Below are 57,027 nucleotides of genomic sequence, written 5' to 3'. Positions count from 1 at the left end.
GGCGACGCCTTCTGGCCAACGGACTGGACCCCCCTCGTCCTGCTGGCCCTTGGCAGCCAGGTCATCGGCCAGGGCCTCGTCGTCTTCGCCATCGGGCATCTCAAGCCCCTCGTCGTCGGCCTCGCCCTGCTGGTGCAACCGGCAGTCGCTGCCACCATCGGCGCATTCCGCTTCAACGAAATCCCCGGCACCGCCGAGATCATCGGCGCCAGCCTCGTAATCGCCGCCCTCATCCTCGTCCGCCTACCCGAACGCAAACCCTGAACTTGTCCTCCCCCTCAAGGGGGAGGCGAGAGACGCGCCTTCGCGGCCAAGGTGGGGGTGTCTCCCTTCGCCGCAAAAGCCCGCCCGCTCCCTAACCCGCAATCGCCTCAGGCCGCCCCAGATGCTGCAGGAAATCCGGCTTCCCCAGATCCACCCCAGCCGCCCGCAAAATCGCATAAGCCGTAACGGCATGAAAAAAGAAGTTCGGCAACGCAAACTCGGTCAGATAAGCCGCGCCATCGAACCGATACCCGGTACCATTGGGAAACTTCAAAACTACCTCACGCTCCGCCGCCCCCGTCAAAGCCGCCGCATCGACACTCCGCACGAACGCAATCGTCCGGTCACACCGGTCACGCAGTTCGGCAAAGCTCGTCTCGGTATCCGGCATCGCCGGCGCTTCGATCCCTGCCAACCGCGCCATCGCATTCTTGGCGCTATCCGAAGCCATCTGGAACTGCGCCGTCAACGGCAGCATGTCCGGCGCCAGCCGCGCCTCGGTCAACACCCCCTCCGGCTTCGCCGCCGCAGCCTTGTCGAGCCAGGCCCGCATGTTGGTCAGCGCATTGATGAACACCGGCGCCGAAGCAGCATGAATCGAAAAAGTCACCGGCAATCTCCCCCAAAAATCGAACCCTGCGCCACCGCGCCCGGCAACACCACCTCTCCCCTTGCGGGAAAGGTCGAGAGCCGCGCCTTCGCGGCCCGGCAGAGGGGGCCGGGGCCAAGGCCCCAGCCGCCGGAGGCTATTCCTTAAGCCGCCGCCAGGATCATCTCCGCCGCCTTTTCGGCGATCATCACCGTCGCCGCATTGGTATTGCCGCTCACCAGCCGCGGCATCACCGACGCATCGACCACCCGCAGCCCGGCAATGCCATGCACCCGCAACTGCGGATCGACGACAGTCATCGGATCATCAGCGCGGCCCATCTGCGCGGTGCCGACGGGATGATACAGCGTCGATCCCGACGTCTGGGCATAGGTCAGCAATTCCTCGTCGCTTTCGCACCCAATCCCTGGCTGGCGCTCCTCCGCCATCCATGGCCGTAACGCCGGCTGCGACGCCAGCAAGCGGGCCCAACGCAGCCCGGCAACGATCGTCGCCTGGTCAACTGGATCAGAAAGATAGTTCGGCCGGATCGACGGCCGGTCGAGCGGCGCCGCGCTGCGAACATGGATCGTGCCGCGGCTTTCGGGGCGCAGCTGGCACGGCGCGATGGTCAACCCCGGCAGTTTCTCGAGCGACATCTCGCCCTTCAGCGTATAGGCGTCGATATCCATAGTGCCCGGCAGGATGTGATATTGCACATCCGGCCCCGACAGTCCCGGCCGTGTCCGCACATAGGCCTGGATATGCGCCGCTGACAGCGTCAGCAGCCCCCGGCGCTGCGTCGCATAACGAAGCACCTCGCGCACCAGCCGCCAGCCGCGGCTCAACTCGTTGACCGAGACGCAGTTCTTCAACCGGAACTGCGTGCTGACCATGTAATGATCCTGCAAATTGGTGCCCACACCCTTCAACGCATGAACGACCGGGATGCCCGCCGCCGCCAGCACGTCCGGATCGCCGATCCCCGAAAGCTCGAGCAGTTGCGGCGAATTGACCGCCCCACCCGACAGGATGACCTCGCGGCGCGCCTTGGCCTCTATGCTCCGGCCGTTCTGGAAATACCGCACGCCCGTCGCGCGCTTACCCTCCATCACCACCGTCTCGGCCTGGGCATTGATCTCCAGCGTCAGGTTGCTGCGCTTCAACGCCGGCCGCAGATACGCCATTGCCAACGACCAGCGCCGGCCGTTTTTGACTGTCATCTGGAAATAGCTTATGCCGTCTTGCGAAGCGCCGTTGACGTCGTTGTTGAACGGCAGCCCAGCCTCCACCCCGGCCTCGATCACCGCGTCGGAAATGATATGCGTATCGCGCGGATCGGAGACGTTCAGCGGCCCATCGCCGCCATGCAGGTCATCGGCGCCCAAACGTTCATTGCCTTCGGCGCGGCGGAAATACGGCAGCACATCGGCATGGCCCCAGCCGGTACACCCCAGCTGCGCCCATTGGTTGAAATCCTCCTGCTGGCCGCGAACATACAACAGGCCATTGATCGACGATGATCCGCCCAGCACTTTGCCGCGCGGCCAGACATGCGCCCGCCCGCCCGAAGTCGGATCGACCTCGGTTTCGTACATCCAGTTGACCTTGGCGTCTTTCAGCGTCGTCGCATAACCGATTGGAATATGGATCATCGGGTTGGTATCCCGCCCCCCCGCCTCCAGCAGCAGCACCGTCGCTTTGCCATCCGCCGTCAACCGGTTGGCAAGCACGCACCCGGCGCTGCCCGCCCCGACGATGATATAATCGAATTCGCGCATGACATCTCCCAGGGCGCCGCCGTTCGCCACGGTCGCCGGACCACCTTAGTCCTCACGGCCAGCCGATACAGCCTGCACAAAGAACAGCCGCGCCACACTTGTCCTCCCCCTCAAGGGGGGAGGCGAGAGACGCGTCTTCGCGGCCCGGGTGGGGGTGTCCCCCCGCCAACACGAACACGGTCTCTCGGAACCATCAACCTGCGCAGGCCTCAGCGCGGACACTCCCGCGCATGACACCGCCGCGTCACTTCGCTCACAGGGCCGATATCCAGAAGCTTTGGCCGCCGCACCGCGCCTTGGCCTCCCACAGCCGTTTCCACACCAGATTGTCGATATCCCCAAGCTGCAACGCTTCGATCCCGGCGGCAAGCCGACGCCAACTTGGCATTGACTCCCGGTCGCAGTCCCAGCACGAATTCTCTCGTCCACCTGGGAATGACGATCGGCACGGCATCATGGCAAACGAGACAATCTACGGCCGCTACGTCATCCGCAGCATGAAGGCTTCCGGCGGATGGAACACGCGCGCCTTCCGAGGCAATATCGCGATGGGCGTCGTCCTCTCCGGCGCGACCGAGGAAACCGCGATTCTCGCGACCAAAGCGGCGCTCGATGCGATCCACACTGAACAGCGCGCAGCCCGCGGCGCCGAAGGCTATCCGACCGCGAGGTTCGAGCAGCGCTGGCGGCAATCAGCATTACGAACAGTCAGGCCGATATGCTCCACGCGCACCTGCTTGCAGTCGACAACATCATGACAGCAACCGAACTTGCGACCGCAGGCGGATACGACAGCTATGTGTCCGCGAACAGCCAGTACGGCGCTCTCGGTCGCAAGCTGGCGGAGGAACTGGAATGGAATCCCCCAAAATCCAGTGGCGTGCCGACATGGACTTTCGCACTCGCAACCGGGGCCGATGGCGACAACCACGTAGACCCGGATACAGTAGAATATGCACAATGGCGCTGGAAGCTGCGCACCGAAGTAGTCGAGGCCTTGCAAGACTAAGCCACTGGGCCAGTACGCTTCTGCTACTCAGTTTGGCCGTCGCAACAACAGGGTGAAGGGGTCGCCGGCCCCTTCACGCCGAAGACCGTTACTCCTTCACCGCAACCTTCTTCACCGCTGCTTTCTTCGCCGGAGCCTTCTTTGCTACCGCCTTCGCCGCCGCCGGTTTCGCCGCCGCAACCTTCTTCGCAGCCGGCGCCTTCTTCACAGCCGCCTTCTTCACCGGCTTCTTGCCCTTCGACGGCATCGCCGCCCGCGCATCGATCAGCGCCCCCGCATCCTCGATGCTGATCGTCATGCCATCCTCGGACTTCGGCACCGTCGCATTGGTCGTGCCATCGGTGATATACTGCCCGAACCGTCCCGCCATCAGCTTCATCACCGCGCCCGAAACCGGATGCGGCCCAAGCTCGCGCAGCGGCGCCATCGTGCCCCGCGCCCGCGGCCCCGCCGCCGCCGCCTCGGCCAGCTTGACCACTGCTGCGTTCATACCCGTCTCGAACACCTCCGCCGTCGACGTCAGCCGCGCATATTTCCCCGAATGCGCCAGGTACGGCCCATAGCGCCCGATGCTCGCGGTGATCGGCTCACCCGTCTCCGGATGCGCCCCCACCGTCCGCGGCAGCGCCAGCAACCGCAGCGCCAGCTCCAGATCGTCAGGCCCCGTCACCGGCGCATCCTTGGGAATCGACGCCCGCGGCGGCTTCTCGCCATCACCGCGCTGGACATACGCCCCGAACCGCCCCGACCGCAGCGAGATCGGCTCGCCGGTCTCCGGATCGTCACCCAGCACGATCGGCCCAGTGCTTTCCTGCCCGCCATTCTCGCCGGCAAACTGCCGCGTATACCGGCACTCGGGATAATTCGAGCACGCCACGAACGCCCCGAACTTGCCGGTTTTCAGCGACAAGCGCCCCGTCCCGCACGTCGGGCACAGCCGCGGATCGCTGCCATCGGCCTTCTCCGGAAACAGCGTCGGCCCGAGAAACTCATCAAGCGCCACCGTCACGTCCGACGGCTTCAGCTCCAGAATCTCCTTGGTCTTGGGCGAAAAATCGTCCCAGAAATCGCGCAGCACCTTCAGATAATCGAGCTCGCCCGCCGAAACATTATCCAGCCGCGTCTCGAGATCCGCCGTAAAATCATATTCGACGTATTTCTCGAAAAACCGCTCGAGGAACGCCGTCACCAGCCGCCCTTTTTCCTCCGCCCAGAACCGGTTCTTCTCGACCCGCACATAAGCCCGGTCGCGCAGCGTCTGCAAAATCGCCGCATAGGTCGACGGCCGGCCGATCCCCAGTTCTTCCAGCCGCTTGACCAGCGACGCTTCCGAAAACCGCGGTGGCGGCTCGGTGAAATGCTGCTTGGCTTCGACACCCTTGACGGCAACGCTGTCGCCGCCCTTCAACCGCGGCAGCCGCCGGCCCTCGTCGTCGTCGCTGTCCGACGCGATATCCTCGCTCGTCTCGGTATAAACCGCCAAAAACCCCGGCGACAGGATCACCTGCCCCGTCGCGCGCAGCCCGGTCTGCATCGTCTTGTCGAGCAGATCGATGCTTGTCCGCTCCATCCGCGCGCTCGCCATCTGGCTGGCGACCGTCCGCTTCCAGACCAGTGCATACAGCCGGTCGGCATCGCCCACAGGCGTCTTCTGCGGCCGCGCCGTCAGTTCGGTCGGCCGGATCGCCTCATGCGCTTCCTGGGCGTTCTTTGCCTTGGTCGCATAGAATCGCGGCTTGTCGGGCAAAACGTCCGGCCCCGACCCATAATCCTTGGCGATCACGTCGCGCACCGCGGCAATGGCTTCGCTGCCGATCTGCACGCCGTCGGTCCGCATGTACGTAATGCGCCCTTCCTCATACAGGCCCTGCGCGACACGCATCGTATGGCTGGCGGTAAAGCCCAGCTTGCGCGCCGCTTCCTGCTGCAACGTCGATGTCGTGAACGGCGGATAAGGGTTGCGCGTTGCCGGCTTGGTCTCGACGGCGTGGACGTTGAACAGCCCCATCTCGACATCGCGCCGCGCCCGCATCGCGTCCTGTTCATTGGCGAGATCGAAGCGATCGATCTTCTTGCCCCGCCAGAAACTCAACCGCGCCGGAAAGCCATGGTCCCCAGCCGCCATCGCCGCTTCGACCGTCCAATACTCCCGCGCATCATGCGCCTCGATATCGCGCTCGCGCTCGACAATCAGCCGCAGCGCCACCGATTGCACCCGGCCGGCGCTCTTGGCTCCCGGCAGTTTCCGCCACAGCACTGGCGAGAGATTGAACCCGACAAGATAATCCAGCGCCCGCCGCGCCCGATACGCATCCACAAGATCGAGATCGATCTCGCGTGGCCGCGCCATCGCCGCCAAAATCGTCGTCTTGGTAATTTCGTTGAACGTCACCCGCTGCGCGCCGCCCTTGGGCACCGCTTTCTTCGCCTTCAGCCACTCGAGCAGATGCCACGAGATCGCCTCGCCCTCACGATCGGGATCGGTCGCCAGAATGACATGGTCGGCGCGCTTGGCGGCGTCGGAGATCGCCTTCAGCTGCTTGGCCCGGTCGCCCGAAACCTCCCACAACATGGCAAAATCATTGTCCGGATCAACCGAGCCATCCTTGGGCGGCAAGTCGCGGATATGCCCGAAACTCGCCAGAACTTCATAGTTCGACCCCAAATATTTGTTGATCGTCTTGGCCTTGGCAGGCGATTCCACGATCACGAGGTCCATGCGGGTCCTGTCTCAAAAGCCGGGGCAGCAGCGGCGCGGCCCCTACGCTCTATATAGGGTGGTGCGCAAGTGCCGAGGATATTTCGCCGTCGCTTTGAGCAGCGCGCAACACTTTAGAACGCCGTCACCAGCCGGTAAATCGAGCCACCGACGTCGACTATCCACACCGAAGTCATGCACGGATTGCGCCCGTCCGGCGACATCAGGTTGCACCGCACCACATATTTGGTTCCGTGTGCCGAGATCGTCTCCGCCACAACTTCATTGTCGATCACGTGCCGGCTCAGCGCCGCCGCCAGCACCGACCACTCCGCCGCAGCAAAACCGAACGAGGCAAACAGGCCAGCCTTGCCGCCATTCTGCAGATTATCGGGATTTAACAAATAGTCGCGGACCTTGGCGTCCGGCACCACAGCCCCTGGCAACAATCTCACGCGCTAAGGTCGGCCACGTCCAGGGTCACGACCGCGTGAAACGGCTTCTGGAACTCGACTTCATAGCCTTTGCCATCTGCATAGATGCCGACGACAACGCCCGACGCACCGACAGGCAACAGCCCTGCTTCAATTTCAACAGCGCGCGTCAGCGCCACGATCGAAAGCTCGGCAAAATGCCGATCCGAGCGGTCCTCGCTTCGAAGAGATAAACTGACCATCTGCACAGCCTAGCACATAGCAGTGGATGTCACCATCAACCCACCGCCACCCGCCCCCCGGCATGCCGCACCAATCCGCCCCCCAGTTCCAGATCCAGCAACACCGTCGCCACCACAGCCGCGGCCAATCCCGAAAGCCGCACCACCTCATCGATCGCCACCGGTGTCGGCGACAGCAGCGCCGCCACCACCGCCCGCTCGGCATCCCCGGCATCGGCCACCGCCGCATCGTACCAGACCGCCGATTCGGCCGCCTTATACCGCAACCCCAATTGCGACCCCCCGCCGATCCCCTGCCCGAACGCCGACAGCGCCTCGACCACATCCGCCGCCGACTGCACCAAAGTCGCCCCCTCGCGAATCAACAAATTGCACCCCTGCGCCCGCGGATCGAGCGGCGACCCCGGCACCGCCATCACCTCGCGCCCGGCCTCCGCCGCCACCCGCGCCGTAATCAGCAACCCCGATTTCGGCGCCCCCTCCACAACAACTGTCCCCGCCGCCAGTCCGGCAATAATCCGGTTCCGCCGCGGGAAATGCCGCGCCTGCGGCTCCGTCCCCGGCATCTGCTCGGCCAGGAGCAAGCCCTTCTCGGCAATCTCCGCCATCAACGCCGCATTTTCCGGCGGATAGACCACGTCCACCCCGCTGGCGACGACCGCAATCGTCCCGCCCGCCATTGCGCCCACATGCGCCGCCGCATCGATGCCGCGCGCCAGCCCGGACACGACAACAAGGTCCTCCGCCGCCAGATCATTCGCCAGCGCCCGCGCAAACCGCACCCCGGCCGCACTGGCGTTCCGCGCCCCGACGATCGCCACGGCAGGCCGCTCCATCAAGCTCACATCCCCCCGCGCCGAAAGCACCGGCGGCGCCGACTCACGCCCAGCCAGCAAAGCCGGATACGCCGGTGTCCCGATAAAGATCATCACCGCCCCGATCGCATCGAGCGCCGCGAGTTCAGCCTCCGCCGCATCGGCGCTTGCCACCACCAGCCCCCGCCCGCCGCGCCGCGCCAGGTCCGGCAGCGCCCGCAGCGCCGTCTCCGCGTCGCCGAACCGCGCCATCAACTGCCGATAGGTAATCGGCCCAATCGAATCCGTCCGTATCAGCCGCAGCCGCGCCACCGCGTCGGTGGGCATGCTCACTTACTGCCGATCCGGCTCTCCGTCCCGCTGCGCAACCGCCCGATATTCTCCCGATGTTTCCACACCAGCACTACCGACATCACCGCCAGCGCAATCGCCGAATGCGGCGCCCCCAACCCCCAGGCCGCCAACGGCGCCGCCACTGCCGCCAAGATCCCGCCAACCGAAGAATAACGCGTCACCAGCGCCCCAACCAACCAGGCCACCAGCGCAATCAAGCCCGCCAAAGGCACCGCAGCCAGCGTCACCCCAAGCAGCGTCGCCACCCCCTTGCCCCCGCGAAATTTCAGCCAGACCGGATAGCAATGCCCCAGGAACGCCGCCACCCCGGCCAGCATACCCGCCTCGAGTCCGCCGAAATACCGCGCCAGCAGCACCGCCGCCGCCCCCTTGCCCGCATCGAGCAGCAGCGTCGCCGCCGCCAGTCCCTTGTTCCCCGTTCGCAGCACATTGGTCGTGCCGATATTGCCCGATCCGACCTGGCGGATGTCGACCCCAACCATTCGCGTCAGCAACAGCCCGAACGGTATGCTGCCGAGCAGATAACCCGCCAGCATCCACAAAATCGAATTTGTCCCCATGCCCGCAACGGTAGCGGCGTTTGAAACCCCCGCACAAGCCCCCTATGCTCGCCGCGAACGACCGGGGGACTATACGCACATGCGATTCCGCAACTTAGCAATCGCAGCCATTCTGGCCGCATCCATGCCCGCAACTGCCGCCATGCTCCCGACCCCGCCCCGCGGCCCCGAAGCCCAAGGGCCCTACGCCACCTTGGTAATCCGCGGCGTCACCATCATCACCGGCAACGGTGGCCCCCCCTACGGCCCCGCCGACATTGTCATCCGCGGCAACCGCATCGCCGAGATTCGCAGCGCAGGCACCCCCGGGCTCCCCATGGCCAAGGACCGCCAACCCACGGGCGCCACTCGCGAAATCGACGCCACCGGCATGTACGTCATGCCCGGCTTCGTCGACATGCACGGCCACAGCGGCGACGACTCCAAGGCGCCCGACCCGAGCTATCCCTACCGCCTCTGGCTCGCCCACGGCGTCACCACCATCCGCGGCGTCCCGCTGTTCGGCAACGACGCCGCCCGCGCCCTCGACGACAAGCGCCGCAGTGCAGCCGGCGAAATCACCGCCCCGCGCATCTACGTCTACCAGACCCTCGGCAGCGGCTGGACCCCAAAAGACGGAAACGCCAAAGTCCAATCCCCCCAGAAAGCCCGCGAATGGGTCCGCTGGGCGGCGAAATCCGGCATCGACGGCATAAAATTCTTCAACCGCGGCGACGAGACCCCCGAGATCGACCGCGCCGCCATCGACGAAGCCAAAAAGCTCGGCCTCGGCACCGTCGCCCACCTCGCCCAGCCCAACATCGCCGAATTCAACGCCCGCGATGCCGCCGCCGCCGGCCTCGGCACCATCACGCACTTTTATGGCCATTTCGAATCGCTGCTCAAGGACCGCCGCACCCAGGACACGCCGCCCGACTACAACTTCAACGACGAGCAAAAACGCTTCGGCGGCATCGCCGAAATCTGGAACCAGATCCACGAACCCGGCGGCCCCGAATGGATCGCCTATCTCGAAGCCCAGAAAGCCACCGGCGTCGTCTTCGACCCGACCTTCAACATCTACAGCGCCAGCCGCGACCTGATGCGCGCCAAAAACGCCGATTGGCACGCCACCTACACGCTGCCGTCGCTGGCGAACTTCTACGAATCGAACCGCGACAACCACGGCAGCTATTTCTACGACTGGACCACCGCGCACGAAGTCACCTGGCGCAATTTCTACGGCCGCTACATGCGGCTGGTGAACGATTACAAGAACATGGGCGGCCGCGTCACCGCCGGTTCCGACCCCGGCTTTATCTATCAAAGCTGGGGCTTCAACTATATCCTAGAACTCGAGCTCCTCCAGGAAGCCGGCTTCTCGCCACTGGAGGTGATCCAGTCCGCCACCATCAACGGCGCCCGCACGCTCAATGACCCGACAGGCAAGGACCCCGAATTCGGCCTGATCCGCGCCGGCATGCTCGCCGACCTCGTCATCGTCCCCGAAAACCCGCTGCAGAATTTGAAAACCCTCTACGGCACCGGCTTCACCCGCCTCAACGAAAAGACCAACCGCAGCGAAAAAGTCGGCGGCGTCCGCTGGACCATAAAAGACGGCATCGTCTTCGACGCCCCCGCCCTCCTCGCCTCGGTCGCCGCCCAAGTCGCCGCCGAAAAAGCCAAACCCTGAAATCACCTCTCTCGTCGCGGGAGAGGTCGAGAGACGCGCCTTCGCGGCCCGGGTGAGGGGCACCATCTCTCCGCAAAAGCACCGTCTTCCCCCTGTCATGCCAGCGGAGGCTGGCATCCAGCCGCGCCGCCACCCCGCGCGACCCGACAAGAGCACCCGCCCCTAGCTGTCATCCCGGGCTTGACCGGGGACCCAGTTGCTTCGCTACGGGGCAGGGCATCACCCCAACCACCCAGATCAACCCCGCGCATTGCCCCGCGCGCCCTCCCCTCCTAAACCCACACAATGTCCACGACGCTCGCCATCGCTCTCGCCCAGCTCAACGCCTCGGTCGGCGACCTCGGCGCCAACGCCGCCGCCATTCTCGCCGCCCGCGCCCAGGCCCCCGCCGCCGACCTCATCGTCACCCCGGAACTCAGCGTCATCGGCTACCCGCCCGAGGATCTCGTCCTTAAACCCGCCCTTGTCGCCGCCGCCGCGCACCACATCGAACAGCTCGCCGCCGCCACTGCCGATGGCGGCCCCGCCCTCCTCGTCGGCGCGCCGCTCGCCGAAAATGGCAAACTCCACAACGCCATGTTCCTCCTCGACGCCGGCAAGATCGCCGGCATCACGCGCAAGCACGACCTGCCCAACTACGGCACTTTCGACGAAAAGCGCGTCTTCTCCGCCGGCCCGCTCCCCGGCCCACTCGCCTTCCGCGGCACCCGCATTGGCGTCCCCGTCTGCGAGGACATGTGGAGCGCCGACGTCACCGAATGCCTAGCCGAAACCGGTGCCGAGCTGCTTATCGTCCCCAACGGCTCGCCCTACGAAGTCGGCAAGGACGACCGCCGCCTCGGCCTCGCCGTCGCCCGCGTCACCGAAACCGGGCTTCCCCTCGTCTATCTCAACCGCGTCGGCGGCCAGGACGAGCTCGTGTTCGACGGCGCCAGTTTCGTCCTCAATGCCGATCGCACCCTCGCCCTGCAGATGCCCGACTGGGACGAGCAGATCGCCATCACCAACTGGACCCGCCACGGCTTCAACCACAACTGGGCCTGCGAACAGGGGTCCCTGGCGGCGCAGGACGAGGACCCCGCCGACATTTACCACGCCATGCTCCTGGGCCTGCGCGACTACGTCAACCGCAACCGCTTTCCCGGCGTCATCCTCGGCCTGTCGGGCGGCATCGATTCCGCCCTCTCCGCTGCCGTCGCCGTCGACGCGCTCGGCGCCGATCGCGTCTGGTGCGTGATGATGCCGTCGCCCTACACCAGCGCCGACAGCCTCGAGGACGCCGCCGAATGCGCCCGGCTATTGGGCGTCCGCCTCGACACCGTCGGCATCCAGCCCGCGATGGCCGCCTTCACCGACATGCTGGCGCCGCTGTTCGCCGGCAAGGCCCCGGACACCACCGAGGAAAACATCCAGTCCCGGATCCGCGGCCTGTCGCTGATGGCGCTCAGCAACAAGTTCGGCCCCATGCTCCTCACCACCGGCAACAAGTCCGAGATGAGCGTCGGCTACGCCACCATCTACGGCGACATGGCCGGCGGCTTCTCGGTCCTCAAGGACGTCTACAAGACCACCGTCTTCAAGCTCTGCGAATGGCGCAACCGCAACCACCCCCGCCTGTCGATCGGTCCCAAAGGCCCGGTCATGCCCCAGCGCGTCATCGACAAACCCCCCACCGCCGAGCTGCGCGACAACCAGAAAGACGCCGACAGCCTGCCGCCCTACGACATCCTCGACCGCATCCTGATGGCCCTCGTCGAAAACGAGCATTCCGCCTCCGACCTGATCGCGCAAGGGCTCGACCCGGCCATGGTAACCCGCATCGAGCGCCTGCTTTACATCGCCGAATACAAGCGCCGCCAGGCCCCTCCCGGCGTCAAGATCGGCAAACGAAACTTCGGCCGCGACCGCCGCTACCCCATCACAAATGCGTTCAGAACAGCATAGCCTTACTTCGCTTCCCCCCTCCCTTCTTCAAGGGAGGGGTCGTGGGTGGGTGCTTACCGCAATCCCTCTCCTCGCCCTGCTAACCGCCGCAAAACCTCCACCCCCACTCCCAGCCCTCCCGCCCCTAACCCTCCCCCTCTCGTCCCCAATAATAACCGCCACCCTCGCCGGCCTTCCCCTCACCCTGCGCATCGACCCCGCCACCACCCAGCAGGTCGCCCTCAACGCCAGCGCCGCCCGCCGCCTCGATCTCGCCAACCCCGCCCGCCTCGTCGCCGGCCGCCCCCCCGAGCGCGGCCGCATGCGCGTCCTCATCGGCAAGATCAGCGTGTCCGAGGACACCACCACCGCCATCCTCGACATCGCCGGCCGCCCCGTCCTCGTCACCCTGGCGTACGGCAACCGCGACTATATCCCCGACGCCGACGGTAGCATCAATCCCATGCTCCTCCCCCATGACGAGGTCCGCCTCACCCGCCGCCCCATTACCGTCACCGACGCCGTCACCATCCTGCCCCTCGATTTCACTCCCGACCGCGGCCTCGTCACCGCCACCCAAATCGGCAAGCGCCAAATCGACGTCATCATCGCCCCCATGGCTGCCGAAACCATCGCCACGGCCGCCGCCGCCGCCTTCCTCGCCGAAACCGGCGGCGGCCACCTCTCCGGCCCCATCCGCCACGCCCCCATTGCGCACGGCGTCTCGCGCCCGGTCCGCAACGTCACCTTCGACACCCCCGTCGACATCGCCGGCTTCCGCCTCAACAGCGTCCCCGCCCGCATCTTCGACTGGAGCGGCCGCACCCGTATCCCCACCGAAACCCTGCCCGACGACGAGCTCGTCGCCACCGCCCGCTTCGACGCCCAGCGCCAATGGGCAAAGCTCGCCATCGGCAACGATCGCCTGTCCACCTGCGCCCAGGTCACCTGGCGCCGCGCCCCCCTCACCCTCGAACTCACCTGCCCCGCCCTCCCCTGATCAGGCCGGCCCCCCTTCTCCCGTCACACTCTCTCTTGCCGTCACCCCCTCTCTCCCGCCACCCCCCCTCTCTTGCCGTCACCCCGGCGAAGGCCGGGGCCCATCTCCCGCCCCACCAGACAAAAGCCCGCCCTTCCCGCCAACCCGATTCACCCCTAGACCAACCCAATGACCACCACCCGTTTCGCCCCCTCCCCCACTGGCACCCTCCATGCCGGCAATATCCGCACCGCGCTGGTCAACTGGCTGCTCGCCCGCAAGGCCGGCGGCCGCTTCATCCTGCGCCTCGACGATACCGATCTCGCCCGCTCCACCGAAGCCTCCGCCGAATCGATCCGCGCCGATCTCGCCTGGCTCGGCCTCGCCCCCGACGCCGAGTTCCGCCAGTCGCACCGCTTCCCGCTCTACCAGGCCGCGCTCGACCATCTGGCAACGACCGGCCGCGTCTACCGCGCCTATGAAACCCCTTCCGAACTCGATCTCAAGCGCAAGGTCCAGCAGCAGCGCGGGCTCCCCCCCGTCTACGACCGCGCCGCGCTGGCGCTGACGGACGCCGACCACGCCGCCCACGCCGGTGCGGGCACCACCCCCCATTGGCGCTTCCGCCTCGACACATCGGCGCCAATCCGCTGGCTCGACGGCGTCCGCGGCGACTGCCATTTCGATCCCGCCGCGCTGTCCGACCCGGTCGTCCGCCGCGCCGACGGCACCTGGCTCTACATGCTGCCGTCGGTCGTCGACGACATCGATCTCGGCATCACCAACATCGTCCGCGGCGAGGACCATGTCACCAATTCCGCCGTCCAGATCCAGATGTTCGAAGCCCTTGGCGCCCGCGTCCCCGCCTTCGCCCATCTCGCCCTGCTCACCGGCGCCGACGCTGCCCTGTCGAAACGCATCGGCTCCGAAGGCGTCGCCCAATGGCGCGAAATGGGCATCGAGCCCCAGGCCATCGCCGCGCTCCTCGCCCGCCTCGGCACCTCGTTGCCGGTCGAACCCGTCGCCGCGCTGCCCGATCTCCTCCCCGGCTTCGACCTGTCGACCTTCGGCCGCGCCCCCGCCCGCTTCGACCCCGAGGACCTCGCCGCCCTCAGCGCCCGCACCCTCCACAATCTCCCCTATGCCGCCGTCGCCGATCGCATCCCCGGCGTCACCGAGCCCGTCTGGCTCGCCATCCGCGCCAACCTCGCCACCGCCGCCGATGCGGCCGACTGGCAGGGCGTCGTCACCGGGCCGATCGTCGCCGAGATCCCGCCCGAGGACCGCGACTTCATCGCCGCCGCCGGCGCGGCGCTCCACGCTCTCGAATGGGGCGACGACATCTGGTCGCGCTGGATCACCGTCCTCAAATCCGACACCGGCCGCAAGGGCCGCGGGCTTTTCCACCCGCTCCGCCACGCCCTCACCGGCCGCGACCAGGGCCCCGAAATGGCAGCCCTCCTCCCCCTGATCGGCCGCACCGCCGCGCTCAAACGCCTGGAAATCTGATCACATCCACGTGTGATTTCCGTCCGAATACCCGCCGACACCAGTCCCGAGGCGCAAACTGCCCCGCAACCGGCCGCGAAAGTACCGCCGAACAGCCGCCAACTCGCCGACGACAGACCCGGAATCACCCGAAATCGCCCGTCTGCCAGCAATGTGACGGCCCCCCCTCAACCTGTCATCCCGGGCTTGACCCGGGACCCAGTTGCTTCTCTGCGGCACCATCCCGGTCCAGACCCTCAGGCGGCCGCCACCTCCGGGCTCAACCGATCCCGCAACTCCCGCTTCAGGAACTTGCCACTCGCATTGCGCGGCAACGCCTCGTCCATGAACCACACATACCGCGGCACCTTGTACTTCGCCATCAACCCCGCACAATGCGCCGTCAGTTCCGCCTCGCTCAGGCTCACGCCCGGCTTGAGCACCACGGCCACGCCGACTTCCTCGCCTAGTCGCTCGTCGGGCACCCCGAACACGCAACATTCGGCAATGCCTTCAAGGCGGTACACCGTCGCCTCGACTTCGGCGCAATAGACATTCTCGCCGCCGCGCAGCACCATGTCCTTCTTGCGATCGACGATATAGATGAAGCCGTCGCCATCCATCCGCGCGATATCGCCGGTGTGCAGCCAGCCGTCGGTGATCGAGGCCGCCGTCGCCTCGGGCCGGTTGATATAGCCCTTGATGACCGCCGAACCCTTGACCCAAAGCTCGCCGACCTGTCCCAGCGGCACGGTATCGCCATCGTCGTCGACACACTTGGCTTCAAGACACGGCATCGCCGGCCCACAGCTGTCGGGCCGATCGACAAAGAAATCCCCGCCGATGGAGGTGATGATCCCGCACGTCTCGGTCATGCCGTAACCCGTGCCCGGCCGCGCCGTTGCCACCTGCCGCTCGATCTTCAGCACGAGGTCGGGCGGCACCTGCGCGCCGCCGCCGCCCAGCGACACCAGGCTCGATGTATCGGTCGTCTCGAATTCAGGATGGCTGATCAGTTCGCGCGCCATCACCGGCACGCCGCTCATAGAAGTCACCTTCTCGCGCGCGATCAATCGCAGCGCTTCGCCGGCGTCCCAGCGATACGTCAGAACCAGCGTGCCGCCGGCCGCGGTGGTGACATACGCGCCGCAGTTGTTGGCGGTGACATGGAACAGCGGGGTGGCGATCAGCGTCACCGGAATCGCCGGTGCGGCGGGCGGCTCGACCCCCGTCGCCCTTTGCGTCGCCAGTGCCGACGAGGCACCGGCATACATCATGCTGAACAAATTCGAGATGCAACCGCGATGCGTCAGTTGCGCGCCCTTGGGATTGCCGGTCGTCCCGGACGTATAGAAAATACACGCATCGGCATCGGGATCGACCATGACATCCGGCATCGAACCACCACGCGCGACAACTTCGGACCATGGCGTGACCTGGGCCGCACCAGCCGGCACCACGGCGCTATCGACGCGCACCGTTACCAGCATTATGCCTTCCGCCATCGCCGGGCGGTCGTTCACCCGGGCCAGGCGCTCGGCATCGAGGAACAGGATCTTCGGCGCCGAGTCCGCCAGCGCATAGGCCATCTCTTCGGTCATCCACCAGGCATTCATGCCGACGACAGCAATACCGGACGAAACACACGCCCAGTAGATCAGCATCCATTCGGGATAGTTGCGCATCGCCACCGCCACCCGGTCGCCCGCGACGACACCCTGCGCCGCCAACCACGCCGCTACCGCGTCCACCGCTTCATGCGCCTGCGCATAGCTGATCCGCTCGTTGCCATACACAAGATAGGGCCGGTCGGCGAATTGCCTCGTCATCAGCCACAGCTCGCGCACGCTTGGCAGCGCGTTCTTGTAAGTGCGGATATGATGTCCCATCACCTCGGCCACTTCGATCTCGAAGGCGCCGCCCGGCCCGGTCAATTCGGCCCGCGCCTTCGCCAGCTCAGCGTAATGCATGTCACTCCCCAACAACTTGCTTCCGCCAACCGATACAGCCCAGCCGGCGACAGGCAAGCTGTCACTCCCATCAGCCGCAAATACGTTGCCCAAAGGATTCGTCATGCCGCTCACCGCGCCTCGACGCTGCCGCCCTCGCCCATGCGCTGCGCAACTGGCGCTTCACCCCGCCCTCGACAACGGCACTGCCATCGAGGCCAACCGCGACATCACCATTAACTTTCGCCTAGCAGACGCCTGAACCTTCCCAACCTGTCATCCCGGGCTTGACCCGGGACCCAGTTGCTTCTGCCGAGCAGCCACCGCTCCCCAACCCGGGATGACAGCACCACGAACCTTCCCCCCACGCGGCGCACGACCGCGCCACTGGCATCCAGCGAGCCCCGCCCTTATGTTGACGCATCCCGCAGGAGTTTCGCAATGTCGTACCTCAACCCGTCCAAGGCCGAAGTCCGCCGTCACCGCCTCCTCGTCGGCGGTGCCTCGCTGCTGCTGACGACGATCGTGATGACCGGCTTCCTGCTCGAATCGCGCTCGGGCTATTCCAAGCCCGATCCCAAGCTGGTCTTCATGCAGAACTGGAGCGGCGACCGCAGCCGCGCCGACACGATCGCCGACACCGCGGCAACCACCGCCGTCCACCAGCAGATGCTCGGCGACGCGCGCAAATACATCGCCACGCTCTCTGGCGAAGCGCGCACCAAGGCCCAGGCGCAGTACGACGCCTATGTCGAACGCGGCGGCGCGCAAAAGGAAGTTCCCTATGTCAGCGCGGCGGCCCGCGCTGCCGCACCGCTGGTGACGATCCCGACCGGCAGGGCGACCGCCGACAGCGTTCCCACCGAACCACCGGTACTTTGACAACGACATGACAACCGCCGCCGACGATGCGCGCTGGATGGGTGCCACGCTGGCCCTGTCGCAGCGCGGTGTCGGCCGCACCGGTCCCAACCCGCCGGTAGGCTGCGTCATCGTCCGCGATGGTCGGGTCATCGGCCGCGGCTGGACCCAGCCCGGCGGCCGGCCCCATGCCGAAGCCATGGCGCTTGCTCAAGCAGACCAGGATGCTCGCGGCGCAACGGCCTATGTGACCCTTGAACCCTGCGCCCATGACAGTTCGCGCGGCCCGGCCTGCGCCGCCAGCCTCATCACCGCCGGTATCGCCCGTGTCGTCGTCGCCGCCGGCGATCCCGATACACGTACCAACGGCAAGGGCCTGGCCAAGCTCGCCGCCGCCGGCATATCGCTCGTCACCGGTGTGCGTTGCCCTGAGGCCGAAGCCATCATGGCCGGCTTCTTCAGCCGCCAGCGCCGCCGGCGACCGCACATAACGCTCAAGCTTGCCGTCTCGCTCGACGGCTCGGTTGCCATGACGTCCGGCGAAAGCAAGTGGATCACCGGCGATCGCGCCCGCGCCCATGCCCATCTCGAACGTGCCCGCGCCGACATGATCCTTGTCGGCCGCGGCACCCTCGACGCCGACAGTCCCAGGCTCGACGTCCGCCTCGAAGGGCTCGAGGACCGCGCGCCCATCATCGCCGTGATGAGCAGCACACCCGCCCCGGACGGCTTGCGGCACCTGCGCGATCTCCAGGCACTCGCCGCCGTCACCGACGCCGACACGGTGCTCGCCGAAGGCGGTGCCGCCTTGGCCTCCAGCCTTGTCGCTGCCGATCTTGTCGACCGGCTCTTGCTTTACCGCGCCCCCATCCTCGTCGGCGGGCGTCCCGCGCTCGCCGCGATCGGCCTTGCCAATCTCGCCGACGCCCACGGCCGCTGGGCCCCTGCCGCCGTCATCGCACTCGGCACCGATCGGCTTGAGACCTACCACCGCATCCGCTAGGGGCAATCCATGTTCACCGGCATCATCACCGACATCGGCCACATCAAGTCCGTGGAGCAGCGCGGCGACCTGCGCATCGTCATCGCCACCGGCTACGACACCACCGACCTCGCCATCGGCGCGTCGGTCTCCTGCTCGGGCGTCTGCCTGACCGCGGTCGCCAAGGCCCCTGGCGAATTCAGCGTCGATGTCAGCGCCGAGACCCAAAGCTGCACGGCTGCCGGTCAATGGACCGCCGGCCGCTGCCTCAACCTCGAACGCGCCCTCAAGGTCGGCGACGAACTCGGCGGCCACATCGTCACCGGCCATGTCGACGCCGTCGGTACTGTCGTCAGCGTCGAACCCGAAGGCGATTCCACCCGCATCGCTATCCAGGTCGCCAATGACATGGCCCCCTATATCGCCGCCAAGGGCAGCATCTGCCTCGACGGCGTTTCATTGACAGTGAACACCGTAACTGATAACCAGATAGGTGCAATCTTTACGATCAACATCATCCCCCACACAGCCATTTCGACGACATTCGACACTCTGAAATCCGGCGATCAGCTCAATATCGAGATCGACGTGCTCGCGCGCTACCTCGCTCGTATGAAACAAGTGATGGCTTGACAGTACAGTGTGATCGTTCCATCTTTTCCTCACACCGCAATGTGAGGCTCCGAACATGAGCACGGCCCTGATCGAACAGATTCGCAACCTCGTCAGCGACGGTCACGAGACCCGATCCGGCCTCGCCCGCGCCGCCGGCCTCCACGCCAATTCGCTGCGCAGCCTCGACGAAAACGACTGGAACCCCACCAGCGATACGTTGAAAAAGCTGGAGAATTATCTCCACGGCCGCAACACCGGCCCCGCCCTCGCCAGCGTCGAGGAAATCATCAACGAAGCCAAGAACGGCCGCATGTTCATCCTCGTCGACGACGAGGACCGCGAGAACGAAGGCGACCTCGTCATCCCCGCCCAGATGGCAACCCCAGACGCGATCAATTTCATGGCCCGCCACGGCCGCGGCCTGATCTGCCTAACCCTCTCGTCGGAAAGGGTAAAGCAGCTCAACCTGCCGTTGATGGCGCAGCATAACGGCACCCGCCATAGCACCGCCTTCACCGTCTCGATCGAAGCCCGCGACGGCGTCACCACCGGAATCTCCGCCGCCGACCGCGCTCGCACCATCGCCGTCGCCGTCGACGCCTCCAAGGGCGCCGAGCATATCGTCTCCCCCGGCCACGTCTTCCCCCTCGTCGCCCGCGACGGCGGCGTGCTCGTTCGCGCCGGACATACCGAAGCCTCGGTCGACGTCTCGCGGCTTGCCGGCCTCAACCCGTCGGGCGTCATCTGCGAAATCATGAACGACGACGGCGAGATGGCCCGCCTGCCAGAACTCATTGTTTTTGCCCGTAAGCACGGACTGAAAATTGGCACCATCCAGGACCTGATCGCTTATCGCCACGCTCATGACCGGCTCGTCAAGCTTATCGCCGAGACCGAAATCGACAGCTGGCACGGCGGCAAATGGATCGCCAAGACCTACGCCAACACGGCGGAATACGGCGAACACATCGTCCTGCAGAAAGGCCGTGTCGACCCCGCCAAGCCGACCCTTGTCCGCGTCCACACCCAGTCGATGTTCGCCGACCTTTTCCAGGAAGCCAACGATCGCGCCGGGCAACTGACCCGCGCCATGGACGCTATAGGCGAGGAGGGCGCCGGCGTCATCGTCATCATCCGCGACAGCTCGCCGACCGCCGTCTCGGTCCAGATGCGGGCCAAGGGCGAAGGCCAGCCATTTCAGCTCCGCGACTATGGCATCGGCGCGCAGATTCTCAGCGACCTCGGCGTTAGCGACATGATATTGCTGACAAATCACCACCGCAACATCGTCGGCATCCAGGGCTATGGCCTTAACGTGGTCGGCGAGCGCGCCATCGCGCCGCATCCTCTCGCCGTTTGAAAGCATCCAGTCACATGACCAATATCCTCATTGTCGAAGCCCGTTTCTATGGCGCGATCGCCGACGCCCAGATCGAAGGTGCCCGCGCCGCGCTCTCTGCGGCCGGCGCCACGCACGACGTGCTGACCGTACCCGGCGCTCTCGAAATCCCCGCCGCGATCGCCTTCGCCGACGCCAGCGGCAACTATGACGGCTATGTCGCGCTCGGCTGCGTCATCCGCGGCGAGACCTATCATTTCGAAGTGGTCGCCGGTGAATCCGCCCGCGCAATCATGGCCTTGACCCTCGACGGCCTCGCCATCGGCAACGGCATCCTGACTGTCGAAAATGAAGCCCAGGCCTGGGCCCGCGCCCGCCAATCCGAAAAGGACAAGGGCGGCGAAGCAGCCAAGGCCGTACTGGCAATGATCGCCATCAAAGCCAAATTCGGCTGATTCGGGTTGCGAGCCCGTCCCGTGGCTCTATTCTGGGCTGATGACACTTGATCCCGTTATCGCCCAGATCCTCGCCATTGGAGGCCCCGACCCCGACTATGACACGCTGACACCCGAGCAGGCGCGCGAGGCGATGAACCTCCGCGTTGCGCCCTTGCTGACCGCCGCACCACCGTTTGCCGACGTCACCGAACTGTCCTGTCCCGGGCTTGGCGGTCCGATCGCATTGCGGCTGCTCCGCCCCGACACTCCCGGCCCGCACCCGGTCGTGCTGTTCCTCCATGGCGGCGGCTGGGTGGTTTGCGATCTCGATACCCACCAACCGCTTGCCGCCGCCCTGGCGCGAGGCAGCGGCGCCGCCGTCCTGATGGTCGACTATCGCCTTGCGCCCGAGCATCCGTTCCCGGCGGCGATCGACGATTGTTCGGCCGCGCTCGACTGGCTGCGGGCCGAGGGCGGCGCGCATGGCCTCGACACCAGTCGCATCGTCGTTGCCGGTGACAGCGCCGGGGGCAATCTTGCTGCCGTCCTGGCACGCCGTGCCCGCGACGGCGGCGACCCGCCATTGGCAGGCCAGTATCTGATCTACCCAGTCATCGACCTGCCGGATCCGCAGCAATATCATAGCTACAGCGACAATGACCGTTACGGGCTGAGCACTGCTGCGATGGCTTGGTACTGGAGCAATTACGCCGGGACCGCGGCGCCCGGCCCCGACGCCATACCGATGCTCGCAACTGACCTGACGGGGCTCGCGCCGGCGCTGGTGCAGACCGCGCAGTACGACGTGCTGCGCGACGAGGGCGAGGCCTATGCCGTCCGCTTGGCCGCGGCGGGTGTGCCGGTGTCCGTGGCGCGGCATCCGGGCATGATCCACGGCTTCCTGTCGCTGGCGGATATGGTTCCCGGCGCAGCGGCTGCCCTAGTACAGGGCTGTACGTGGCTGCGCACGCGGCTTGCATGAGTCGATTTCGGCTTGCCGACTTCCTGCCCTATCAGCTTTCGGTCGCCTCCAACGCCGTGTCGCGGGCGGTGGCAACCGGGACGGGGTATGAAAGCCGGTTCGGACTGACCGCGGCGGAGTGGCGGGTACTTGCCGCCGTCAGCGCCGCCGGATCGCCGACTCAGGTCGACCTGGGCGAGGCGACCGGCATGGACAAGATGACGATCAGCCGTGCCGTTGCAGGGTTGACGACCCGGCGGTTGGTCGATCGCGACCGCGACACTGGCGACCGCCGAACGCTGCGGCTGTCGGCGACGGCCGAGGGCCGCCGGATCCATGATATCGTGGCGCCGCAAGCACTTGGGGTCGAGGCAAGGTTGCTTGCGGCACTGTCCGGGGCCGAGATCGATACACTGCGCGGGGCGCTGGCGAAGCTTCGCGCAGCTTGTGAACTGCCGTAACATCCGTTACTATCCCTGTAATCGATGGGGAGTCGACGATGACCGACAATAGCGCGCCCAAGCCGAACGACCTTGGCCTCGATGGCTTTGAATTCGTCGAGTTTACCAGTCCCGAGCCCGAAGCATTGGCCGGGCTGTTTGTCGCCATGGGGTTTACCCACGTCGGCACCCACCGTTCGAAGAACGTCCGGCGGTATGCGCAGGGGGCGATCAACTTCCTGCTCAACATGGAGACCGAGGGACAGGCCGCGGCCTTCCGCAATGCCCATGGGCCGTCAGCGAATGCGATGGCGTTCCATGTCCATGATGCCAACATGGCGTTTGCCGAGGCGGTCAGGCGCGGCGCGGTGCCGGTGCATGGGCCGGTCGGGCCGATGGAACTCAACATCCCGGCGATCGAAGGCATCGGCGGTTCGAACCTGTACCTTGTCGATAAATCGGGCGAGCATGAGATCTATGACGTTGATTTCAGGCCGGTTGCCGGTGCCACTCCGAACGACAACAGCACCGGGCTGCATACGCTCGACCATTTGACCCACAATGTGAACCGTGGCCGGATGAGCCATTGGGCGGACTTCTACGAGCGGATCTTCAACTTCCGCCAGATCCGCTATTTCGACATCGAGGGCCAGTCGACCGGGCTGTTTTCCAAGGCGATGACGGCGCCCGACGACAAGATCCGGATTCCGCTCAACGAGAGCCAGGACGAGCATAGCCAGATCGAGGAATTCCTGAGGGAATACAAGGGCGAAGGTATCCAGCATATCGCGCTGGCGACCGACGACATCTTTGCCACGGTCGACATGCTGCGCGCCAATGGCGTGCGCTTCCAGGACACGATCGAGACCTATTTCGACCTGATCGACAAGCGTCTGCCGGGGCATGGCCATGACGTCGCCGAGATGCGCAAGCGGCGGATCCTGATCGACGGCGCGCCCGAGACCGGCGGCGGCATCCTGCTCCAGATCTTCACCGAGAACATGGTCGGGCCGATCTTCTTCGAGATCATCCAGCGCAAGGGCAATGACGGTTTCGGCGAGGGCAATTTCAAGGCGTTGTTCGAGTCGCTTGAGCTCGACCAGGTGCGTCGCGGCGTCATTCCGGCTTGATCGGTGCTAACCGGATTCGGCAATCATTTCAGTAGCGAGGCCGTTCCCGGCGCGTTGCCGGTGGGGCGCAATTCGCCGCAGCGGCCGGCGTTCGGGCTTTATGCCGAACAGCTGAGCGGGACGGCGTTTACCGCACCGCGGGGCGAGAACCGGCGGTCGTGGCTTTACCGGCTGCGGCCGACCGCCGGGCATCCGCCGTTCGTGCCGCATGACGGCTCGCCGCTGCTGCGCACGGGGCCGTTCGATGCGGCGCGCCTGAGCCCCAATCGCTTGCGCTGGGACCCGTTGCCGGCGGCAGCCGAGGCGACGGATTTTGTTGATGGGCTGGTGACTTATGCCGGTAACGGCGATCCGTTGGCGGGCAGCGGGATGGCGGCGCACGGCTATGCCGCCAATGCCGATATGGTCGACAAGGTCTTTGCTAATGCCGATGGCGAGCTGCTCATCGTGCCACAGGCAGGGCGGCTGGCGATCCGGACCGAGATGGGGCTGCTCGACGTGGCGCCGGGGCAGATTGCCATCATTCCCAGGGGCTTGCGGTTTTCGGTAGCGCTGCCCGATCGGCTGGCTTCGGGTTATGTCTGCGAGAATTACGGGACGCTGTTCCGGCTGCCTGAATTGGGGCCGATCGGGAGCAACGGGCTCGCCAATGGGCGTGATTTCGAGACGCCCGAGGCGGCGTTCGAGGATCGCGATTCGCCGGTGCGGGTGGTCCATAAATTTGCCGGACGGCTGTGGCAGCATGAGCTGCCGCACAGCCCGTTCGACGTGGTCGCGTGGCATGGGAATTTGGTGCCGGTGCGGTACGACCTGGCGCGGTTCAACACGATCGGGAGCATCAGTTTCGACCATCCTGACCCGTCGATCTTCACCGTCCTGACCAGTCCGAGCGACACGCCGGGGACGGCGAATTGCGACTTCGTGATCTTTCCGCCGCGGTGGATGGTTGCCGAGGATACCTTCCGGCCGCCATGGTTTCATCGCAATATCATGAGTGAATTCATGGGGTTGATACGCGGAGCTTATGACGCGAAGGCGGGTGGGTTCGTGCCGGGTGGGGCGTCCCTGCACAATATGATGACGGCGCATGGTCCCGATGCGGCAAGCCATGCCGGGGCGACGGCGGCGACGCTGGCGCCGCACAAGATCGACGGGACGATGGCATTCATGTTCGAGAGCCGGTTGCCGCTGGTGCCGACGGAATGGGGGGTTTCGACGCCGACGTTGCAGGGTGATTACGATGCGGCTTGGGCTGGGTTTGGGACGGCTCGGTTGCCTGGATAGGCGAATGTTTTTTGGTCATGGTGGGTTTTGGGAATTTGGATGTGATTAGAGGGGGTTGAACCGTAGAAGTTCACCTGGACGCGAATTAGGTCCGGTTTGGGGAGTATTGTGGATTTTCCGATCGCGGTTTTTGCAATGATGCCTGACTGAGTTCGTATTGTAACCTGTTTGGTTAATTGTGTCAAGGGTCGGGCGGTGGGCCTTGGTCAGTTCTGGGAAATTGTTGATAGCGGTCGCTGAACGGACAGTGGCCGGTTTTGGTCTTCTGATGGGCTCTGTCTCGGCGGGGGACCACCCCCACCCGGGCCGCGTAAGGACGCGTCTCTCGCCTCCCCCCTTGAGGGGGAGGACAAGAGTTATTGCGGCTTGGCGGTGAAGTTGGCGGCGCGTTCGATTGCCAGGCCGGCGTTGAGGACTGTTGGTTCGTCGAGGGGCTTGCCGATGATATGGAGGCCTAGTGGCAGCCCTTCGGGGGAGAGGCCGGCGGGGACCGACATGGCGGGCAGGCCGGCAAGTGACGAGGGGACGGTGAAGACGTCGTTGAGGTACATCTCCAGCGGATCGGCCTTGGCGCCGAATTCGAAGGCGGCGCTGGGGGCGGTGGGGGTCAGCAGCAGGTCGCAATGGGCCCAGGCGCGGTCGAAATCGCGTGCGATGAGCGCGCGGACCTTCTGCGCCTGGGTGTAATAGGCGTCGTAATAGCCGGCCGAGAGGACATAGGTGCCGATCATGATGCGGCGCTTGACCTCGGGGCCGAAGCCCGCAGCGCGGGTGGCGGCGTACATGTCGGCGAGGTTGGCGCCGGGGGGCGTGACGCGCAGCCCGTAGCGGACGCCGTCATAGCGGGCGAGGTTCGACGAAGCCTCCGCGGGGGCGATGATGTAATAGGCCGGCAGCGCGTATTTCGTGTGCGGGAGCGAGACCTCGACGATTTCGGCGCCGGCGTCCTTCAACCAGGAAAGGCCCTGTTCCCAAAGCTTTGCGATGGTTTCATCCATGCCGTCGAGGCGATATTCGCGGGGCACGCCGACACGCTTGCCGCGCAGGTCGCCGGTGAGCAGCGCGGCGAAATCGGGGACGGGAACATTCAGCGAGGTCGAGTCTTTCGCGTCATAGCCGCACATCGTGGTCAGCAGCAGGGCGCAATCCTCGACGGTGCGCGCCATCGGGCCGGGCTGGTCGAGCGATGAGGCGAAAGCGACAACGCCCCAGCGCGAGCAGCGGCCATAGGTCGGCTTGATGCCGGAAATACCCACGAACGCAGCGGGCTGGCGGATCGAGCCGCCGGTATCGGTGCCAGTGGCGCCGGCGACGAGGCGCGCGGAGACAGCCGAGGCCGAGCCGCCGGACGAGCCGCCAGGAACGAGATCGGCGTTGGAATTGCGGGCTTTCCACGGCGACAGGACGCGGCCATAGGCGCTGGTTTCGTTGGAGGAACCCATGGCGAACTCGTCGAGGTTGAGCTTGCCGAGCATGACGGCGCCGGCGCCGAGCAGCTTGCCGGAGACGGTCGATTCATACTGGGGGATGAAGCCCTCGAGGATTTTCGAGCCGGCGGTGGTCTGGACGCCCTGGGTGCAAAACAGGTCTTTTATGCCCAATGGAATACCCGCCAGCGGGCCGGCGGAGCCATTGGCGAGGGCAATATCGGCGGCGGCGGCCTGATTTTGGGCAATTTCGGGCGTTTCGAGGATGAAAGCGTTGAGATGGCGGGCGGTTTCCATCGCAGTCAAATGCGCGGCGGTGAGTTCCGAAGCGGAGAATTCGCGCGCGGCGAGGCCGGCCTTCATGCCGGCGATGGTAAGATCGGTAAGGGCGCTCATTAAAGGACCTTTGATTCTGGATCCCGGATCAAGTCCGGGATGATCGAATTTCTGCCGGCGGCGCTCATTCGATCACCTTTGGCACGGCGAAAAAGCCGCTGGTTGCGTCGGGGGCGTTGGCGAGGACTTTTGCCTGGATGTCGCCGTCGGTGATGGCATCGGTGCGCCAGGCGAGGTGATTGGGGATGACCGCGGTCATCGGGGCGATGCCGGTGGTGTCGACTTCGCCGAGCTGCTCGATCCAGCCGAGGATGGCGGAAAGTTCGACGGCAAGCGGCGCGACTTCGGCATCGTCGATACCGATGCGAGCAAGGCGGGCGATCTTTCGCACCGTGGCGGCGTCGACGGACATGGGCTTCCTTTGGAACGAGCGGATGTCGCTAGCACGGGGGAGGCGGCCGGCTCAACCGTGGGATGCGCAGCAGTGCAGGTCAGGGCGGCGATGCTGACCCCTGCCTGACATGGACGACCGACCAGCGGTCACTGGCGAGGCGGTGCCAGCCGGGATGGGCGTCGAGGACTGCGACCAGCGGCGTCGTTGGGTTGAGGATGGTCCAGGTGATGCCGCGGCGGGCTGCGATGCGATCGAAAGCGGCGATGTCGCCGTGGATCATGCGGCCATGCTCGAAGGCGAAATCATCGCCGTACATGTCGATGCGGCCGTCCATATAGGGGCGGACGCCGGCGAAGACGAGCGCGCCGCCGAAGCCATAGTCGTTGAGGACGGGCTGGTGCCGCAGGGCAGCGGGCAGGCTGGCGATCATGGCGCTGGGGTTGGAGGCATTGTCCGGTTGCGCTGTGGGAATGGCGAGGCGAACGGCGATGAAGACCAGCAGCAGCGCCGCCAGCGTCGCCGCGATCGTCCTGGCGCGGCGCGGCAGGGCTGTTTCGGTGAGGGGCGGGAACGTCGCGGCCAGTGGCTTGGCGAGTATGAGAGCGCCGACGATGGCGAGGATGGCCTGGTGGCGGACCGCCGAAAAGGCGAGATAGAGTGTCGCGATGACGATGACGAGGCGGAACAGTGGCACGCGGACGCCGCGGTACAGGCAGGTGAAGATCGCGGCGAGGAGGAAAAGCTGGAACCCGGACTCGTTGGCGACGATGGTCGGGCGCCATTCGATGATGGTGGGAATGGCCTTCATGCTGCTGACCTGCAACGGGAACAACAGGCCATCGAGACCATAGGGTGTGACCAGCGTGGCCGCGAGGGCGGCGGCACCGAAACCGAGCCAGCCGAGGAAGACGCGGCGGCGATCGGGGCCGGTGACGAGCGCCTCGAGCCCGAAGGCGCCGGCGAGCACGAGGCCGTAGAGAAAGCTGGCGTGGAGATTTGCCCAGACGAGCATGATGAGGGCGGCGACGAGTGCCGGCGGGCGATCGGCCTCGCGGGCGCGGATGAGTATGATCGTCCAGATCGCCAGCAGCGGCCAGGCAAGGACGTGCGGGCGCGCCAGGATGAACGGGATGAGGGCGATGACGACGAGGATGAGCGTGGCCAAGGTCGGAATGGGGCGTAGCCAGCGACCGATTTCCGCGCCGATGACGAAGATGAGGCCGGCGATTGCCGCGGCGGTGAGGAGCGACAGGCCGGCCCAGCCGCCGGCGGCATGCGCGCCTGCCATCAGGATTTCGGCAAGCCATTCGTGCGCCAGCCAGGGTTTTCCGGCATAGGTATAGGAGAATGGGTCGGTCGCGGGCACGCTGAGATGGGTGACGATCCAGCGGCCGGCGACGATGTGCCAGCCGGTGTCGCCGTCGTTGTAGATCTGCGGTGCCACTGCCAGCAGCATGAAGACGGTGAGGGCCAGGATTGCCGTGGGGAGCAGCGCCGGCTTCGCCGAAACGGCTGTGGGTTCGGTGAGCATGAGACGGGGTTGTGGCTGCAAGCCGGCGTTGCCGCAAGGAGACAATCGCGGGCGAAAATCCGGGGGTTGTCCGGGGGGTGCTTGCAATGCCTGGAATGCCGCCGCAGGAAGACCCACGAGGGCGGGGGAAGCATCGGGAGGAATGGCGGCAGCAATGCTGGGCGCGCCGATGCTTGTCGTTATTGTGCCGACATTCAACGAAGCGGCCAATATTGCCAGGCTTACCGCGTTGCTCGAGGCGGCGCTGGTGGGCGTCGCGTTCGAGGTGATTTTCGTCGACGATGATTCCAGCGATGGGACGATCGACGTGGTGCGCGGCATTGCCGCCCATGACCCGCGGGTGCGCGGTATCCAGCGTATCGGGCGGCGGGGGCTGGCGTCGGCGTGCATCGAAGGGGCGCTGGCTTCGGCGGCGCCGTTTATCGCGGTGATCGATGGCGACTTGCAGCATGACGAGACGCTGTTGCCGGTCATGCTGGCGAAACTGCAGGGCGGCGACCTCGATATCGTCGTCGGCAGCCGTTATGTGTCGGGGGGTGGCACCGGCGACTGGCAGGCGGAGCGGGCGTCGATGAGCCGGTTGGCGACGCGGCTGAGCCGGTCGGTGATGTCGGCGGCGCTGAACGACCCGATGAGCGGGTTTTTCATGATCCGCCGCGATGCGTTCATGGCGGCGGTGCGCAACCTGTCGGCGCTGGGCTTCAAGCTGCTGCTCGACCTGTTCGTGTCGTCGCCGGTGCCGCTGCGCTTTGCCGAATTGCCGTATCAGTTCCGCAGCCGCGAGGCGGGCGAGTCGAAGCTCGATTCGGGAGCGATGTGGGATTTTGCCATATTGCTGCTCGACAAGGCGGTCGGCGGTTGGGTGCCAGTGCGGTTCCTGTCGTTCTCGCTGATCGGCGGACTGGGGGTGTTCCTCCACATGTTCGTGCTGGCGCTGGCGCTGAAGGGGTTCGGCCTGCCGTTCGGATGGTCGCAGGGGATCGCGACGATGACCGCGATGACGGTCAATTTCTGGCTCAACAACAAGCTGACCTATCGCGACCGCCGGTTGAAGGGTTGGGGCATCGCGACCGGGCTGCTGAGTTTTTATGCGGCGTGCAGCGTCGGCGTTGCTGCCAATGTCGGCGTTGCCGGCTTTATCGCCGCGCACCAGTATCGCTGGTGGGTGGCGGGCGTGGCGGGCGTGCTGATTTCCGCGGTCTGGAATTATGCGGCGACGTCGCTGATTACCTGGCGGCGATAGCCTTAAAGGAGATTCAGCGCCTTCTTGATGTCGGCCCAGCTGGCGAGTTTGAAATTCTGGGCGTTGGGGGCGTTCTGGCCGTCTTGGGCGACCATGATGCCGGCGGGGTATTTTGCGCCGAAATCGCCGGTCGCGATCTCGATCCCGTCGGTTTCCTCGGTGGCGCCGAATGTGCCGGCGGCTATGCGGAAGCGGCCGGCGTAGCTGTCGTCGGAGAGTTTGTAGACGGCGTAGGCGTTGTCGCCCTGGCTCGAGACGACGAGATAGCCGTCGTTGTTCGGGCCTTCGGCGGCGATGGCCAGACCTTCTGCATCCGCGACGATTTGCTTGCCGTCGGCGGCGGCGATCCGGATGGGGGCGGTGATGCCATCCGGGCGGGCTTCGAAGCGCCACAGGCCGGCGTCTTCCTCGGCGACGTAGAGCCGGCTGGTGCGGGCATCGACGACGCAGCCTTCGGATTGCGAGGGCAGCTTCATGGTGCGGACGATCTTGCCGGTGGGGGCAGCGGCGCTGAGGTCAAGGGCGACCTGGTTGATGGTGCCGTCCTTGAGGACAACAAAGGCGTAGAGATCGGTGCCCGTCGGGGTGACCTGCTGGTAGAGGCAGATGCCATAGGCCTCGCCGGCGCCGGCGGGGACGCGGCCGAGCGGGGTCAGCTTGGCCGTGGCGGTGTCGAGGCTGAAGAGCGCGATATGGGCGTTGGCGTTGTCGGCGCGATCGCTGGCGGCGACGATGACGCGGCCGTTGTAAGTGGCGAGGTCGACGTTGTTGACGCGGCCGGCGTTGTTGAAATCGCGGATTTTGCCGTCGAGCCCGTAGACGTAGAGGCCGGCTTTCTTGTCGGTGCCGATGATGAGGCTGGCGGCGGGGTCGGCGGGGTTGCGCCAGATGGCGGGGTCGTCGGCGGCGTCGGCATTTTTGGTGGCGACGGCGATGGTTTCGGCTGAGGCGGTTACGGTGGCGGTGGCGAGGGTGGAGGGCGCGGGGGCGGGTTCTTCGCTGGCGGCGCAGGCGGTGAGGAGGAGGAGGGCGAGGAGGGGGAGGCGGGTCATGGGGAGTTCCTGTGGCACTGCATGAGATAGGACCCCCTCACCCGGGCCGCGGCAAGGGCCGCGTCTCTCGACCTCTCCCGCGAGGGGAGAGGTGACGAGGCTTAGTAGGTCAGGCGGATGCCGGCCTGGACGCGGGGGCCGAAGGTTTCGTGCTCGATCGTGCGCTGGCTGATGCCGGCGTAGCGGCGGCCGGGGCCGTTGAGGAGGTTCGAGGCGTCGACATAGACCTCGAAATTGCTGGTGATGGCGTAGCGGGCCGAGATGTCGAGCTCGTCGTCGGCGGCCCAGAAGATGTCGCCGCCGGTATCGGCCGGGGTGCCGATTTCGGACAGCCAGTCGGTGCGCTTTTGATAGCTGAGGCGCGCCGAGAAGCCGTATTTCTCGTAATATGGCCCGACGTTATAGGTCCATTCCGAGGTGCCGGGGAACTGGATCTTGCGGCCGTCGGGGGTGGTGGCTTCGGACTGGGTGTAGGTGGCGTTGGCCTGGATGCCGAAGCCGCCGATCCAGCTGTCACTGTCGAGGAACGAGTCGAGCTGGAACTGCACCGCGCCTTCGACGCCGGCGATATAGCCGTCGCCACCGTTGACCGTCGTGGTGAAATCATATTGCACGCGGTTGGGGAAAGCGGCGGTGTTAAGGATGTCGAGGCCGAAGACCGTGGTGTCCTGGAACAGCACGTCGGTCACGTCCTTGTAGAAGACCCCGAGCGAGACGAAGCCGCGCGGCAGGACGTACCATTCCCAGTAGAGATCGACGCCCTTGGCGCGTTCGGGCAGTGCCAGCGGGTTACCGCCGGAGATTGATTCGTCGGCGTCGTTGACGGTCAAATTGGGGCGGCTGACGGTATAGTCGGGGCGGGCGGCGCCGGTGTTGAACGACAGCCGCACCTTCATGTCCTCGCGGGCGTTCCAGTTGATATGGGCGCTGGGGAACACCAGCGTCTTGGAATTTTCGATCGTCACCAGCTGCTGGGCGCTGCCGATGATGGCGAAGGCGGTGCCGGTGTTGGTGATGTTTTCGACGCGGGCGCCATAGACGATGTTGCCCCAGTCGAAGCGTGTCGTGCCCATCGCAAATCCCGACCAGATTTTCTCGCGGACATTGTAGAAATTCTGGTTCTGCGGGACGAAGGTGCCGAGCGAGCCGGCGACGCGGACGATGGCCTGGGCCTTCGCATCCGAGAAATGCGTCATCATATAGCCTGGCGCGATCTTGCCCTTGAACGGGTCGGTGCCGAGGATGCCGGACAGGTTGAGCGGGATACCCTGCGCCGTCAGTGCCGTGTTGAGGCTGCTGCCCTGGGCGGTCAGCAGCCTTTCATTGGCTTCCTTGGTGCGCTGGTCGAATTGGCCGCCGAAGCGGAGGACCGTGTCGCCGAACAGGCTGGTGTTCCACTGCGCCTCGACCTTGGCGGTATAGGCGTCGGTGACATCGAGGGCGTCGAGCGCGGTCGCCGAGGTGATGCCGTTGGGAAAGCTCTGGTAATCCGAAAGGCCGGCGCCGCGCGAGAGGACGCCGGTCGGCGAGCGCAGGGTGCGGAACAGGCTGATGTGCGAATTGTTCTTGTCGGTTAAATCATACTGGACGGTGGGCCGGTCGACGGCCCCGACGCCGTTGCTGCCGAAGCCCGGGCTTTGATAGGTGTGGAGGTACGGCAGGCTGCGGTCGTCCTGCGACCGGGTATAATTGCCGCGCCATTTGACCGTCCAGTCGCCGAGGACATGGTCGCCGCCGACGGTGTTGGTGAACACCGACTGGCGGTATTTGGTGGCGCGGAACCGCGCGTCGAAATCGACGCCGTAGATGGTGCCGGTGAGCGGCGTATTGCCGGTACAGACATCGGCGTAACCGGTGGTGAAAGGTGCGGGCGCGTCGGCGCCGGCGGGGCATGGCGCGGTGCTGTTGGGGACGCGGGACTGCTGGTCGTCGGCGTCGACGCGGTAATTGTCGCGCAGCTCGTCGTCGGCGAAGATGGTGTAGATCGAGCTGATGAAGACCTTGTTGTCGCTGTCGGGGCGCCATTCGAGACGGCCGGTGGCGGAATAGTTCTTGCGGGTCAGGCGGTAGTATTTGTTCTCGATCTCGCGGGCCCAGACGCGCGGGGTTTCCTCGCCGGCGACGGCGGGTCGCAGGTCGCGGCTGACGGTTTCCCAGTCGATCTCGAAATTGTCGGTGACCATGTTGCGGCGATAATAGCTGCCCGAGAGCAGCACACCGATTTCGCCGATGCCGGTGTTCCAGCGGTTCGAGACGACCAGCGAGCCTTCGACTTCGGTGCCGCCGCCGAGTTCGACATAGCCGGCGCCGAGCTTGGTGGCGATGTGGAAGCCCTTGTAATCGAAGGGCGAGCGAGTGACGATGTTGACGTTGCCGGCGATGGTTTCGCCGTTGAGATCGGGGGTGACGGCCTTTTGGACGATGACCTGGCTGGCGATGGCCGACGGGATCGAATCGAAACGGGCGTCGCGGCCCTCGGGCGAGACGACGAAGATGCCGTCGAACGACAATGTGGTCCAGTTGAGCGGCGCGCCGCGGAGGTTGACGTAGCGGGCCTGGCCCTGGTCGCGTTGAACGCTGACGCCGGGCAGACGGCTGATTGCCTGGGCGATATTCTGGTCGGGCAGGCGACCGATGGAATCGGCGGCGAGGACGCTGACCAGCGAATCCGAATTGCGTTGAATGATGAGCGCGGCGGCTTCGGATTCGGCGATCGGGCGCGAGCCGGTGACGATGATCTCGTTTTCGGCGGATTCGGCGGCTGAGTCGGCGGCGGCCTCGGCGGTTGCAGCGGCGGTGATGATCCGGGCGGCGGCGGCGGTGCTGGCGATCGCGGCCATGCAGATGCCGGCGAGCAGCGACGCCCGCGCGATCGAACGAAAGGCAGCCGGCGCGGAGCGGTTATCGAAATCGATCATGGTGGAAACGTTGCCCTTTGGCCGCGATGAACCGCGCCGTTGCAGCCGGAGCTAGGGGCGGTTTGTGACCGGAAGACTGCGCGGTCGTGACGGTTCGGTGAAAGATGACAGGCGCGTAACAAGTGTTGCCATATGGCCACAGGTTGGAGTGATCTGGAGGCGTGCTGCGCTGCACTATCGGGCGAGCGGCGGATGGCGCAGCGGGACGATGACTGACGAAACGAATGTCGGCACCATCAAGGCCAAATCGGCTGTTCAGTTGCAGTGCAATCCGGCCTAGAAGGGCATCCTGCATCCGGGGGGCGGCGCGTTGGAGTCATTGGCATTATCGGTTCGATTCGAACGACGCTGGCCGCTGCTGGCGTTGCTCGGAGTGGCGGCGGCGTGGCTGGCGGCAGCGATCTTCGATTTTACGGTGCGAGTGCCGCAGCCTGGCACGGCCGATTTCGTGCGGCTGGTGCTGGCGGTGTTGCCGCCGTTTGGGCTTGGATTGCTGGTGGCGGGGCTGTTGCCGGCCGCCGGACGCGGGCTGGAACTGGCCGGGGTCGAGACGCGGCTGGCCGATGCGGTCTGGCAGTTATCGGCGCTCGAGACGCAATTGCGCGAAGTCGATACGATCCTGGCGCATAGCGCGGGCAGCGTCGCGCGATTGACGACGAGCGCCGGCGGGGCGTTGCCGGGGCTGGCCGAACTGGGGCGGAGTGCCGAGGCGCTGGAGGCCTCGACGCAGCGGGTGACGCAGGCGGGGGCAGTGACGCAGGCGATCGCCGATGATTTTTCGGCGCGGTTGCCGGCGCTGGCGGACACGATCGGCACGGTCGACGCGGTGCTGCGCAGCGTCGGCAGCGACAGCGCGATGCAGATGCGGGCCGTCGAGACGATGCTGGCGGCAGTGCAGGCGCGCAACCAGGACGCCGCGATCCAGGCCGATACGGCGATTGCCAACATGGCGGCGCTGCTGGCGCGGATCGACGAGGCGTCGACGCGCAATACGGCGGCGCTGTCGAAGCGCGCCTATGCGCTCGATGCGGCAGTCGACGGGGTACTGGAACGGACGACGGCAGCGGTCGATGGCATCCGCGAGCGGGTGACCGACCAGCTGACGGCGATGCAGGGCGCGGTGAACGGCGCCGGCAGTTATCTCGCGATACTCGGCGACGATGGCGCGCGGCTGTTCAACCAGCGGCTCGAGCTGTTGTTGCGGACATCGGAAAGCCTGCAGGCGCGGTACGAGGCGCACGAGGCGGGCAGCGCGCGGCTGCAGGAGACGCTGGCAGCGCATGTCGGCGATGTCGAGGCGCGGCTGGCGGCGCTGGGGACGGCGGGAAGCGCGACCCTGGGCGACCTGGGCACGCAGTTGGCGGCCGTGCAGGATGGCGTCACCGGATTGGCGGCGCCGCTGGCGGCTTCGGCGGCGGCGGTGGATGGACTCGAGACGCAGGCGGGGACGCTGGCATTGGTGGTCGCCGGGGTGCAGGCCGAGCTGGCCGGGCGGTTGGCGGCGACAAGTACGGCGATGGCGGATCTTCAGGGTGACGCTGCCGGCATGTTGGCGGCGGTCGGCGCGCTCGGCGAGTCGGTGAGCGAGGGATCGGCGCTGGTCGACGGCGCGGCGGCAAAACTGCAGGCCGAGCGCGCCGAAGTCGAGCGGCTGGCGGATGCGCTGGCGGGGCATTTCGAGGCGGCGCAAACGGTGCTGGCGGGCATCGAGGCGAGCAGCGCCGCGGCGGCACGGGAGGTCGCGGCCGGACTCGGCGCCGAAGTCGAGCGAATCTCGCGTGCCGGCGAAGCGGCGGCGGCGGAGCTGCGGCAGCGTCTGGCAATTGTGATCGCGGAGGCGGTGGGGTCGCTCGAGACAGCGACGAGCGCGCAGGCCGAGGCGGCATTCGGCGCACCGGTGCGGTCGCAGATTGCCGCGATCGAGACGGCGACGGCGCGGGCGGCGGGCGCCAGCCAGGCCGCGGCGGCGCGGATGGCGGGGCATATGCTGTCGCTGGTCGAGACGGTATCGATGGTCGAGACGCGGGTCGGCGAAATCGATATGCAATTCACCATCAAGGATCGGGAATCGCTCGCGACGCGGTCGGCGCGCGTGATGGATGCGCTCAACAGCTCGGTGGTGGACCTGGCGGAGCTGCTGTCGATACGGGTCAGCGATGCCGATTGGGGCACTTACCTGGGCGGCGACCGGACGGTGTTCGCGCGGGCGGTGGCGCCGCAGCTCGACCGCGAAAGGGCACGGCAGATCGGCCGGTTGTTCCGGCAAGACGACGCGTTTCGTACCGAATCGGCGCATTACTGCACGATGTTCGAGGGGCTGGTGCAGCGGCTGATCGACAGCCGGGATGGCGAGACGATGGCGGCGGCAATGCTGTCGTCGGACCTTGGCAAAATCTATGTGGCGCTGGCGGATGCGAGCGAACGCTTGCCGCCGCAGCGAGCCAACTAGGCGATGGGCCAGGCTTTGGCTGCCCACCAGAAGGTGCCGGCAGCGATGGCGATGGCATAAGGCAGCGGCGCGTCGGACTGGAAGACGCGGGGCATGCCGGCCCGGCGGCTGGCAAAGGCGCGGCTGGCGAGGGCGGGGCTGGCGAGGACCCGGCGCGCGACGATGAGAGCAAGGGCAAGGATGCCGCCGGCGAGCGCGGTGGCGACGAATTGCGCGAGCAGGCCCTCAAGGCCGGTCCAGGCGGCGATGCCGGTCATCAGCTTGATATCGCCGCCGCCCATCCAGCCGCGGCTGAAGACGAACAGCCCCAAGGCGAAGAAGCCGAGCGGTGCCGCAATGTGCGACCACCAGACAAAGCCGGGGGTGGCAAGACCGTAGACGATTGCGGTGGCGACGAGGGCGATCGACAGGCCATCGGGGATTTCGAAGCGGCGGATGTCGGCGATGGCGGCGGCAAGGACACAGCCGAGCGCGATGACGGCGGCGGTGATGGTGATGACTTCGGCGGGAGTCATCTCAGCGAGCAACCTGCATGCGGCGGTTGCTTTCACCGGACTCGGCGGCTGGCAATACGCCCGTTCTGGGGGCGGTTTGCGACTTCAGATATTCCAGATTGGCCCAGGCGGTGCGGTCGAAGCGGCTGTTGAGCGCCAGGGCGCGATTGAAATAGGTTTCGGCGGTCGCATAATCCTGGCGGGCCATGGCGGCGAAACCGACGGTGTTCAGATCGGCTGCCAGGCCGCCCCGGGTCGAGCCGAGGAAGGCGTCGCGGTAGCGGCCCTGCATGGCGCGCGCGAAGCGGAGATTGGTGGCAGCGGTCTTGAGCGCCGGATCGAGGGCGACGGCACGGGCCAGGTCGACCTCGGCATCGGCGAAACGCTCGCGCAGCATCAGCGAATAACCGCGGTTGGTGAGGATGGTTGCCGAGCCCGGATCGAGAGCGACGGCGCGGGCGTAGGCGGCGTCGGCGGCGGGCCAGTCGCGCCCGCGATCGGCGGCGACACCGCGCGCGGTCCAGGCGCGGGCCAGATCGGGATCGAGGGCGAGGGCGGCATCGAGGGCGGTGATGGCGGCGGGCAGGTCGAACTGGCGCAGCCGGACGAGGCCGAGACCCTGTCCCGCCGCGGCGGCAACACCGGGCAGGGACAGCAAGTCGCCGAAGGCAATGGCAGCGGCGGCGAGGTCGCCGGTGGCGAGAAACAGCTCGGCGGTGCGGAGTTGCAATTGCGGGCTGTCGCCATCGATGCGGCTGCGCGCGATGAGCGTGCCGGCGGCGTCGAAGCGTCCTTCGCGGATCGCATTGTCGACGAGCGCGAGGATGGCGGGAGGGGCGGTGGTTGCTGTGGCTGGCGCGGCCATTTGCCCGGCAGGCGGCGCTTGCGCGGTGAGCGGCGCGGCCAGGAATGTGATGAGAAGCGCAGCGCGGCAGAAGCGCAGGGCGCCGCGGGAAGCGGCCCCGGGGCGCGGTGTCATGCGGGGCAAAATATCATGCCGATCGGACGCGCGCGACGAGGGCATGGAGGCGGGCGAGAGCGGCGTCTTTCTGTGCGGAGTCGTCCGTGATGACAGCGCTGCGCATACGGGCAGCGAAGGCGTTGAGAAAGTTATCGTCGCTGTCAAAGGCGCCTACCACGTTGACCGGGTCTTGCCCGGAAACGGTCCCGGCAGTGATGGCCGCCTTGGCGATGCGGCGCGAGGACAGCAGCCAGGCGGGGATGTCGACGGTGTCGGCAGCGGCGAGTGCTTCGGCATGACCGCCTACCTGCGCCGAGGCAGCGCGTTCACGCGTTTTTGCCGGGATGCGCGCGGCGGGTGCCAGACCGGCTTCGGCCCGGGCGAGGAGACTGGCGCGAGGCGCCACGACGACGCGGCCGGCCGCCGGTTGGGCTGCAGCGCTTTCAAGCGACAGGCTGGCGAGGACCGGGGCTGCGGGGGCTGCGAGCGCCGCGAGATCCTGGGCGCCGGCAGCGGCGTCGGCACGGTCTTCGGCGGCTTGGTGGTCGGCCAGCGCGCGGTCGTCGCGAGCCGTCCAGGGCTTGGCGACGATAACGAGGGCGGCGTCATCGCCGAGGCTGGCAACGAGGCGACGATCGGGGGCCGGGCCGCCGATGACCAGCCGCTGTTCGCCGTTGGCGGCGGTTTCGATGCGGGCGCTGCGAGTCCCGGGTGTGCCGGGGTCGGTTGCGGCACCGATGTCGGCGAGGGCTTCGAGATGGCTCGCGCGGGCGGCGCTGTCACGCATCCGGGCGGCGACGAGCGCAAGAACGCGGCGGCTGGCGGCGGCGATGGCAGGGTCGGGCGAATTGGTGCCCGACTGGAGGACCGGGATTGCGGCCTGATATTGTCCCTGCAGATACAGCGAATAGCCGAGGTTGTTGAGGACCAGCGGCGCGTTCGGTTCGATCGCCAGCGCAGTGTCGTAGTAGGTGCGGCTGAGATCATAGCGGCCAAGACGATCATAGCAGACGCCGAGGGCATTGAGCACGTCGATCGATTGCGGGGTATCGACAAGCGCCTGTCGGAAGGCGGCCATGGCGCTGGTAACGTCGCCGACGCTGAGCAGGCCGCGCCCCGTTTGGTAAGCGTCGCCCGTCGGCACTGGCGTGTTCAGCGCGTTGGTGCGGACATTCTCGGGAACCGCGGGGCGCGCCTGGAGCGACGCTGCCTCGATGAGCGCGATACCGACGGCGGCGCCCTTCAATGCGGCGCTGGCGACAGTCGAGCGAACATTGTTACTTGCCACTGCGAGTCTCCGCTGCGCCGGATCGTGAGACGTTTTTCATGTTGATAAGGGGCGGGATGAGCATCACCATCAGGATGCACGGGAGCAGGAAGCCGACAAGCGGCACCGAGAGCAGCACCGGGATACGATGGGCCTTTTCCTCGGCGCGCATCTTGCGGGCCTCGCGCATTTCGGCTGCATAGATCTTCAGCGCCGTGCCGATGCTGGCGCCGAGCTTGTCGGACTGGATGATCAGCGTCGTGAAGGCGCGGATTTCGGGGATGGCGGTGCGGCGGGCCAGCGTGCGCAGCGCCATTTCGCGTGAGCGGCCGGCGCGCAACTCGAGCGACACGGTGGCGAACAGGCGGGCCAGCAGCGGGTGCGACTGGACGATCTCGGTGCCGACCCGGCTGAACGCTGCATCGATGCCAAGCCCGGCTTCGACGCAGACCAGCATCAAGTCGAGCGTATCGGGGAAGCCGTTGAGAATTTCGGCGCGGCGGCGATCGGCGCGCGAATTGACGATTAGGTTTGGCAGATAGAGCCCGAGCACGGCCGATCCGCCGACGACGGCGTAGAGCTTGGCCGGGGTCGGCCACCAGCTCAGGATCGTCATCACGATCAACGCCAGAAGCGGCAGGATGATCGTGAGGGACGTGCGCGCCAGGACGAAAGCGCGCGCCGCCCATGGCTGGTCATAGCCGGCGAGCATGAGTTTTTCGGTGAGGACGTCGCCCTGGGTATCGGTGAGGGACAGGCCGCGGCGTTCGACTTCATGGATCAGCCGCGCCCAGAGCGATCCGGTCTGGTCGGTGCGCAGGCCGGGCTCGCCGGTGTTGCCGCCCTTGACCTTGACCGGTGCCGACGTCGACAGCCGGGTGCCGAGGTCCATGCGGCGACTGAATATCGGCGCGATCGCCATGACCGCGAGCGCCACCGCTGCGAAGACGATCACCATGACGACCATGTTGAGGGCGGAATCGGTCATGGTGCCCTAGACCTTGATCGCGATGATCTTGCGCATGATCAGGATGCCTGTGCCGTAAAGCGTCATCGTGCCGACCACGAGCGGCAGAAACCAAGGGTCGTCGACGACGCTGAGGTAGAAGCTGGGGGTCAGCACGAAGTTGCCGACGAACGCCAGCAGCGGCAGCACGCTGAGCATGGTGCCGGTCATCTTGCCTTCGCTGGCCAGCGCACGAACCTTCAGGACCATGCCTGCGCGATCGCGGATGACCTTGGACAGACCCTCGAGGATTTCGGCGAGACTGCCGCCGGTTTCCGACTGGATGGCGACCGAGACGACGAACATCTGGATGTCCTGCGTCTGTACACGCTGTGCCAGATTGGCGAGGGCGTCACGCAGATTATAGCCATAATTCATCTCGGCAACGACGAGCCCGAATTCCGATGCAATCGGGTCGTGGGCCTCGTTGACCAGGAGTTCGAGCGCGCTGCTGACCGGATAACCGGCGCGCAGGCCACGAACGAAGACGTCGAGGGCGATTGGAAATTGGGCTTCGAACAGCTTGATCCGCTTGGTGGCACGGGCATTGATGAACATCATGGGAAAAACGATGCCGATGATGCCGGCAAAGGCGACGATGAGCATATAGCCGGTGAAGCTGCGGATTTGCCCGGTGATGCCGCCCATGATCGGGAACATGACGCCGACGACGATGGTTACCGTCATCATCAGCGTCAGCACGCGGCCGGCCTTGATGCGCATGCCGGCCTGGGTCAGCCGGGTCTCGAGGAAGGCAATGGCCGCGGGCAACACTGACTTGGATGCGTTCGACGTTTCGCGGCGGAGTGACGCCATGATCTCGGCATTCGTGGCACCCGAAGCGATCAATTGCATGCGCTTGCTGACTCGCGCCTGCGGGCCGCGCACGTCGCGCCAGTAGATGAAGGCGCCCTCGATCATCAGCACGGTCGCCAGGAAGACGATGCACAGGAAGATCAGCTGGGGATCGAAATAGGCGCTCATCCGCCGGTGTTCTTCCGATACGGATCGAACAGGCTGGCAGGGAGATGGATGCCGCGCGCGTTGAGGATTTCCATGAATTTCGGTCGCACGCCCATGGCGCGCATTTCGCCGAGGACCTTGCCGTTCTCGTCGACACCTTCGCGGACGAACTTGAAGATTTCCTGCATCAGGACGACCTCGCCCTCCATGCCGGTCACTTCGGCGACCGAGGTCAGCCGGCGGCTACCATCGCTGAGCCGTTCGAGCTGGAGCACGACATGGATGGCCGAGGCGATCTGGGCGCGCGCCGACTTGGGCGAGATGTCGATGCCCGACATGCCGATCATCTGCTCGACGCGGCTAAGCGCATCGCGCGGCGTATTGGCGTGGACGGTCGTCATCGAGCCGTCATGGCCAGTGTTCATTGCCTGGAGCATGTCGAAGGCTTCGCCCGAACGGATTTCGCCAAGGATGATGCGATCCGGGCGCATACGCAGGGCATTCTTGACGAGATCGCGCTGGTTGACTTCGCCGCGGCCCTCGACGTTGGCCGGGCGGGTTTCGAGGCGGACGACATGCGCTTGCTGCAGCTGAAGCTCGGCCGAATCCTCGATGGTGACGACGCGTTCATGCTCCTCGATCGATGCCGACATGGCGTTGAGCATCGTCGTCTTGCCCGATCCGGTACCGCCGGCGATGAGCACGTTGCGGCGGCTGGCGACGATGCCGCGCAGGACCTGCGCGGTTTCGGCGGGCATCGAGCCGTAGCCGACCAGCTTGTCGAGATCGATCGGAGTCTTGGAGAATTTCCGGATCGAGATGCACGGGCCGTCGAGCGCCAGCGGCGGGATGATGGCGTTGACGCGGCTGCCGTCCGGAAGCCGGGCATCGACCATGGGAGAGCTTTCATCGACACGGCGGCCGACGTTGCTGACGATCTTGCCGATGATGCGCAGCAGATGGGCATCGTTGGCGAAGCGCGTGCCGACCTGCTCGATACGGCCGTTGCGCTCGATGAAGACCATGCTCGCCGAATTGACCATGATATCGGAGATCGTCGGATCCTTGAGCAGCGGCTCGAGTGGCCCCAAGCCAAGAAGCTCGTCGAGAATGTCTTCGACCAGCTGCCGACGCTCGGTCAGGTTGAGCGCGTGGTTAATCTCCTTGAGCATCTCCGAGACGATGTCGCCGATGTCGCGGCCGACCTGCTCGCGGGTCATGGTTTCCAAGGCCGACAAATTGATGCGCTCGATCAGCTTTTGGTGCATCGCGACCTTGAGGTCGGTGTATTGATTAAGCTTCTTGGTGTCGGGCAACGCCGACGCTGCAACCTTCACGGGCGCCGGTTCGGCAGCCGGCGCCGGCGTTTGTGTCGATGTCGGCGCTGGTGTCGATGTCGGCTGGGGCAGCGTCGCGGTGCCACCGGACTTGCGGGTTGGCCAGATCATTGCGGAGCCGCCACTTCGGCGTTCATCGAGACGTTGAGATTGGCGACCATGGCGCGGACATCCTTTTCGATGCGCGACTTCATCTTGATCGAGCCGAGCGTCCGGCCTTCGTCGATCGCCGCGCTGACCGTTGGATAATCATTGGCGATGGGGAAATTGACCTTGCGGCGCAAGACGGTTTCCGTTTCCGTGAGGTCGGCGCGGCCGAACATCGGATTGACGACACGGTTGAGGACGATGCGGACGCGCTCGCCGAGGCCATTGGCATCGAGCACCTCGAGCTGCCGCCGCGCCTGGTGGACGCCGGGAACCGAGAGCCCGGTGATAAGACAGATCGCATCCGATTTCTGCAGCGCGCTGAGCGACCAGCCGATCCAGGCCCCCGGCAGGTCGACAAGAACGATATCGAAGCATTGGACCGCCAGATCGAGCAGCCGGTCGACGAATTCGGGGTTAACGGCATCGAGCGGCATGACATCGGGCGGGCTGGCGATGACGGTGAGGCCGGAGGCGTGCTTTTCGCCGATCGAGCGAAGGAACTCCTCGTCGAGACGGTCGTCGGCATCAATTAGCTCGGCGAGACTGAGTTGCGGCTTGAGGTTGAGATAGAGCGCCGCGTTGCCGAACTGCAGGTCGAGATCGATCAGGCAGACGCTCTGTTTTTCGGACCAGATCATGCCGGCCTGGCACGCGATGGCGGTGGTGCCGACGCCGCCGAGGGCGCCGAGGAAGGAGACGACGCGGCCGCTGCGGCCACGCACTTGCGGGCGACTGACGACGATGTGGTGGCGGGCGGTTTCGATAACCTGGTGGAGTTCGTCGAGCGAAAACGGAATGGCGAGGACGTCGACCGCGGCTGAGCGCAGCACGCGGCGGGTCATCGGCACCGACAGGTCGCGAACCGCGGCGACGACCGGCAGGCGGTCCTTGTGCTCGCGGACGAAGCGTTCGAATTCCTCGAAATCGCGAGGATTTTCAGGGTCGATCTGGGCGACGAGGACATCAGTCGAACGGACCAGCGGGCCGTTGGCGGCGAAGGTAGCTAGGGTGCCGGTATGAACGCGGACGTCGATATCGGTCAGGCCGAGCCGACTGGAATCGAGCAGTGCCGCCGTCGCTGAATCGAGGACGATGGTGGCGCGCAGGATGTTGCCCGAGGCCTGTGTCGGGCCCGCCGTTTCCGCCGCTGATATTACCGTCCGCCCGAGCAATGTCTTTGTCCCCTTTGGCCGTCCTGTATTGACGGCGTGCGGCCGATTGGATTGCGTTATTTGCCCTGCGGCTGGAGCGTCTGCACTTCCTGACCGCCGCCCTGGCCGCCGACCTCGGCCTTGCCATCGACCTTCATCAAGGTTTTGACGTTGCCCGAAAGATACCGGCGATGTGCATCGACGCTGCGCTGGCCGTTGCCCCCGGCCATCGACACCCCGGCATATTGCGGGTTCATGTCGACAGCCTGGATCGCGATATTATTGCTGACCGTGATGCCAAACTGCGGATCGGTCCCTGCCATGACCGGGGCGGGCAAAGCCGACGCCAGCACGAGCAGCAGAAGGTTCGAATTGTTCATGATCACCTCACGATATGGCCAAGTTCACCGTCGACGCCGCCTGGTCTGATGGCCGCGGGCGGTGTCGATGCCGGGGTCATCGGCGTCCGGCGTTCGGTGCGGCCGAGCAGGAACATCTCGACGTCGCTCGGCTCGTTGATGCGATCGGTCGGCAGGGCGAGCTTGACGCCCACGCCGGCCGGGCGAACGATCCGCGGCGTGACGACGATGACCAGCTCGGTTTCGTTACGATTGTAAGATGTCGAGCGGAACAGCGCGCCGATGATCGGGATGCGGCCGAGCAGCGGTATGGCGCGGACGGTATTGGCGAAGTCGGACTGGATCAGCCCGGCGAGCGCGAAGGACTGGCCATCGCGCAGCTCGACCATGGTGCGGGCGCGCCGGGTCTTGAGGCCGGGCACCACGATACCGTTGAGGCTGATGCCGGCGTCGGGGTCGAGCGCGCTGACTTCGGGTGCAACCAGCAGGTTGATCAAGCCGTCCTCGAGGACCGTCGGGGTGAAAGCGAGGCTGACGCCGAATTGCTTGAACTCGATCGAGACCTGGCCGTTCTGGGTGACGCCGGTCGGAACAGGAAACTCGCCGCCGGCGAGGAAGCTCGCGGTTTCGCCCGACAGCGCCACGAGATTGGGCTGTGCCAGCGTACGAATGATGCCCTGGCGTTCGAGCGCATCGAGCTGGATCGTCAGATTGCCGGCGCCCGGGATGTTGATGCCGAACTGGAACGGATTGTTTTCGCGGTCGGGCGAAGTCACCGCTGCAAAACCGCTCGAGCCGATGCCACTGTAACTGATATTGTTGATGCCGAGCTGCTTGACGGTACCGCGCTGCATTTCGGAGAAGCGGACCTCGAGCAGAACCTGCTGCGCCGAGCCGACCGACATCATGTTGATGACTTTCTTGGGCGCATAGGTTTCGGCAATCGTCGCAACCCGGTCGGCAGCGCCGGCACTGCTGACGGTGCCGCCCAGCACGAGCGAATCGTTCGAGACGCTGACGCCGACGGGTTCCGTCGGCATGAGTTCGGCCAGCTTGCGCTTGAGCCCTTGCGAATCCGGTGTGACGACAACGTCGACGACCGCGATCAATCCGCCCTTCTTGTCGAACAGGCTGACATTGGTCGAACCGATGGCGCGGCCCATGACGTAGACCGACGACATCGAAACCGGCAGCACGTCGGCGATATCGGGGTTGGCGACCGCGGCCTTGCCGAGCGCCCGGTCGACGCGAAGCGTGGTGGATTTGTTGACGGCAACGTTGAGGACGGCGCCAGTGCGGGCGTCAGTGTAGCCGGCAACCGTCTGGGCATCGGCCGGCCCGGCGCTGGACATGGCGACGATGGCGAACACGGCGGCGGCGACAAGGACGCCCCAGCGCTGGATCAGCGCCACTGCGCCGGCAATCGTGTGGGATGGCGGACCGGCTGGCGGCTGGGCCTGCGACGGGGGCATCTTGTCGAAGAACATGTGCATAGCGATCATGACCCCGAAGGAATGGAATGGTACGACGGCTTGTTGCCATGAAAGACCTCGACCGACGGTCCGGTGGGCCTGCCGTCTGTCGGTCGTGGTCCGCCGGCAGGGGCCGCCGCTGCAACCTGTTGCGGCGCGTCGGCGCTGCGCTTGGGCTTGCTGAGAATGCGCGTCACGGTGCCGTCGTTGAGATCGAGCAACTGCGCCGTCTCGAGGCGGACCTGGCTTTCGTCGAGGATATTGCGCAGCGAGAGCGACAGGGTGCCGACTGTTGCCGCCAGGGCGAGCTTTTGTGCCTGCAGCGGCGAAACCTCGATGGTCGCGGTCTTGACGATTTCGGGCTTGTCCTTGGCCACGTTGCTGTCCTGACCCACCGCAAGGACACGGACATTCTGCACGATGAGATCGGAATAGGGATATTGCTCGTCGCCGGGATCGCGGGTGACATAGACGTCGACGCGGTCACCCGGGGCGACAAAGCCGCCGGCGGCTGAGGATTCGGTGATCGGGATCGAAGCGGCGCGCATCGTCGGGCCGAGCAGCTGCGAGGCGCTCATCCGGCTTTCCTTGCCGGAGACGCCATTGACGGTGACGAGTTCGTTGGTGTCGATCGAGCGCATGGCGACGCGTTCGTCGCTGCCAACAGCGTCGGCGATACGCTGGAACGTGCCGGCCGGGATGCCAGCCGCCGGCCAACGGACGATCTTGAGCTTGTCGGCGGTGATTTTCTCGCCGAATGCGAAGGGCTGGGCGGCAACGACGGCGGCGACGGTCTGCGTTTCGGGCGTGGTCTTCGCGCCAGACGGTCCCACGAAGAAACGGGCGATGAAAACCGCGAACAGGCCGAGCACCATGGCAGTGACCAGCATGAGGATCGAGGATCTACGCATGAGGTGCTCCCTTCAAATTCCGGCCGTACCCGGGCTGCCGATGGGCAACACCAGGTAAAAGCGACCCACTACGAAAGAGACGCATTGCCCCACCTCTCCCCTCGCCCGGATCCGTTGCCAATTTAACTTACGGCTGAATTTTCCGAGGCCTGAAGATCATTGTTGGTAATCAACATTACCACAATGACCATATCTCAGAATTGCAACAGATGTGGTAAATTTGCAACGAACTGACGTTCACTTCGCCCAAGCGACAGAACGGGGCGGTTGGTCGGCACCGTTTTCCGGCTCACGGCGTCAGCACTTGCGACACATTGTCGAGTTGGAAGTTTACGGCGGTTCCAAGTGCCGTTCCGCCGCCGATGATTGCGATCATCAGCAGGCCCAGGATCAAGGCATATTCGGCAGATGAGGCGCCGCTCGCGCATCGCCCAAGGCGATCGAGATCTTTTGTCATGCTCGACGCCCCCATCGATTCGTTGCCTGAACAAAGCAATAAAAAAAGAAGGGCCTGCACGTCAAAGACGGCAGGCCCCACTCAAACTTTATGGGTTTGTACCAACTACGCCAGCGGCATCGTTGAAGTTCGTGTTGATTGCAGTACCAAGTGCGCCAGCGCCAACAACGATAGCGAGACCGACAAGTGCGATGATCAGAGCATATTCTGCTGCCGAGGCGCCGCTCTTGCTCGTCTTGAGATTGCGAATTGCGTTAATCATTTCGTTCTTCCCTCTGTTAACATGGGCCAAAGCCCGAGCTGTCCGGAGCGGTTTGACGACTCAAACCGATCTGGACGGGAAACCGAATGTCCTGGGGATTGCAAGGTTAAGGTCGCTCCCCCCGGAACTTCGGACCCTGAGACCTGAATAAACGTGAATTAGAAAAGATACAACATTAAAAGCGGTTTACCGCCCATTTCTAACATCTCGTCTTACATTCGTCAGCAAGACATGCCAGACCGTTCATCTCCGGTAAAGCTACCATCGCTCTGAAATCGTTCAGAACAATTTGAATATATAACCGTTTCGGCTATTGTGAACCCCGGCTTTTTTTCGATCAATATTGTCAAATTCGTTAATACGCAGGTGTCGCAAATCATCGGTCCGTGGTAATGGGGGCGTAATGAAACGGTTGGCAACTCAGTTCGGGCCCATGATGCCCCTTCGGCGGGATCGACGCGGTAATGCGGCTGTCGAGCTGGCATTGCTCATACCGTTCCTGACATTTGTCGCGGTCGGCGTTCTGCAATTTTCGTTTTTGTTTCATACTTACAACGCCATGATCGGCGCAGCCCGGGCTACGACACGTTCCATATCGGTTGGTACGATGACCAAGGCCCAGGCCGGGGCCGCCGCACGCCTGTCGCTGCCGAAGTGGGTGCCGGCTGCGAGCTACGTCTTTACGATGGTGGACGGCAAACCCGGTGACGACGTGATGGCGACCATTACTGTACCAACCTCGAAAGCGGCGATTCTCGATTACCTGCCGATGCCCGCCAGCATTGTCGCCAGCTTCGTGATGGTCAAACAGAGCTGATTCGGACCCGATTGGGCTGATTAGCGCGGATCAATCCGATTCGGCAGAAGCGTTCCCGTTCATCCATCGTGACAGCTGCGTGTTTGGATCGTCGAGCAACGTTCGGGGCGGGCCGCTTTCGAGGCTGCGACCTTTGCTCAGGAAACAGAGCTGGTCGGCGCTGCGGACGGCGTCCTCGACGTCGTGCGAGACGAAGACGATCGGGAGCGGCGATGCGCCGCGGATCTCGGCGATGATGGCGTGGAGAGCGCGGCGGACCGGATGATCCACGGCGGAAAAGGGCTCATCGAGGAGCAGGATGGCCGGATCGCGGGCGAGCGCGCGGGCAAGGGCGACGCGTTGCTGCTGGCCGCCCGACAATTGCGCTGGATAACGGCCGCCGAGGCCGGCGAGCTGGACTTGTGCTAGCAGGTCGTCGGCGCGACCGGCGCGCTCGGACGCGGGACGTTCGAGCATGGCTTCGCGGATATTGCCGGCGGCGGTGAGGTGGGGGAACAGGCCATAGGATTGGAAGACGAAGCCGACACGCCGGTGTTGGGGGGCGAGATTTGTGGTGGCGTCCAGCCAGGTCTGGCCGTTGACGACGATGTGGCCGCTACGGGGACGGTAGAGCCCGGCAATGGCGCGCAGGATGGTGGTCTTGCCGGCACCCGAGGGGCCGACCAGGGCAAGCGTCTGGCCCACAGGCAGGGTGATATCGACGTCGAGCGGGATCGGGCCGGTCTGGGACAGGCGGAGGGAAAGGCCCTCAGCCACGGGCGTTGCGCCGGCCGGCAAGGAAGAAGCCGATGGCAACGGCCGCCAGCGAGATCGCCATCAGCAGCCCGGCCATACGCCCCGCGGAGGCGTTGTCGAAGGCCTGGACACGATCGTAAATCGACAAGGCTATTGTACGGGTCTCACCCGGGATCGAGCCGCCGACCATCAGCACGACACCGAATTCGCCGAGCGTGTGGGCGAAGGTAAAGACGGCGCCGGTGACGATGCCGGGCCAGGCCAGCGGCAACTCGATCCGCCAGAATGTTCGCCACACCGAGTGGCCGCAAGTGGCGGCGGCGTCGCGGAGATCCTTGCCGATGCCGTCGAAGGCGCGCTGGGCGGGCTGTACCGCGAACGGGATGTTGACGAGGATCGATGCAATCAGGATGCCCTTGAAGCTGAACACCAACGTGTCGCCGAAGAAGATCGTTGCAATGCGGCCGATCGGCGAGCCTGGGCCCATCGCGACGAGCAGGTAGAAGCCGATGACCGTCGGCGGTAACAGCAGCGGCAGCACGATGGCGGCCTCGACCAGCGCGCGGCCGCGAAAGCGCGCACCTGACAACCAGCGGCCGGCGAGCACGGCGACCGGTACGAGGATGATCGTCGTCAGGACGGCGAGCAGCAGCGACAGGCGCAGCGCCTGCCAGTCCATCAGGTCTTCGCCTTCAGGAGCGCGGGGCTGGGAAGCGCGAAGCCGTGGCGGGCCAGGATGCGGCGGGCCGGCGGCGCCTGGAGATAGGCATAGAACCGCTGCGCGGTGGCGCCGGCACCCTGCATCAGCACCATGCGCTGGCGCAGCGGCGCGTGCGCCGACGCCGGGATGAGGGCATAGTTGGCGCGGTGGGCGAACGCGGGATCGAGGACGAGCGAGTAGGCGATGATGCCGCCTTGCGCGCCGCCCGATGTTGCGAACTGGAGCGCCTGCGAGACATTCTCGCCAAGGACCAGCCGACCGGCGAGCGGCTGCCAGAGGCCGGCGCCGCGGAGGACTTCCTCGGCGCGCTGGCCATAGGGCGCGTGTTCCGGGTTGGCGATGGCAAAGCGGCGGATCTGACCGGCGCGGATGGCAGCACGCAAACCGGCGAGCTTGCCGTCGAGGCGTAGCGGCGAGCCGTGCGGGGCGACGATTGCCAGGCGGCCGATGGCGTAGAGGGTGCCGTCACCGTCCGTCTTGCCGGTCTTGGCAAGATCCAGCACGTAGGATTCGTCGGCGGAGAGGAATAACTCGAATGGCGCGCCTTGTTGCAACTGTCGGAAAAAATTGCCTGACGACCCGAAGGTAGGCCTGACGGCCAGGCCTGTGTCACGAGTGAAGGCCGCGGCGACGTCGCTGAAAGCGAGACGCAGGTCGGAAGCGACGGCGATATTGGGCGCGGTCTGGGCATGGACGAGCGAACCGGTCAGCAGCGCCAGCGCCAACATCAGTCGGGCAATGATCTTGAGCATTGCGTCGTCGCCCTTGGAGCCGCTGTATACCGGCATGCACATCGCAAGTGCGAGGGCTGGCTGTCAACGCAGCATTAGCCCCATTGGGCGCTGCATAAGGTGTGACCGCAGGAACAGCAACGGCCTGTCAGGATCTAAGAACGGACGGGTCGAATTGTGATTGCCCGAAGGGCTACTGCCGGTTTTTCGGAATGCTCGGTTCGGAGGCGTCTGCGGCCATCGTCGATGACGGGCTATTGAGAGCTTTCGAAATGGTTCGCGTATCGGGCACGCAGGGCTGCCTTCTGGACCTTGGCCATGGCATTGCGGGGCAGTTCGTCGACGATGAAGATGGCTTTTGGAACCTTGAAGCCGGCGAGGTCCAGCTTGAGCGCGGTGATGATCGTGGCGGGCGTGGGTCGTGGTTCGGCCGGATCGAGGCGGACAACGGCGCAGACGGCCTCGCCGAAATCGGGGTGGGGCAAGCCGATGACGGCGGCTTCGGCGACGCCGGGCATGGCGTCGATCAGCTCCTCGATTTCCTTGGGATAGACGTTCAGCCCGCCGCAGATGATCATGTCTTTTTCGCGCCCCACAATGCGGACGATGCCGCCGCTGTCGATTGTCGCCAGGTCGCCGGTGCTGAAGAAGCCGTCGGCGCGGAATTCGGCGGCGGTTTTTTCAGGTTGGCGCCAATAGCCGCTGAAAACGCTGTCGCCGCGGACCTCGAGGACGCCCTTGGACGCGTTGTCGGCGATACGGACTTCGACGCCCGGCAGCGGTGGCCCGACCGAGCCGGCGATACGCGGGCCGTCCACTGGGTTCGAGCAGATGATGCCGCATTCGGACATGCCGTAGCGTTCGACGATGGTGTCACCGGTGCGCGCCTGGAACGCGTCGAAGGTTTGCGGCGTGAGCGGTGCGGAGCCACAGATGAACAGCCGGATGGGAGCGGCGATCGCGGGGGTCAGCCGGGGGTCGGCGAGCAGGCGGGTGTAATAGGTCGGCACGCCCATGAACAGGGTCGCGCCGCCTAGCTTGTCAATGACTTGGCTGGCTTCGAACGTCGGCAGCATGTCGGTGCGGCCGCCGGCGAGGAGCGTGGTGTTGAGGGCGATGAAGAGCCCGTGGATATGGAACAGCGGCAGCGCGTGGAGCAGGACGTCGTCCGCGGTGATCTGCCAGGTGGCGATGAGCGCCTGTGCGTTGGCGTGGAGGTTGCCGTGGCTGATCATCGCGCCTTTGGAGCGGCCGGTGGTGCCGGAGGTGTAGACGATCGCCGCGAGGTTGTGCGCCATGCGTGGGATTGCGGGAGAAGCGGGGGTGTCTGCGGGTATTGCGTCGGCGAAACTGCCGCTGCCATCCCGGTCGAGGCCGTGGATTGCGGTACCGGTCCGGGCGGCCAGGGGAGCGTGGACGGCGATGTCGGCGGGGTCGCAGACGAACAGCCGGGGCTGCGCGTCGTCGATGAAATAGGCGATCTCGGCGGGGCGGTAGCTGGTGTTGAGCGGCACATAGACGGCGCCGATGCGGAGGACGGCGAGGTAGAGCAGCACGAGTTCAAGCGATTTTTCGGCCTGGACGACGACCCGGCCACCGGGGCCGACGCCCATTGCGATCAGCGCGGCGGCGCGGCGGGCGGTGGCCTGGAGGAGGGCGGCGCCGGTCAGCGACTGGCCCGACATGGTGAGGACGATGCGGTCGGGGTTGGCGGTTAGGCGGGATTCGAGGTGGTGGTAGAATGAATCGGAGGGGGCTTGCCCGACAGAGTCACCCACCCCCGACCCCTCCCTTGAAGAAGGGAGGGGGGCAGAAGAAGCAGAGGTCATCGAACTGCCTGGGCGAGGGCGTGGGCTTGGGTGCCGCGGGTCAGCACCTTGTCGCCCGGGAGGATCACGTCGACATCGAGGTCGGGCAAGGCGGCGAGTTCTTCATACAGTGGTCCGAAATCGGCATCGAGGGTCTGGCGGAGCAGGTCTTCGAAGCTGTCGATGACGAAATAGGCCTGTTGGTAGTCGTCGATGCGGTATCTGGTCTGCATGACGCGCTTGATGTCGAAGCCGATGCGGTTCGGCGATGGGTCGTCGAGGGCGAAGACCGACTCGCCGTGCGAGGAGACGATGCCGGCGCCGAAGATCTTGAGCGCATCGCCGTCTTTGATGAGCCCGAATTCGACGGTGTACCAGTAGAGCCGCGCCAGCTTGTCGATGGTACCGAGTGCCTGGGCGCGCCGGCCGCCTTCGCCGTAAGCCTGCATGTAGTCGGCGAACACCGGGTTGGCGAGCAGCGGCACATGGCCGAAGACATCGTGGAATATGTCGGGTTCCTCGAGATAGTCGAGCTGCTCGGGCGTACGGATGCTGCGGCCGGCGACGAAGCGCCGGTTGGCGAGGTGTTCGTAGAAGACCGCGTCGGGGACCAGCCCGGGCACCGCGACGACCTGCCAGCCGGTGGCGCGCATCAGCCGTTCGGACAGTTCGGAAAAATCCGGGATGCCGGGTTTCGACATGCGCAGCACGTCGAGTCCCTCGAGGAATGCGGGCACGACGCGCGGTTGCAGCATCGCCTGCTGCCGGGCAAACAGCCGGTCCCAGGTGGCGTGCTCGGTGGCGGTATATGACGACCAGGCCTGGGGGATGATGAAGTCGTCGCCGTGGGTGGGTGCTGCATCGGTCATCCGGCGATTGTCGCACATCGCGGGTGGGATTTCATACCGGAATAGCGTGTCGGCGCCGGAAGTGAGCGCGCGGTAATGCTAACTCCGGTTCACCCTCATTTGCCGTAACGGCGCGCCGCGCGTCGCCGTTGCTGGATTTGTCGACGTGGTCGAATCCGGGTGTGTCGCCGGATGCCGCGTCGCCGCAGTATTTGTGGAGAGCACGATGACCGGCAAGACGACCTTTGTGAACAGCGCGGCTGCGCTCGTCAAAGCGGCCAAGACAGCGCGCGGCGGCGATACCATCCTGCTGGCGGCGGGCAATTACGGCGATATCTCGCTGTCGTCGCTCAACCCGCTTGGTGGCGGCGTGGTGACGATCAAGTCGGCGGACGCGAACAATGATGCCCTGTTCACCAACCTCAAGCTGACGCGGGTGCAGAATTTCACTTTCGAGGACATCGACGTCAAGCATGTCCTCCAGGCCGGCGAACGCGAGCATGTCAGCGGCGTGGTGCTCAACCTGGCGACGAATGTCAGCCTGGTGGGCGTCGATGTCAGTGGCTCACTCAACGGCAATCGCAACGATGACGGCAACGGCATGATGGTGACATCGAGCAGCCGGATCAGCGTAATCAATTCGACCTTCGAGGAGTTCAACAACGCCGCGGTGTTCGCGCGCACCGACGATGTGATCTTTTCGGGCAACACCATTCGCGATGTCCGCGAGGGCCTCAACTTGTCGCAGATGAATGGCGGGCTGTTCGAGCGTAACCTGTTCGACGGGATCAGCGCCGACACCGCCAAGGGCGATCATTCCGACGCGATCCAGGTCCATGCCGGCGGCGCCGCGGGGGTGAGCAACGACCTTGTGTTCCGGTCGAACGTCATCGTCAGCGGCGAGGGCAGCGGCTCGCAGGGGATCTATATCCATTCGGAAAAAGGCGCGTCGCTGGGGCTGGTGCACACCAACATCGTCATCGAGAACAACTATATCCAGAGCAATCTGCGCAACGCCATCGCGGTCAATTTCGCCGATGGCGTGACCGTTTCCGGCAACAGCGTGCGCGATGGCGGCCTTGCGGGGATCCCGCCCGGCATCGTCATCGGCAGCGTCTCGAACGCATCGATCACCGACAATATCGCGCCGTTGATCCTGACGCGGCCCGATGCGGTGCTCGGCGACAATGTCGTTTGGGCCAACAATGTCGATGTCTGGGATTCGACGCAGAAGCGCGGCGTCGCGGTCGATTCGGTATTTGCGGCGCCATTGGGGGGCGACATCGATTTTGGCTCGCTCGGTGCGCGCGATGGCAGCGCGGCGCAACTGGCGGGGGCGGGGTTCCGCAGCGTCGAGGGCATCGGCAGCCTGGGCGGCGGCGGGCTGGCGTATCTGTCGGCGCACCTGCCGCAGTTCGAAGCGGGGTTCACCCATATGGTCTGAGGCGGGTGATTTTGCCGCCGCGCGAGCTTCCTCTCGCGTGGCGGCTCCTGTCTGTTATAGGGCGTCTGCCGCGACTGTCGCGGTCCAGCCCGGGGACAGACAGATGCGCGGCTTGCCGATCGCCGGAGTGCTTATCCTGATGTCGCAAGCTGTCGGTGCCGGGCCGCTGCCGCCATCGGGGCCACCGTTGCCGCCGCCGGCCGCGCCGATTATCATCGCCCACCGCGGCGCCAGCGCCGACCGGCCCGAACATACGCTGGCGGCCTATGCGCTCGCCATCGAGCAAGGCGCCGATTTCGTCGAGCCGGACCTGGTGCCGACGAAGGATCACCGGCTGGTGGCGCGCCACGAGAACGAGATTTCGGGGACGACCGATGTTGGCGCGCATCCGGAGTTTGCCGGGCGCAAGACGACAAAGACCATCGACGGCGAGAGCGTGACGGGGTGGTTCACCGAGGATTTCACGCTGGCGGAACTGAAGACGCTGCGCGCGCGTGAACGGTTGCCGCAGCTGCGGACGGCGAATGTGGCGTTCGACGGGCAGGAGGCAATTCCGACCCTCGAGGAGATCATCGCACTCGCCAAGGCGGCCAGTGCGCGGACCGGGCGGACGATCGGCATCTATCCCGAGACCAAGCACCCGAGCTATTTCCGCGCCGCCGGGCTGCCGATCGAGCCGGTGCTGCTGGCAGCGTTGCAGGTCGCCGGCTGGACGCGCGCCGACAGCCCGGTGTTCATCCAGTCGTTCGAGACCGGCAATCTGAAGGCGCTGCGCGGCGAGACGAAAGTCCGGTTGATCCAGTTGATCGACAAGGGGATTTCGGCGGACGGCGTGTCGTATGCGGCGATGATCACGCCGGCGGGGCTGAAGGCGGTTGCTGCCTACGCCGATGGCATAGGACCGGCGCGTGACCTGGTCATCCCGCGCGATGCGGCGGGTGTGCTGGGGTCGCCGACGACGCTGGTGGCCGATGCCCATGCTGCAGGGTTGCAGGTGCATCCGTGGACGTTCCGGCCGGAGAATTTCTTTCTGGCGGCGCCGTTTCGGAAAGGTGTTAACCCGCTCGATCGGGGTGATGCGGCGGGGGAGATCCGGCTGTGGCTGGAAGCGGGGGTCGACGGGGTGTTCAGCGACCGGCCGGCTGCGGCCGTGGAGGCGATGTCGCCGGCCAGGCGATAGGTGATGGCGGCGTGGAAGATCGGCATTATCGGCGGGTCGGGGCTGTATGCGCTCGATGCGCTCGAGGATCCGCGCTGGTTGGCGGTGGAGAGTCCGTGGGGAGCAGCTTCGGATGCGGTGCTGACGGGGAGCATCACCGGCGTCGAGCTGGTGTTTTTACCGCGGCATGGGCGGGGGCATCCGATTCCGCCGCACATGATCAACGCGCGCGCCAATATCGACGTGTTGAAGCGGCTGGGGTGTACCGACGTGCTGGCGGTGTCGGCGGTGGGGTCGCTGCGGCAGGATCATGCGCCGGGCGATTTCGTCGTGGTCGACCAGTTCATCGATCGGACCAGGGGGCGGGCATCGACGTTTTTCGAGACCGGCATGGCGGCGCATGTGCCGATGGCCGATCCGGTGTGTCCGCGGTTGGCGGGAATGGCGGCGGCGGCGGCGCGGGCGGCAGGGGCGGTGGTGCATGACGGCGGCACCTATCTCGCCATGGAGGGGCCACAGTTTTCGACGCGCGCCGAGAGCCGGCTGTACCGGAGCTGGGGGTGCGACGTGATCGGCATGACCGCCTGCCCCGAGGCAAAACTGGCGCGCGAGGCCGAGCTTCCCTACGCGCTGCTGGCAATGGTGACGGATTATGACTGCTGGCATGAGGGCGACGATGTCGATGTGGCGGCGATCGTCCGGGTGATGGCGGCGAATGCGGAGATTGCGCGCGCGGCGATTGCCGGGCTGGTGCGGGCATTGCCGGCGGAGCGGATGGCCTCGCCGATCGACACGGTGCTCGATACGGCGCTGATCACCGCTCCCGGGGCGCGCGATCCGGCGATGCTGACGAAACTGTCGGCTGTGCTGGCGCGAACTCTGGGGCATTGATCGGCCAAAGGAACGACATGACCGAGATGAATGGTGCTGAGCGTATCGATATCGAGACGAGGGCCGGGCGGTTTTCGGCTTTGCGGTGGAGCAGCGCACCGGCGGGGGCGCCCTGGCTGCATTTTGCCCATGCGACGGGGATGCACGGCGGGCTGTATGCGCGGTTGCTGGCGCCGCTGGCCGGGCAGTTCAACATCCTGGCGAGCGATGCGCGCGGGCATGGGCACAGCCCCAAGGAGCCGGTTGGCGAGCGGATCGAATGGCAGGCGGGCGCCGATGATCTGTTGGCGGTGATCGATGCGGTGGCGCCCGATGCGCCGTGGTTGCTGGCGGGGCATTCGTTCGGCGCGACGATCTCGCTGCTGGCAGCGGCGAAGGCACCGGCGCGGGTGGCAGGGCTGGTGCTGGTCGACCCGCCGTTCATCCCGTTCGAGACGGCGCGCGCGGCGGTGGCGGCGGGCAGGATCATGCCGAACCCGCTTGCCGACCAGGCCGGCAAGCGGCGTGCCGATTTTCCCGACGTGGCGGCGGCGCGGGCGGCGTATCACGGCCGGGGAGTGTTTCGAAGCTGGAGCGAGGCCGACCTCGATGCCTATCTGGCGGACGGGTTGCTGCCGTCTGCCGAGGGCGTGACGCTGGCGTGTCCGCCGGCGTGGGAGGCGGCGACGTTTCGCGGCGTGTCGCACCATGTCGAAGGCGCGTTTGCGGCGCTCGAGCGGCCATTCGCGGTGGTTGCGGGGGAGATCGGCTCGACGGTGCCGGCGGCGGAATTCGGACAGATTGCGGCGCATCCGCGCTGCGTGATGGCGGAGCGGCTGGCGGGGACGACGCATTTCGTGCCGCTCGAACGCGGCGATGCGGTGCGGGAGGCGATCTTGCGGGTGGCCGCAGCCTGAGCGGCTTTACTGGGTTTTTGTCGCGCGCGGG

At 65.7% G+C, this 57,027-nt stretch carries 55 protein-coding genes (2 of these 55 cut by a window edge); 23 read left to right on the top strand and 32 right to left on the bottom strand.

All coding sequences use genetic code 11. The annotated features are described in order from the left end of the window. Positions 1-264, top strand: partial view of a DMT family transporter gene (locus tag IEW98_RS08650; RefSeq protein WP_188762542.1) — the end only. 612 nt of this gene lie to the left of the window's left edge; the window shows 264 of its 876 coding nt (coding positions 613-876); its start codon lies beyond the left edge, outside the window; its stop codon occupies positions 262-264. Positions 265-355: 91 nt separating this feature from the next. On the opposite strand, the gene IEW98_RS08645 is transcribed toward IEW98_RS08650, so the two are convergent. The 3 genes from IEW98_RS08645 to IEW98_RS16750 all read right to left on the bottom strand — a co-directional run bounded on the left by IEW98_RS08645 (position 356) and on the right by IEW98_RS16750 (position 3,022). Continuing rightward, positions 356-874 carry a DUF1993 domain-containing protein gene (locus IEW98_RS08645; protein ID WP_188762541.1) on the bottom strand — a complete coding sequence of 173 codons (519 nt, stop codon included), beginning with the start codon at positions 872-874 and terminating at the stop codon, positions 356-358. 143 nt (positions 875-1,017) lie between these two features. Then, positions 1,018-2,634, bottom strand: a complete 1,617-nt coding sequence (locus IEW98_RS08640; protein ID WP_207792537.1) for a GMC family oxidoreductase — start codon at positions 2,632-2,634, stop codon at positions 1,018-1,020. A gap of 253 nt (positions 2,635-2,887) precedes the next feature. Then, a complete protein-coding gene (locus IEW98_RS16750) occupies positions 2,888-3,022 on the bottom strand; it encodes a hypothetical protein (protein ID WP_279380360.1) in 135 nt (44 codons plus the stop codon). A gap of 67 nt (positions 3,023-3,089) precedes the next feature. On the opposite strand from IEW98_RS16750, the gene IEW98_RS08635 reads away from it, so the two are divergent. Next, the gene (locus tag IEW98_RS08635) at positions 3,090-3,392 is read left to right on the top strand and encodes a hypothetical protein (RefSeq protein ID WP_188762540.1); all 303 of its coding nucleotides are present in this window, start codon (positions 3,090-3,092) and stop codon (positions 3,390-3,392) included. Then, on the top strand, positions 3,389-3,643 hold the full coding sequence (locus IEW98_RS08630; protein WP_188762539.1) for a hypothetical protein: 255 nt from the start codon (positions 3,389-3,391) through the stop codon (positions 3,641-3,643). Before IEW98_RS08635 ends, IEW98_RS08630 begins: the two co-directional genes overlap by 4 nt. A gap of 88 nt (positions 3,644-3,731) precedes the next feature. Here the strand turns inward: IEW98_RS08630 and topA are convergent, their stop codons facing one another. The 5 genes from topA to plsY all read right to left on the bottom strand — a co-directional run bounded on the left by topA (position 3,732) and on the right by plsY (position 8,746). After that, positions 3,732-6,362, bottom strand: coding sequence for a type I DNA topoisomerase (gene topA, locus IEW98_RS08625; protein WP_188762538.1), 2,631 nt, complete (start codon positions 6,360-6,362; stop codon positions 3,732-3,734). A gap of 113 nt (positions 6,363-6,475) precedes the next feature. Next, positions 6,476-6,796, bottom strand: coding sequence for a DUF6883 domain-containing protein (locus IEW98_RS08620; RefSeq protein WP_188762537.1), 321 nt, complete (start codon positions 6,794-6,796; stop codon positions 6,476-6,478). Further along, positions 6,793-7,017 (bottom strand): DUF4926 domain-containing protein, encoded by a 225-nt coding sequence (locus tag IEW98_RS08615; protein ID WP_188762536.1) that lies wholly within the window; start codon positions 7,015-7,017, stop codon positions 6,793-6,795. The genes IEW98_RS08620 and IEW98_RS08615 overlap by 4 nt, the downstream gene beginning before the upstream one ends. Positions 7,018-7,052: 35 nt before the next feature. After that, the gene (gene dprA / locus IEW98_RS08610) at positions 7,053-8,159 is read right to left on the bottom strand and encodes a DNA-processing protein DprA (RefSeq protein WP_188762698.1); all 1,107 of its coding nucleotides are present in this window, start codon (positions 8,157-8,159) and stop codon (positions 7,053-7,055) included. 2 nt (positions 8,160-8,161) lie between these two features. Continuing rightward, positions 8,162-8,746 carry a glycerol-3-phosphate 1-O-acyltransferase PlsY gene (plsY, locus tag IEW98_RS08605; protein WP_188762535.1) on the bottom strand — a complete coding sequence of 195 codons (585 nt, stop codon included), beginning with the start codon at positions 8,744-8,746 and terminating at the stop codon, positions 8,162-8,164. Between the two features lie 124 nt (positions 8,747-8,870). On the opposite strand from plsY, the gene IEW98_RS08600 reads away from it, so the two are divergent. From IEW98_RS08600 to IEW98_RS08585, 4 genes are all read left to right on the top strand, one after another. Then, positions 8,871-10,418 (top strand): amidohydrolase family protein, encoded by a 1,548-nt coding sequence (locus IEW98_RS08600; protein ID WP_243450645.1) that lies wholly within the window; start codon positions 8,871-8,873, stop codon positions 10,416-10,418. Positions 10,419-10,703: 285 nt separating this feature from the next. Beyond that, positions 10,704-12,362, top strand: coding sequence for an NAD+ synthase (locus tag IEW98_RS08595; RefSeq protein ID WP_188762533.1), 1,659 nt, complete (start codon positions 10,704-10,706; stop codon positions 12,360-12,362). 49 nt (positions 12,363-12,411) lie between these two features. Next, complete coding sequence (locus IEW98_RS08590) at positions 12,412-13,341, top strand: hypothetical protein (protein WP_188762532.1); 930 nt, start codon at positions 12,412-12,414, stop codon at positions 13,339-13,341. Positions 13,342-13,509: 168 nt separating this feature from the next. Further along, positions 13,510-14,829, top strand: a complete 1,320-nt coding sequence (locus tag IEW98_RS08585) for a glutamate--tRNA ligase (protein ID WP_188762531.1) — start codon at positions 13,510-13,512, stop codon at positions 14,827-14,829. Positions 14,830-15,065: 236 nt separating this feature from the next. Here the strand turns inward: IEW98_RS08585 and IEW98_RS08580 are convergent, their stop codons facing one another. Next, the gene (locus IEW98_RS08580) at positions 15,066-16,778 is read right to left on the bottom strand and encodes a class I adenylate-forming enzyme family protein (RefSeq protein ID WP_188762530.1); all 1,713 of its coding nucleotides are present in this window, start codon (positions 16,776-16,778) and stop codon (positions 15,066-15,068) included. Positions 16,779-17,198: 420 nt separating this feature from the next. On the opposite strand from IEW98_RS08580, the gene IEW98_RS08575 reads away from it, so the two are divergent. Genes IEW98_RS08575 through hmgA form a run of 9 tightly spaced genes read left to right on the top strand, consistent with a single transcriptional unit; the run spans position 17,199 to position 24,806 of the window. After that, entirely contained in the window at positions 17,199-17,639 is a 441-nt protein-coding gene (locus tag IEW98_RS08575) for a hypothetical protein (RefSeq protein ID WP_188762529.1), read from the top strand. Positions 17,640-17,646: 7 nt separating this feature from the next. Then, the gene (gene ribD, locus IEW98_RS08570; protein ID WP_188762528.1) at positions 17,647-18,621 is read left to right on the top strand and encodes a bifunctional diaminohydroxyphosphoribosylaminopyrimidine deaminase/5-amino-6-(5-phosphoribosylamino)uracil reductase RibD; all 975 of its coding nucleotides are present in this window, start codon (positions 17,647-17,649) and stop codon (positions 18,619-18,621) included. Between the two features lie 9 nt (positions 18,622-18,630). Further along, positions 18,631-19,233, top strand: a complete 603-nt coding sequence (locus IEW98_RS08565) for a riboflavin synthase (RefSeq protein ID WP_188762527.1) — start codon at positions 18,631-18,633, stop codon at positions 19,231-19,233. Between the two features lie 55 nt (positions 19,234-19,288). Further along, entirely contained in the window at positions 19,289-20,575 is a 1,287-nt protein-coding gene (gene ribB, locus IEW98_RS08560) for a 3,4-dihydroxy-2-butanone-4-phosphate synthase (protein WP_188762526.1), read from the top strand. 14 nt (positions 20,576-20,589) lie between these two features. Then, entirely contained in the window at positions 20,590-21,009 is a 420-nt protein-coding gene (ribH, locus tag IEW98_RS08555) for a 6,7-dimethyl-8-ribityllumazine synthase (RefSeq protein ID WP_188762525.1), read from the top strand. Between the two features lie 40 nt (positions 21,010-21,049). Then, the gene (locus IEW98_RS08550) at positions 21,050-21,973 is read left to right on the top strand and encodes an alpha/beta hydrolase (protein WP_188762524.1); all 924 of its coding nucleotides are present in this window, start codon (positions 21,050-21,052) and stop codon (positions 21,971-21,973) included. Further along, positions 21,970-22,413 (top strand): MarR family winged helix-turn-helix transcriptional regulator, encoded by a 444-nt coding sequence (locus tag IEW98_RS08545; RefSeq protein WP_188762523.1) that lies wholly within the window; start codon positions 21,970-21,972, stop codon positions 22,411-22,413. The genes IEW98_RS08550 and IEW98_RS08545 overlap by 4 nt, the downstream gene beginning before the upstream one ends. Before the next feature lie 38 nt (positions 22,414-22,451). Continuing rightward, complete coding sequence (gene hppD, locus IEW98_RS08540; RefSeq protein ID WP_188762522.1) at positions 22,452-23,522, top strand: 4-hydroxyphenylpyruvate dioxygenase; 1,071 nt, start codon at positions 22,452-22,454, stop codon at positions 23,520-23,522. 3 nt (positions 23,523-23,525) lie between these two features. After that, positions 23,526-24,806 (top strand): homogentisate 1,2-dioxygenase, encoded by a 1,281-nt coding sequence (gene hmgA, locus IEW98_RS08535; protein ID WP_188762521.1) that lies wholly within the window; start codon positions 23,526-23,528, stop codon positions 24,804-24,806. Positions 24,807-25,162: 356 nt separating this feature from the next. Here the strand turns inward: hmgA and gatA are convergent, their stop codons facing one another. From gatA to IEW98_RS08520, 3 genes are all read right to left on the bottom strand, one after another. Further along, entirely contained in the window at positions 25,163-26,629 is a 1,467-nt protein-coding gene (gene gatA / locus IEW98_RS08530; protein ID WP_188762520.1) for an Asp-tRNA(Asn)/Glu-tRNA(Gln) amidotransferase subunit GatA, read from the bottom strand. 64 nt (positions 26,630-26,693) lie between these two features. Then, a complete protein-coding gene (gatC, locus tag IEW98_RS08525) occupies positions 26,694-26,981 on the bottom strand; it encodes an Asp-tRNA(Asn)/Glu-tRNA(Gln) amidotransferase subunit GatC (protein ID WP_188762519.1) in 288 nt (95 codons plus the stop codon). Positions 26,982-27,060: 79 nt separating this feature from the next. Further along, on the bottom strand, positions 27,061-28,494 hold the full coding sequence (locus IEW98_RS08520; protein ID WP_188762518.1) for a hypothetical protein: 1,434 nt from the start codon (positions 28,492-28,494) through the stop codon (positions 27,061-27,063). Between the two features lie 142 nt (positions 28,495-28,636). Between IEW98_RS08520 and IEW98_RS08515 the strand changes: the two genes are divergently transcribed. After that, positions 28,637-29,737, top strand: a complete 1,101-nt coding sequence (locus IEW98_RS08515) for a glycosyltransferase (RefSeq protein WP_188762517.1) — start codon at positions 28,637-28,639, stop codon at positions 29,735-29,737. Positions 29,738-29,739: 2 nt separating this feature from the next. On the opposite strand, the gene IEW98_RS08510 is transcribed toward IEW98_RS08515, so the two are convergent. Together IEW98_RS08510 and IEW98_RS08505 are read right to left on the bottom strand one after the other, a co-directional pair. Further along, positions 29,740-30,789, bottom strand: coding sequence for a phytase (locus IEW98_RS08510; RefSeq protein ID WP_188762516.1), 1,050 nt, complete (start codon positions 30,787-30,789; stop codon positions 29,740-29,742). 101 nt (positions 30,790-30,890) lie between these two features. Next, positions 30,891-33,707, bottom strand: coding sequence for a TonB-dependent receptor (locus IEW98_RS08505; protein ID WP_243450644.1), 2,817 nt, complete (start codon positions 33,705-33,707; stop codon positions 30,891-30,893). Positions 33,708-34,026: 319 nt separating this feature from the next. On the opposite strand from IEW98_RS08505, the gene IEW98_RS08500 reads away from it, so the two are divergent. Next, positions 34,027-36,156, top strand: coding sequence for a hypothetical protein (locus tag IEW98_RS08500; protein ID WP_188762515.1), 2,130 nt, complete (start codon positions 34,027-34,029; stop codon positions 36,154-36,156). Here the strand turns inward: IEW98_RS08500 and IEW98_RS08495 are convergent. From IEW98_RS08495 to IEW98_RS08440, 12 genes are all read right to left on the bottom strand, one after another. Beyond that, positions 36,153-36,671, bottom strand: coding sequence for an A24 family peptidase (locus IEW98_RS08495; RefSeq protein ID WP_188762514.1), 519 nt, complete (start codon positions 36,669-36,671; stop codon positions 36,153-36,155). The two genes, IEW98_RS08500 and IEW98_RS08495, sit on opposite strands and share 4 nt — an antisense overlap. 1 nt (position 36,672) lies before the next feature. Next, positions 36,673-37,629, bottom strand: a complete 957-nt coding sequence (locus IEW98_RS08490) for a tetratricopeptide repeat protein (RefSeq protein ID WP_188762513.1) — start codon at positions 37,627-37,629, stop codon at positions 36,673-36,675. 13 nt (positions 37,630-37,642) lie between these two features. After that, positions 37,643-38,899 (bottom strand): tetratricopeptide repeat protein, encoded by a 1,257-nt coding sequence (locus tag IEW98_RS08485; RefSeq protein WP_188762512.1) that lies wholly within the window; start codon positions 38,897-38,899, stop codon positions 37,643-37,645. After that, entirely contained in the window at positions 38,889-39,866 is a 978-nt protein-coding gene (locus tag IEW98_RS08480; RefSeq protein ID WP_188762511.1) for a type II secretion system F family protein, read from the bottom strand. The genes IEW98_RS08485 and IEW98_RS08480 overlap by 11 nt, the downstream gene beginning before the upstream one ends. Before the next feature lie 6 nt (positions 39,867-39,872). Next, positions 39,873-40,868 carry a type II secretion system F family protein gene (locus tag IEW98_RS08475; protein WP_188762510.1) on the bottom strand — a complete coding sequence of 332 codons (996 nt, stop codon included), beginning with the start codon at positions 40,866-40,868 and terminating at the stop codon, positions 39,873-39,875. Beyond that, positions 40,865-42,295, bottom strand: coding sequence for a TadA family conjugal transfer-associated ATPase (locus IEW98_RS08470; protein WP_188762509.1), 1,431 nt, complete (start codon positions 42,293-42,295; stop codon positions 40,865-40,867). Before IEW98_RS08470 ends, IEW98_RS08475 begins: the two co-directional genes overlap by 4 nt. Further along, positions 42,292-43,506, bottom strand: coding sequence for a CpaE/TadZ family protein (locus tag IEW98_RS08465; protein WP_188762508.1), 1,215 nt, complete (start codon positions 43,504-43,506; stop codon positions 42,292-42,294). Before IEW98_RS08465 ends, IEW98_RS08470 begins: the two co-directional genes overlap by 4 nt. 56 nt (positions 43,507-43,562) lie before the next feature. Then, positions 43,563-43,865, bottom strand: coding sequence for a hypothetical protein (locus IEW98_RS08460; RefSeq protein WP_188762507.1), 303 nt, complete (start codon positions 43,863-43,865; stop codon positions 43,563-43,565). A gap of 2 nt (positions 43,866-43,867) precedes the next feature. Further along, positions 43,868-45,346 (bottom strand): type II and III secretion system protein family protein, encoded by a 1,479-nt coding sequence (locus IEW98_RS08455; protein WP_188762506.1) that lies wholly within the window; start codon positions 45,344-45,346, stop codon positions 43,868-43,870. Next, a complete protein-coding gene (gene cpaB, locus IEW98_RS08450; protein ID WP_188762505.1) occupies positions 45,343-46,227 on the bottom strand; it encodes a Flp pilus assembly protein CpaB in 885 nt (294 codons plus the stop codon). Before cpaB ends, IEW98_RS08455 begins: the two co-directional genes overlap by 4 nt. Before the next feature lie 289 nt (positions 46,228-46,516). Next, positions 46,517-46,765: a Flp family type IVb pilin gene (locus IEW98_RS08445; RefSeq protein ID WP_207792536.1), complete on the bottom strand. Its 249-nt coding sequence runs from the start codon at positions 46,763-46,765 to the stop codon at positions 46,517-46,519. A gap of 7 nt (positions 46,766-46,772) precedes the next feature. Beyond that, a complete protein-coding gene (locus IEW98_RS08440) occupies positions 46,773-46,946 on the bottom strand; it encodes a Flp family type IVb pilin (RefSeq protein WP_188762504.1) in 174 nt (57 codons plus the stop codon). 403 nt (positions 46,947-47,349) lie between these two features. Here IEW98_RS08440 and IEW98_RS08435 point away from each other — a divergent pair, with 403 nt between their 5' ends. Then, positions 47,350-47,763, top strand: a complete 414-nt coding sequence (locus IEW98_RS08435) for a TadE/TadG family type IV pilus assembly protein (protein WP_188762503.1) — start codon at positions 47,350-47,352, stop codon at positions 47,761-47,763. 30 nt (positions 47,764-47,793) lie between these two features. Here IEW98_RS08435 and IEW98_RS08430 read toward each other — a convergent pair whose 3' ends face one another. From IEW98_RS08430 to phhA, 5 genes are all read right to left on the bottom strand, one after another. Further along, positions 47,794-48,519, bottom strand: coding sequence for a sulfate/molybdate ABC transporter ATP-binding protein (locus IEW98_RS08430; protein WP_188762502.1), 726 nt, complete (start codon positions 48,517-48,519; stop codon positions 47,794-47,796). Beyond that, entirely contained in the window at positions 48,512-49,177 is a 666-nt protein-coding gene (modB, locus tag IEW98_RS08425) for a molybdate ABC transporter permease subunit (protein WP_188762501.1), read from the bottom strand. Before modB ends, IEW98_RS08430 begins: the two co-directional genes overlap by 8 nt. Then, a complete protein-coding gene (gene modA, locus IEW98_RS08420) occupies positions 49,177-50,007 on the bottom strand; it encodes a molybdate ABC transporter substrate-binding protein (RefSeq protein WP_243450643.1) in 831 nt (276 codons plus the stop codon). Before modA ends, modB begins: the two co-directional genes overlap by 1 nt. A gap of 197 nt (positions 50,008-50,204) precedes the next feature. Beyond that, entirely contained in the window at positions 50,205-51,728 is a 1,524-nt protein-coding gene (locus IEW98_RS08415) for an AMP-binding protein (protein WP_207792535.1), read from the bottom strand. A gap of 47 nt (positions 51,729-51,775) precedes the next feature. After that, entirely contained in the window at positions 51,776-52,627 is an 852-nt protein-coding gene (phhA, locus tag IEW98_RS08410; RefSeq protein ID WP_188762499.1) for a phenylalanine 4-monooxygenase, read from the bottom strand. A 205-nt stretch (positions 52,628-52,832) separates the two neighbouring features. Here phhA and IEW98_RS08405 point away from each other — a divergent pair, with 205 nt between their 5' ends. From IEW98_RS08405 to IEW98_RS08390, 4 genes are all read left to right on the top strand, one after another. Next, positions 52,833-54,050, top strand: a complete 1,218-nt coding sequence (locus IEW98_RS08405; protein WP_188762498.1) for a right-handed parallel beta-helix repeat-containing protein — start codon at positions 52,833-52,835, stop codon at positions 54,048-54,050. A 103-nt stretch (positions 54,051-54,153) separates the two neighbouring features. Then, a complete protein-coding gene (locus tag IEW98_RS08400) occupies positions 54,154-55,230 on the top strand; it encodes a glycerophosphodiester phosphodiesterase (RefSeq protein ID WP_188762497.1) in 1,077 nt (358 codons plus the stop codon). Between the two features lie 3 nt (positions 55,231-55,233). Then, complete coding sequence (gene mtnP / locus IEW98_RS08395) at positions 55,234-56,100, top strand: S-methyl-5'-thioadenosine phosphorylase (RefSeq protein WP_188762496.1); 867 nt, start codon at positions 55,234-55,236, stop codon at positions 56,098-56,100. 17 nt (positions 56,101-56,117) lie between these two features. Continuing rightward, the gene (locus tag IEW98_RS08390) at positions 56,118-56,996 is read left to right on the top strand and encodes an alpha/beta fold hydrolase (RefSeq protein ID WP_188762495.1); all 879 of its coding nucleotides are present in this window, start codon (positions 56,118-56,120) and stop codon (positions 56,994-56,996) included. A gap of 6 nt (positions 56,997-57,002) precedes the next feature. Here IEW98_RS08390 and IEW98_RS08385 read toward each other — a convergent pair whose 3' ends face one another. Next, on the bottom strand, positions 57,003-57,027 hold the final stretch of the coding sequence (locus tag IEW98_RS08385; protein ID WP_188762494.1) for an LptA/OstA family protein. 518 nt of this gene lie beyond the right edge of the window; only the last 25 of its 543 coding nucleotides appear in the window; its start codon lies off the right edge, out of view; its stop codon occupies positions 57,003-57,005.

The organism is Sandarakinorhabdus glacialis (assembly GCF_014643455.1).
GTDB classification, from domain to species: domain Bacteria; phylum Pseudomonadota; class Alphaproteobacteria; order Sphingomonadales; family Sphingomonadaceae; genus Sandarakinorhabdus; species Sandarakinorhabdus glacialis.
This window is presented reverse-complemented; position numbering and strand designations above follow the sequence as displayed.

Coding starts and splice junctions, on each gene's coding strand:
- IEW98_RS08505 (WP_243450644.1), bottom strand. CDS start 33,707: ATGATCGATTTCGATAACCGCTCCGCGCCGGCTGCCTTTCGTTCGATC.
- IEW98_RS08475 (WP_188762510.1), bottom strand. CDS start 40,868: ATGAGCGCCTATTTCGATCCCCAGCTGATCTTCCTGTGCATCGTCTTC.
- mtnP (WP_188762496.1), top strand. CDS start 55,234: ATGGCGGCGTGGAAGATCGGCATTATCGGCGGGTCGGGGCTGTATGCG.
- IEW98_RS08455 (WP_188762506.1), bottom strand. CDS start 45,346: ATGATCGCTATGCACATGTTCTTCGACAAGATGCCCCCGTCGCAGGCC.
- topA (WP_188762538.1), bottom strand. CDS start 6,362: ATGGACCTCGTGATCGTGGAATCGCCTGCCAAGGCCAAGACGATCAAC.
- IEW98_RS08400 (WP_188762497.1), top strand. CDS start 54,154: ATGCGCGGCTTGCCGATCGCCGGAGTGCTTATCCTGATGTCGCAAGCT.
- IEW98_RS08490 (WP_188762513.1), bottom strand. CDS start 37,629: ATGACACCGCGCCCCGGGGCCGCTTCCCGCGGCGCCCTGCGCTTCTGC.
- plsY (WP_188762535.1), bottom strand. CDS start 8,746: ATGGGGACAAATTCGATTTTGTGGATGCTGGCGGGTTATCTGCTCGGC.
- IEW98_RS08520 (WP_188762518.1), bottom strand. CDS start 28,494: ATGCTCACCGAACCCACAGCCGTTTCGGCGAAGCCGGCGCTGCTCCCC.
- IEW98_RS08405 (WP_188762498.1), top strand. CDS start 52,833: ATGACCGGCAAGACGACCTTTGTGAACAGCGCGGCTGCGCTCGTCAAA.
- ribH (WP_188762525.1), top strand. CDS start 20,590: ATGACCAATATCCTCATTGTCGAAGCCCGTTTCTATGGCGCGATCGCC.
- IEW98_RS08545 (WP_188762523.1), top strand. CDS start 21,970: ATGAGTCGATTTCGGCTTGCCGACTTCCTGCCCTATCAGCTTTCGGTC.
- IEW98_RS08495 (WP_188762514.1), bottom strand. CDS start 36,671: ATGACTCCCGCCGAAGTCATCACCATCACCGCCGCCGTCATCGCGCTC.
- IEW98_RS08580 (WP_188762530.1), bottom strand. CDS start 16,778: ATGCATTACGCTGAGCTGGCGAAGGCGCGGGCCGAATTGACCGGGCCG.
- IEW98_RS08480 (WP_188762511.1), bottom strand. CDS start 39,866: ATGACCGATTCCGCCCTCAACATGGTCGTCATGGTGATCGTCTTCGCA.
- IEW98_RS16750 (WP_279380360.1), bottom strand. CDS start 3,022: ATGCCAAGTTGGCGTCGGCTTGCCGCCGGGATCGAAGCGTTGCAGCTT.
- cpaB (WP_188762505.1), bottom strand. CDS start 46,227: ATGCGTAGATCCTCGATCCTCATGCTGGTCACTGCCATGGTGCTCGGC.
- gatC (WP_188762519.1), bottom strand. CDS start 26,981: ATGTCCGTCGACGCCGCCACGGTGCGAAAGATCGCCCGCCTTGCTCGC.
- IEW98_RS08585 (WP_188762531.1), top strand. CDS start 13,510: ATGACCACCACCCGTTTCGCCCCCTCCCCCACTGGCACCCTCCATGCC.
- ribD (WP_188762528.1), top strand. CDS start 17,647: ATGACAACCGCCGCCGACGATGCGCGCTGGATGGGTGCCACGCTGGCC.
- IEW98_RS08550 (WP_188762524.1), top strand. CDS start 21,050: ATGACACTTGATCCCGTTATCGCCCAGATCCTCGCCATTGGAGGCCCC.
- IEW98_RS08640 (WP_207792537.1), bottom strand. CDS start 2,634: ATGCGCGAATTCGATTATATCATCGTCGGGGCGGGCAGCGCCGGGTGC.
- gatA (WP_188762520.1), bottom strand. CDS start 26,629: ATGAGCGCCCTTACCGATCTTACCATCGCCGGCATGAAGGCCGGCCTC.
- IEW98_RS08630 (WP_188762539.1), top strand. CDS start 3,389: ATGACAGCAACCGAACTTGCGACCGCAGGCGGATACGACAGCTATGTG.
- IEW98_RS08460 (WP_188762507.1), bottom strand. CDS start 43,865: ATGAACAATTCGAACCTTCTGCTGCTCGTGCTGGCGTCGGCTTTGCCC.
- IEW98_RS08635 (WP_188762540.1), top strand. CDS start 3,090: ATGGCAAACGAGACAATCTACGGCCGCTACGTCATCCGCAGCATGAAG.
- phhA (WP_188762499.1), bottom strand. CDS start 52,627: ATGACCGATGCAGCACCCACCCACGGCGACGACTTCATCATCCCCCAG.
- IEW98_RS08575 (WP_188762529.1), top strand. CDS start 17,199: ATGTCGTACCTCAACCCGTCCAAGGCCGAAGTCCGCCGTCACCGCCTC.
- IEW98_RS08600 (WP_243450645.1), top strand. CDS start 8,871: ATGCCCGCAACTGCCGCCATGCTCCCGACCCCGCCCCGCGGCCCCGAA.
- dprA (WP_188762698.1), bottom strand. CDS start 8,159: ATGCCCACCGACGCGGTGGCGCGGCTGCGGCTGATACGGACGGATTCG.
- IEW98_RS08595 (WP_188762533.1), top strand. CDS start 10,704: ATGTCCACGACGCTCGCCATCGCTCTCGCCCAGCTCAACGCCTCGGTC.
- IEW98_RS08615 (WP_188762536.1), bottom strand. CDS start 7,017: ATGGTCAGTTTATCTCTTCGAAGCGAGGACCGCTCGGATCGGCATTTT.
- IEW98_RS08515 (WP_188762517.1), top strand. CDS start 28,637: ATGGCGGCAGCAATGCTGGGCGCGCCGATGCTTGTCGTTATTGTGCCG.
- ribB (WP_188762526.1), top strand. CDS start 19,289: ATGAGCACGGCCCTGATCGAACAGATTCGCAACCTCGTCAGCGACGGT.
- IEW98_RS08440 (WP_188762504.1), bottom strand. CDS start 46,946: ATGATTAACGCAATTCGCAATCTCAAGACGAGCAAGAGCGGCGCCTCG.
- modA (WP_243450643.1), bottom strand. CDS start 50,007: ATGCCGGTATACAGCGGCTCCAAGGGCGACGACGCAATGCTCAAGATC.
- hppD (WP_188762522.1), top strand. CDS start 22,452: ATGACCGACAATAGCGCGCCCAAGCCGAACGACCTTGGCCTCGATGGC.
- IEW98_RS08435 (WP_188762503.1), top strand. CDS start 47,350: ATGAAACGGTTGGCAACTCAGTTCGGGCCCATGATGCCCCTTCGGCGG.
- IEW98_RS08510 (WP_188762516.1), bottom strand. CDS start 30,789: ATGACCCGCCTCCCCCTCCTCGCCCTCCTCCTCCTCACCGCCTGCGCC.
- modB (WP_188762501.1), bottom strand. CDS start 49,177: ATGGACTGGCAGGCGCTGCGCCTGTCGCTGCTGCTCGCCGTCCTGACG.
- IEW98_RS08390 (WP_188762495.1), top strand. CDS start 56,118: ATGACCGAGATGAATGGTGCTGAGCGTATCGATATCGAGACGAGGGCC.
- IEW98_RS08470 (WP_188762509.1), bottom strand. CDS start 42,295: ATGATCTGGCCAACCCGCAAGTCCGGTGGCACCGCGACGCTGCCCCAG.
- IEW98_RS08565 (WP_188762527.1), top strand. CDS start 18,631: ATGTTCACCGGCATCATCACCGACATCGGCCACATCAAGTCCGTGGAG.